Source organism: Streptomyces sp. NPDC005483 (assembly GCF_040606035.1).
Taxonomy (GTDB): domain Bacteria; phylum Actinomycetota; class Actinomycetes; order Streptomycetales; family Streptomycetaceae; genus Streptomyces.
This window is the reverse complement of the sequence record NZ_JBEXEA010000008.1, coordinates 1-57,671: the sequence shown is the minus strand read 5'-3', so window position 1 is coordinate 57,671 and position 57,671 is coordinate 1. Positions and strand designations below refer to the sequence as shown.

Annotated in this window: 47 protein-coding genes and 1 pseudogene; 36 read left to right on the top strand and 12 right to left on the bottom strand. The window is 69.1% G+C overall.

Annotated features, from left to right (window positions below):
* Positions 1 to 458: 458 nt before the first annotated feature.
* Both ABZT06_RS17055 and ABZT06_RS17050 read left to right on the top strand, forming a co-directional pair.
* Entirely contained in the window at positions 459 to 3,809 is a 3,351-nt protein-coding gene (locus tag ABZT06_RS17055) for a trypsin-like peptidase domain-containing protein (RefSeq protein WP_355740957.1), read from the top strand.
* Positions 3,810 to 3,955: 146 nt separating this feature from the next.
* Complete coding sequence (locus ABZT06_RS17050; RefSeq protein WP_355740955.1) at positions 3,956 to 4,906, top strand: bifunctional riboflavin kinase/FAD synthetase; 951 nt, start codon at positions 3,956 to 3,958, stop codon at positions 4,904 to 4,906.
* A gap of 60 nt (positions 4,907 to 4,966) precedes the next feature.
* Here ABZT06_RS17050 and ABZT06_RS17045 read toward each other — a convergent pair whose 3' ends face one another.
* The 4 genes from ABZT06_RS17045 to eccE form a co-directional block, all read right to left on the bottom strand.
* On the bottom strand, positions 4,967 to 7,975 hold the full coding sequence (locus ABZT06_RS17045; protein WP_355740953.1) for an SCO5717 family growth-regulating ATPase: 3,009 nt from the start codon (positions 7,973 to 7,975) through the stop codon (positions 4,967 to 4,969).
* Positions 7,976 to 8,324: 349 nt separating this feature from the next.
* On the bottom strand, positions 8,325 to 8,651 hold the full coding sequence (locus ABZT06_RS17040) for a DUF397 domain-containing protein (RefSeq protein WP_355741468.1): 327 nt from the start codon (positions 8,649 to 8,651) through the stop codon (positions 8,325 to 8,327).
* A 138-nt stretch (positions 8,652 to 8,789) separates the two neighbouring features.
* Entirely contained in the window at positions 8,790 to 9,620 is an 831-nt protein-coding gene (locus ABZT06_RS17035; RefSeq protein ID WP_355740951.1) for a hypothetical protein, read from the bottom strand.
* Complete coding sequence (gene eccE, locus ABZT06_RS17030; protein WP_355741466.1) at positions 9,620 to 10,879, bottom strand: type VII secretion protein EccE; 1,260 nt, start codon at positions 10,877 to 10,879, stop codon at positions 9,620 to 9,622. The genes ABZT06_RS17035 and eccE overlap by 1 nt, the downstream gene beginning before the upstream one ends.
* 267 nt (positions 10,880 to 11,146) lie before the next feature.
* Here eccE and eccB point away from each other — a divergent pair, with 267 nt between their 5' ends.
* From eccB to ABZT06_RS16950, 16 genes are all read left to right on the top strand, one after another.
* Positions 11,147 to 12,718, top strand: a complete 1,572-nt coding sequence (gene eccB / locus ABZT06_RS17025; RefSeq protein WP_355740950.1) for a type VII secretion protein EccB — start codon at positions 11,147 to 11,149, stop codon at positions 12,716 to 12,718.
* A gap of 263 nt (positions 12,719 to 12,981) precedes the next feature.
* Entirely contained in the window at positions 12,982 to 13,302 is a 321-nt protein-coding gene (locus tag ABZT06_RS17020; protein WP_007385064.1) for a WXG100 family type VII secretion target, read from the top strand.
* A 67-nt stretch (positions 13,303 to 13,369) separates the two neighbouring features.
* Positions 13,370 to 13,663 (top strand): WXG100 family type VII secretion target, encoded by a 294-nt coding sequence (locus ABZT06_RS17015; protein WP_355740948.1) that lies wholly within the window; start codon positions 13,370 to 13,372, stop codon positions 13,661 to 13,663.
* A 300-nt stretch (positions 13,664 to 13,963) separates the two neighbouring features.
* On the top strand, positions 13,964 to 15,130 hold the full coding sequence (gene mycP, locus ABZT06_RS17010) for a type VII secretion-associated serine protease mycosin (RefSeq protein ID WP_355740946.1): 1,167 nt from the start codon (positions 13,964 to 13,966) through the stop codon (positions 15,128 to 15,130).
* 2 nt (positions 15,131 to 15,132) lie between these two features.
* Positions 15,133 to 15,456, top strand: a complete 324-nt coding sequence (locus ABZT06_RS17005; RefSeq protein ID WP_355740944.1) for a hypothetical protein — start codon at positions 15,133 to 15,135, stop codon at positions 15,454 to 15,456.
* A 52-nt stretch (positions 15,457 to 15,508) separates the two neighbouring features.
* Positions 15,509 to 16,930 (top strand): PPE domain-containing protein, encoded by a 1,422-nt coding sequence (locus tag ABZT06_RS17000; protein WP_355740942.1) that lies wholly within the window; start codon positions 15,509 to 15,511, stop codon positions 16,928 to 16,930.
* A 93-nt stretch (positions 16,931 to 17,023) separates the two neighbouring features.
* Entirely contained in the window at positions 17,024 to 18,334 is a 1,311-nt protein-coding gene (gene mycP, locus ABZT06_RS16995; RefSeq protein ID WP_355740940.1) for a type VII secretion-associated serine protease mycosin, read from the top strand.
* A 342-nt stretch (positions 18,335 to 18,676) separates the two neighbouring features.
* Positions 18,677 to 19,366 carry a hypothetical protein gene (locus ABZT06_RS16990; protein WP_355740938.1) on the top strand — a complete coding sequence of 230 codons (690 nt, stop codon included), beginning with the start codon at positions 18,677 to 18,679 and terminating at the stop codon, positions 19,364 to 19,366.
* A complete protein-coding gene (locus tag ABZT06_RS16985) occupies positions 19,363 to 20,634 on the top strand; it encodes a S8 family serine peptidase (RefSeq protein ID WP_355740936.1) in 1,272 nt (423 codons plus the stop codon). Before ABZT06_RS16990 ends, ABZT06_RS16985 begins: the two co-directional genes overlap by 4 nt.
* Before the next feature lie 433 nt (positions 20,635 to 21,067).
* A complete protein-coding gene (locus ABZT06_RS16980; protein ID WP_355740934.1) occupies positions 21,068 to 21,442 on the top strand; it encodes a hypothetical protein in 375 nt (124 codons plus the stop codon).
* An 89-nt stretch (positions 21,443 to 21,531) separates the two neighbouring features.
* Entirely contained in the window at positions 21,532 to 23,790 is a 2,259-nt protein-coding gene (locus ABZT06_RS16975) for a hypothetical protein (RefSeq protein WP_355740932.1), read from the top strand.
* A 194-nt stretch (positions 23,791 to 23,984) separates the two neighbouring features.
* Positions 23,985 to 24,476 carry a hypothetical protein gene (locus ABZT06_RS16970; RefSeq protein ID WP_355740930.1) on the top strand — a complete coding sequence of 164 codons (492 nt, stop codon included), beginning with the start codon at positions 23,985 to 23,987 and terminating at the stop codon, positions 24,474 to 24,476.
* Positions 24,477 to 24,570: 94 nt separating this feature from the next.
* Positions 24,571 to 25,575: a hypothetical protein gene (locus ABZT06_RS16965; protein WP_355740928.1), complete on the top strand. Its 1,005-nt coding sequence runs from the start codon at positions 24,571 to 24,573 to the stop codon at positions 25,573 to 25,575.
* 435 nt (positions 25,576 to 26,010) lie between these two features.
* Positions 26,011 to 26,334, top strand: coding sequence for a hypothetical protein (locus ABZT06_RS16960; protein ID WP_355740926.1), 324 nt, complete (start codon positions 26,011 to 26,013; stop codon positions 26,332 to 26,334).
* Positions 26,331 to 27,461 (top strand): WXG100 family type VII secretion target, encoded by a 1,131-nt coding sequence (locus ABZT06_RS16955; protein ID WP_355740924.1) that lies wholly within the window; start codon positions 26,331 to 26,333, stop codon positions 27,459 to 27,461. Before ABZT06_RS16960 ends, ABZT06_RS16955 begins: the two co-directional genes overlap by 4 nt.
* 14 nt (positions 27,462 to 27,475) lie before the next feature.
* Positions 27,476 to 28,906, top strand: coding sequence for a hypothetical protein (locus tag ABZT06_RS16950; protein WP_355740922.1), 1,431 nt, complete (start codon positions 27,476 to 27,478; stop codon positions 28,904 to 28,906).
* 114 nt (positions 28,907 to 29,020) lie between these two features.
* Here the strand turns inward: ABZT06_RS16950 and ABZT06_RS16945 are convergent, their stop codons facing one another.
* On the bottom strand, positions 29,021 to 29,143 hold the full coding sequence (locus tag ABZT06_RS16945; RefSeq protein ID WP_355740920.1) for a hypothetical protein: 123 nt from the start codon (positions 29,141 to 29,143) through the stop codon (positions 29,021 to 29,023).
* A gap of 172 nt (positions 29,144 to 29,315) precedes the next feature.
* Between ABZT06_RS16945 and ABZT06_RS16940 the strand changes: the two genes are divergently transcribed.
* A complete protein-coding gene (locus ABZT06_RS16940; protein WP_355740918.1) occupies positions 29,316 to 29,657 on the top strand; it encodes a hypothetical protein in 342 nt (113 codons plus the stop codon).
* Positions 29,658 to 29,710: 53 nt separating this feature from the next.
* Here ABZT06_RS16940 and ABZT06_RS16935 read toward each other — a convergent pair whose 3' ends face one another.
* The 4 genes from ABZT06_RS16935 to ABZT06_RS16920 all read right to left on the bottom strand — a co-directional run bounded on the left by ABZT06_RS16935 (position 29,711) and on the right by ABZT06_RS16920 (position 34,791).
* Positions 29,711 to 31,582: a hypothetical protein gene (locus ABZT06_RS16935; protein ID WP_355740916.1), complete on the bottom strand. Its 1,872-nt coding sequence runs from the start codon at positions 31,580 to 31,582 to the stop codon at positions 29,711 to 29,713.
* 75 nt (positions 31,583 to 31,657) lie between these two features.
* A complete protein-coding gene (locus ABZT06_RS16930; protein WP_355740914.1) occupies positions 31,658 to 32,434 on the bottom strand; it encodes a nucleic acid/nucleotide deaminase domain-containing protein in 777 nt (258 codons plus the stop codon).
* Positions 32,435 to 32,439: 5 nt separating this feature from the next.
* A complete protein-coding gene (locus ABZT06_RS16925) occupies positions 32,440 to 33,012 on the bottom strand; it encodes an SUKH-4 family immunity protein (RefSeq protein ID WP_355740912.1) in 573 nt (190 codons plus the stop codon).
* A 54-nt stretch (positions 33,013 to 33,066) separates the two neighbouring features.
* Positions 33,067 to 34,791, bottom strand: coding sequence for a nucleic acid/nucleotide deaminase domain-containing protein (locus ABZT06_RS16920; protein WP_355740910.1), 1,725 nt, complete (start codon positions 34,789 to 34,791; stop codon positions 33,067 to 33,069).
* Positions 34,792 to 34,995: 204 nt separating this feature from the next.
* On the opposite strand from ABZT06_RS16920, the gene ABZT06_RS16915 reads away from it, so the two are divergent.
* The 7 genes from ABZT06_RS16915 to ABZT06_RS16885 all read left to right on the top strand — a co-directional run bounded on the left by ABZT06_RS16915 (position 34,996) and on the right by ABZT06_RS16885 (position 40,158).
* Positions 34,996 to 35,712, top strand: a complete 717-nt coding sequence (locus ABZT06_RS16915) for a DinB family protein (RefSeq protein WP_355740908.1) — start codon at positions 34,996 to 34,998, stop codon at positions 35,710 to 35,712.
* Positions 35,713 to 35,868: 156 nt separating this feature from the next.
* Positions 35,869 to 36,636, top strand: a complete 768-nt coding sequence (locus ABZT06_RS16910; protein WP_355740906.1) for a hypothetical protein — start codon at positions 35,869 to 35,871, stop codon at positions 36,634 to 36,636.
* 110 nt (positions 36,637 to 36,746) lie between these two features.
* The gene (locus ABZT06_RS16905; protein ID WP_355740904.1) at positions 36,747 to 37,034 is read left to right on the top strand and encodes a hypothetical protein; all 288 of its coding nucleotides are present in this window, start codon (positions 36,747 to 36,749) and stop codon (positions 37,032 to 37,034) included.
* Positions 37,035 to 37,088: 54 nt separating this feature from the next.
* Positions 37,089 to 38,312, top strand: coding sequence for a putative T7SS-secreted protein (locus tag ABZT06_RS16900; protein ID WP_355740902.1), 1,224 nt, complete (start codon positions 37,089 to 37,091; stop codon positions 38,310 to 38,312).
* Between the two features lie 3 nt (positions 38,313 to 38,315).
* Complete coding sequence (locus ABZT06_RS16895) at positions 38,316 to 39,080, top strand: hypothetical protein (protein WP_355740900.1); 765 nt, start codon at positions 38,316 to 38,318, stop codon at positions 39,078 to 39,080.
* On the top strand, positions 39,077 to 39,577 hold the full coding sequence (locus ABZT06_RS16890; protein ID WP_355740898.1) for a hypothetical protein: 501 nt from the start codon (positions 39,077 to 39,079) through the stop codon (positions 39,575 to 39,577). The genes ABZT06_RS16895 and ABZT06_RS16890 overlap by 4 nt, the downstream gene beginning before the upstream one ends.
* Complete coding sequence (locus ABZT06_RS16885; protein ID WP_355740896.1) at positions 39,574 to 40,158, top strand: hypothetical protein; 585 nt, start codon at positions 39,574 to 39,576, stop codon at positions 40,156 to 40,158. Before ABZT06_RS16890 ends, ABZT06_RS16885 begins: the two co-directional genes overlap by 4 nt.
* A 256-nt stretch (positions 40,159 to 40,414) precedes the next feature.
* Here the strand turns inward: ABZT06_RS16885 and eccCa are convergent, their stop codons facing one another.
* A complete protein-coding gene (gene eccCa / locus ABZT06_RS16880; protein WP_355740894.1) occupies positions 40,415 to 44,353 on the bottom strand; it encodes a type VII secretion protein EccCa in 3,939 nt (1,312 codons plus the stop codon).
* A gap of 260 nt (positions 44,354 to 44,613) precedes the next feature.
* On the opposite strand from eccCa, the gene eccD reads away from it, so the two are divergent.
* From eccD to ABZT06_RS16850, 6 genes are all read left to right on the top strand, one after another.
* Positions 44,614 to 46,077 carry a type VII secretion integral membrane protein EccD gene (gene eccD, locus ABZT06_RS16875; protein WP_355740892.1) on the top strand — a complete coding sequence of 488 codons (1,464 nt, stop codon included), beginning with the start codon at positions 44,614 to 44,616 and terminating at the stop codon, positions 46,075 to 46,077.
* A 257-nt stretch (positions 46,078 to 46,334) separates the two neighbouring features.
* Entirely contained in the window at positions 46,335 to 46,622 is a 288-nt protein-coding gene (gene rpsO, locus ABZT06_RS16870; RefSeq protein ID WP_020138875.1) for a 30S ribosomal protein S15, read from the top strand.
* 311 nt (positions 46,623 to 46,933) lie between these two features.
* Positions 46,934 to 49,156 carry a polyribonucleotide nucleotidyltransferase gene (locus tag ABZT06_RS16865; RefSeq protein WP_355740889.1) on the top strand — a complete coding sequence of 741 codons (2,223 nt, stop codon included), beginning with the start codon at positions 46,934 to 46,936 and terminating at the stop codon, positions 49,154 to 49,156.
* Positions 49,153 to 50,532: a pitrilysin family protein gene (locus ABZT06_RS16860; protein ID WP_355740887.1), complete on the top strand. Its 1,380-nt coding sequence runs from the start codon at positions 49,153 to 49,155 to the stop codon at positions 50,530 to 50,532. The genes ABZT06_RS16865 and ABZT06_RS16860 overlap by 4 nt, the downstream gene beginning before the upstream one ends.
* A gap of 25 nt (positions 50,533 to 50,557) precedes the next feature.
* Complete coding sequence (gene dapB / locus ABZT06_RS16855) at positions 50,558 to 51,310, top strand: 4-hydroxy-tetrahydrodipicolinate reductase (protein ID WP_355740885.1); 753 nt, start codon at positions 50,558 to 50,560, stop codon at positions 51,308 to 51,310.
* Positions 51,310 to 51,765, top strand: coding sequence for a hypothetical protein (locus ABZT06_RS16850; protein ID WP_355740883.1), 456 nt, complete (start codon positions 51,310 to 51,312; stop codon positions 51,763 to 51,765). The genes dapB and ABZT06_RS16850 overlap by 1 nt, the downstream gene beginning before the upstream one ends.
* Positions 51,766 to 51,835: 70 nt before the next feature.
* Here ABZT06_RS16850 and ABZT06_RS16845 read toward each other — a convergent pair whose 3' ends face one another.
* Positions 51,836 to 52,393: a phage holin family protein gene (locus ABZT06_RS16845; RefSeq protein ID WP_355740881.1), complete on the bottom strand. Its 558-nt coding sequence runs from the start codon at positions 52,391 to 52,393 to the stop codon at positions 51,836 to 51,838.
* A 91-nt stretch (positions 52,394 to 52,484) separates the two neighbouring features.
* On the bottom strand, positions 52,485 to 52,724 hold the full coding sequence (locus ABZT06_RS16840) for a hypothetical protein (RefSeq protein ID WP_355741464.1): 240 nt from the start codon (positions 52,722 to 52,724) through the stop codon (positions 52,485 to 52,487).
* 194 nt (positions 52,725 to 52,918) lie between these two features.
* Here ABZT06_RS16840 and ABZT06_RS16835 point away from each other — a divergent pair.
* The 4 genes and pseudogenes from ABZT06_RS16835 to ABZT06_RS16820 form a co-directional block, all read left to right on the top strand.
* Positions 52,919 to 53,209: pseudogene (locus ABZT06_RS16835) on the top strand (FAD-dependent thymidylate synthase); the annotation flags it as partial.
* Positions 53,189 to 54,568, top strand: coding sequence for an FAD-dependent thymidylate synthase (gene thyX, locus ABZT06_RS16830; RefSeq protein WP_355741462.1), 1,380 nt, complete (start codon positions 53,189 to 53,191; stop codon positions 54,566 to 54,568). The pseudogene ABZT06_RS16835 and the gene thyX, both read left to right, overlap by 21 nt.
* A gap of 211 nt (positions 54,569 to 54,779) precedes the next feature.
* On the top strand, positions 54,780 to 55,679 hold the full coding sequence (dapA, locus tag ABZT06_RS16825) for a 4-hydroxy-tetrahydrodipicolinate synthase (RefSeq protein WP_355740879.1): 900 nt from the start codon (positions 54,780 to 54,782) through the stop codon (positions 55,677 to 55,679).
* A gap of 153 nt (positions 55,680 to 55,832) precedes the next feature.
* On the top strand, positions 55,833 to 57,518 hold the full coding sequence (locus tag ABZT06_RS16820; protein WP_355740877.1) for a ribonuclease J: 1,686 nt from the start codon (positions 55,833 to 55,835) through the stop codon (positions 57,516 to 57,518).
* Positions 57,519 to 57,671: the final 153 nt, after the last annotated feature.

The following is a 57,671-nucleotide window of genomic DNA, read 5'->3' as shown; positions in this document are numbered from 1 at the left end:
GCGCCGTCGGCGGGGAGAACCTGGGGCAGGGGGACCGGGAGCCGTGTGACAGTGGGGGGTGGGTCGACAGGCACGGTGATGTCGGCCAGGCCGGTTGGACAGCTGATGTCGGCCAGGCAGCTCCGGGTGGGGGCGCGGGTCAGGGCGGTGGGCGTGGTGACGCCGGTCGGATCGGTCGGAGGCCGGAGGTCGGCCAGGCCGGGTGGGGTGGGGACGCGGGGCCGGTTGATGGGCGCGGTGATGCCGGTCGGGTCGGTCGGAGTGGGGATGTTGGCCAGGCCGGGTGGAGAGAAGGCGCGGGCGCAGTTGTCGGGCGCGGTGATGCCGGTCCGGTTGAAGGGACCAGGGATACCGGTGGGTGTGCGGGGTCCTGGTCGGGGCGGTGGGGCGGGCGTTCCCGGCATGCTTGGGGGAGGCTTGCGGGTCAGGAGCGGGGGGCCGGGCGTGCCGAGGAGCTCGTGTGGGTTCGTGATCTGGCCGGGCGGCCCCGGGGGATCGGGTTCGTGGCCGATCACCGTGGCACCGTCGTCACCAGTCATGAGGCGGTCGACGGGTTGGCCCGGCTCGTGCTGCACGCCGGTGAGCGCAGTTGCGTGGTGGCCGCCGGCGCGGTGACCCCGCTGCCCGAGCTGGACCTGGCGCTCGTCCGTACCGAGGGACTCGGCGTGGACCCGCTGCCCGTCTCCGTGCGGGACACCGTCGGGACGGGTACGCACGTCCGGCTCTTCGCGGGCTGCTGGCGCGAGGCCCGTGTGCTCGGTGCGGCCTCCGTGACCTACACCGCCACCGACCGCTTCCAAAGCCTCGAAGGCGCCCTGGAGTTGGCGATCGGCACCGCGGGACGGGACGCGCTGCGGCTGGGCGGCGGGGCCGCCGGAGGACCCGTGCTCGACGCCGGGACCGGGGCGGTGGTGGCCGTCCTCGGTACCGCCCTGCACAGCGGCCACCGTGACAGCGGATACGCCGTCCCGCTCCGCTCCGTCCGCACCGGCCCCCTCGCCGACCTGCTCGCGGAGAACGCCGCGACGGTCCCGGCGTACGGCGCCGACCTGAACCTCGCCGGTGTGCTGGAGCTGACGGCCACCTCGGTGGGCCAGGACGGCCCGCCGGGCGCACTGGCCGGTCACGTGGGCCGGGAGAACGCGCCGGAGCCGGTCGAACGGGCCGCTGTCACCAGGGAGTTCGCCGCGTTCACCGAGGGCCCGGCCCCGGTGCTCGGCCTCGTCGGACCACCCGGCAGCGGCCGTACGACACAACTCGCGGCCCTCGCCGCCCAGCGCCACCGCGGCCCCGCCCCGGCCCCCACGCTCTGGCTGCGCGGCGCCGACCTGGAGGACACCGACGCCTCCGTGGCCGACGCCGCGCGCCGCGCGCTCACCAGGGCGGCCCGGATCGTGGCGACGGCTACGGACGCCGTCCCCGCCGACCTGGGCGACATCACCCCCGAGCGGCTGGCCCGGCTGTCCCGCACCGCCGGCCGCCCCCTGTTCCTCCTCCTCGACGGCCCCGAGGAGATGCCTCCGGTCCTGGCCCACCGCCTCGCCGAGTGGACGCAGGGCACGGCGAAGTGGCTGGAGGAGACGGGGGCGCGGCTGCTGGTGGCGTGCCGGGCGGAGTACTGGGAGGGGGCGGCCTTCCCGGAGGAGCTGCTGTACGGCGACCCTGAGGGGCACTTCCCGCCCTGTGTCCGTCTCGGCGACCTCACCGAGGACGAGGCCCGCCGCGCCCGCGCCCGCTACGCCCTCCCCGACGGCAGCCTCGCCGCTTCCGACGCCCGCCACCCGCTTACCCTCCGCCTCCTCTCCGAGGTCCGCGCAGCGCTCCCGTCCGCGTCCCACGCGCCCGCGGACCGCGACCAGGTCTTCGAGGCCTATCTCGACCTCATGTGCCTGCGCATCGCGGTGCGGCTGGCCACCCCGAGCGGCCTGCGCGGCGCCGCCGTCCGCCGGCTCGCCGCGAAGGTCTCCGGCCAGGTCCACGAGGCCGCCCGCCGCAGCCTCGGCCCCGGCCAGGGTGAACTGGACCGGGAGTCGTTCGAGGCGGTGTTCCCCTGGGGCCAGGCCCCGAAGCGGCTCGGCGGCACCGGCTGGGCCTCCGCCGTCCTCACCGAGGGCCTCCTGGTCCCCGCCGGCAGCGGCTACCGCTTCGCCCACGAGGAGCTCGCCGACTGGATCCAGGGCATGCACCTGGACCTGGACGAGGCCCTGCGCGCCCTGGTCCACCGCCGCCACACCGGCCGACGAGATCCCCTCCCGGTCCCGCACCACCGCATCGGCCCCGTGGTCCAGGCCCTGCTCCTCGTCGCCCGCCAGCACGGCGCACCGCAACTGGCGTACCGGCTGGAGGAGTTGCTGCACGCCCTCGACGCCGACCCGCACGCGTGGTGGGCGGCCCGGCTGCTCACCGAGACCCTGTTGCGGGTGCCCGACGCCACGCCGTACACCGACATCCTGCGGCAGCTCGCCGACCGCCTCGTGGCCCGGCGACGGCGGAAGGAGACGGTGCCGTCCGAGTTCGGCCCCGCTTTCTGGACCGCCCTGCCGCTCTCGCCCGGTACCCGCTTCGACCTGCTCCGCCGTCTCGTCCTCGCCGACGGGCCGCCGCACGAACCCGGCCCCCGGTTCCTGGACGCCGTCGCGGAGCTGCTCGCCGCCGACCCCACCGCCGTACAGGCGCAGCTCACCCGCTGGTTCGACGACGAGCGGCCGTTGCCCGCGACCCCGCACGCGACCGTGGCGAAGGCCGCGCAGGCGCTGCTGCACACGCACCGGACCCGGGCCCTGGACGACCTCGCGGAGGTGCTCGTCGGCTGTGCGCACCGGCGGGCCGACGAGCTGCTCGCCGTGCTGGCCGAGGAGGAGCCGTCGGCGGTGTGCCGGGCCGTGGACCGGTGGGCGCACGACGAGCGGCCGGCGAGGCGGGTGGCGGCGGTGGCGTACGGACTGCGCGCCGCCCCGTATCTGCGCACCGGGGCCGACCGCGAGCTCCTGCGCTACGCGGCCCTCGCCCTGCTGGCCCGCCCCGAGGACTGCACCCTGCACGGCGGCGCGCTCGCCCTGCTGGTCCGCGATCCACACACGCGTGCCCGTCATCTCCCGCAGGCGCTCGGGCACTTCGCGGCCGGCGACCCGCAGTTCCCGCCGAGCGCACTGGTCCCCGCCCTTGCCACCGACCCCGATCCGGTCCTGGACGCCTTCCGGGAGCGGCTGCGCAGGCCGGGTGCCGGGGAGGTGCTGCGCACGCTCGCCGACGTCACCACGCCCGCGCTCGCCCGCCGGGTGGCCGGGCTGGTGCGGGAGGTGGTGGAGCGGCGCCCGGAGACGGCCGGGGACGTGGCCGCGTACGTCGACCGGCGCCTCGATCAGGGGCCCGCCGCCCGGGCCGTGCTCCTCCCGCTGGTCACGCATCTGCTGGACGGCGGTCCGCAAGAGGTGCGGGCCGCGCTGGCGCCCGTACTCGCCGGGCCTGGAGCCCCCGCCTCGCGCCCGCTGCGCCAGGAACTCCTCGACCTCCTCCTGGACCAGGAGGAGGAGCCCGCGGTCCTGGTCGCCCTGCTGCCCGCGGCCGCCGCCCGCGCGGACACCGACATCCGCGACCTCGTCCACCGCATCGGCCTCCTCCTCGTCCGCACCTCGGACGGCGCGACCCGCTTCGACCGCGGTCTCGTCGACCTGGGCCGGCATGTCCCCGGGTTCGCCGCGCTGGTGACCGGCTGGCTCGCCGAGTGCCCGCAGGAGTGGGCGGCGGTGGTCGGCCCCGGCACCCGGCGGATGATCGAGAACCTGGCGGGCGTACGGGTTCCGGCCTGAGCCGGTGCCGCGGAGGCTCCGGGTCCGCGTGCGTCGGGTCACAGCCCCCATGCCGATGCGAGCGACGGGCGCGCGGCATGGCACCCTTAGACCTGCGTAAGTCGCAAGAGTCAATACGGACACGGGTTCGACGAGGAGCGGTCACAGTGCAGCGCTGGCGTGGCTTGGAGGACATCCCCGAGGACTGGGGGCGCAGCGTCGTCACCATCGGTTCCTACGACGGGGTCCACCGCGGGCACCAGCTGATCATCCGGCATGCCGTGGACCGGGCACGTGAGCTGGGTGTTCCCTCGGTCGTCGTCACCTTCGACCCGCACCCCAGCGAGGTCGTCCGCCCCGGCAGCCACCCGCCGCTGCTCGCCCCGCACCACCGCCGCGCCGAACTCATGGCCGAGCTGGGCGTGGACGCGCTGCTGATCCTCCCCTTCACCACGGAGTTCTCGAAGCTCTCGCCCGCCGAGTTCGTCGTCAAGGTCCTCGTCGACAAGCTGCGCGCCAAGGCGGTCGTGGAGGGCCCCAACTTCCGCTTCGGCCACAAGGCCGCGGGCAACGTCGACTTCCTCGTCGAGCAGGGCAAGACGTACGACTTCGAGGTCGAGGTCGTCGACCTGTACGTGACCGGCGCGGCGGGCGGCGGCGAGCCCTTCTCCTCCACCCTGACCCGGCGCCTGGTCGCCGAGGGTGACGTGGAGGGCGCCGGGGAGATCCTGGGCCGTCCGCACCGGGTGGAGGGCGTGGTGGTCCGAGGCGCCCAGCGCGGCCGTGAACTCGGCTTCCCGACCGCCAACGTCGAGACCCTCCCGCACACCGCCATCCCCGCCGACGGCGTCTACGCCGGCTGGCTGCACACCCAGGGCGAGGCGATGCCGGCCGCGATCTCCGTCGGCACCAACCCGCAGTTCGACGGCACCGAGCGCACGGTGGAGGCGTACGCCATCGACCGCGTCGGGCTCGACCTGTACGGACTGCACGTGGCGGTGGACTTCCTCGCCTATGTGCGCGGGCAGCAGAAGTTCGACTCGCTGGACGCGCTGCTCAAGGCGATGGCCGTCGATGTGCAGCGGTGCCGTGAGCTGATCGAGGCCGCCGGCGGCTGAAGGTCGTAGGGACAAAGGAGAGGGCCGGCACCCGCAAGGTGCCGGCCCTCTCTCCTTCGGCTACTGCTGCGGCGGCTGACCCGCGTTCGGGTCGTACGGCGGCTGCGGGAACCCGGGCTGCGGCTGACCGGGCTGACCGGGCTGGCCGGTCTGCCACGGCTGGCCGGGCTGGGCGCCGGGGAAACCCTGGAACGGCGGCTGCGCGGCCGGGGGCTGAGCCTGCTGCTGGCCCGGCATCGGGGGAGCCATGGTCGGCGGCTGGACACCGCCGTTGCCCGTCCACAGGCCCTGCTCCTGCTGGGCCCGCACGAAGTCCTCGGCGACCATCGCGGCGAGGTCGAAGTACGCCTCCCTGACCTTCGGCCGCATCATGTCGAGGTCGACCTCGGCACCGGCCGCCAGGTGCTCGTCGAACGGTACGACGATGACGCCACGGCACCGCTGCTCGAAGTGCGTGACGATGTCCTCGACCTTGATCATCTTGCCGGTCTCGCGCACTCCCGAGATCACGGTGATGGACCGCGAGACCAGGGACGCGTACCCGTGCGCCGACAGCCAGTCGAGCGTCGTGCTGGCGCTGCTCGCGCCGTCGACCGACGGCGTCGAGATGATGATCAGCTGGTCGGCGAGGTCCAGGACCCCGCGCATGGCGCTGTAGAGCAGACCCGTGCCCGAGTCCGTGAGGATGATCGGGTACTGGCGGCCCAGCACGTCGATCGCGCGCCGGTAGTCCTCGTCGTTGAACGTCGTGGACACGGCCGGGTCGACGTCGTTGGCGATGATCTCCAGACCCGACGCCGCCTGGGAGGTGAACCGGCGGATGTCCATGTACGAGTTGAGGTACGGGATCGCCTGGACCAGGTCGCGGATGGTCGCCCCGGTCTCGCGCCGCACCCTGCGTCCGAGCGTGCCGGCGTCCGGGTTGGCGTCGATGGCGAGGATCTTGTCCTGCCGCTCGGTGGCGAGGGTGGAGCCGAGGGCGGTCGTCGTGGTCGTCTTGCCCACGCCGCCCTTGAGGCTGATCACCGCGATCCGGTAGCAGGACAGCACCGGGGTGCGGATGAGGTCGAGCTTGCGCTGCCTCTCCTGCTCCTCCTTCTTGCCGCCGAGCTTGAACTTCGAGCCGCCGGGCGTGGGACGGCTGCTCTTGGCCTTCTGCTTCTTGCTGTTGACCAGTCGGTCCGAGGTCAGCTCGACCGCGGCGTTGTAGCCGAGCGGCGCACCGGCGCCCGCGACCTGCTGCCGCTGGTCGTGCTGGACGGCGGCAGGCCAGGCGGCACCGGTACGGGGGTCCACGCCGGGCTGGCCCGGAGCGCCCGCGTAGGGGTGGGGGTTGGGCGCCTGCTGCGCCTGCTGTCCCGGCTGGACCGGGGGCATGGGCTGGCCGGGAGCCTGCTGCTGGGGCTGGGCCGGGGCAGGCGGCTGCGGATAGCCGTAACCGCCCGGGGCGGGCTGGGGGGCCTGCGGGAAGCCGTAGCCGCTCTGGGGGTTCTGCGGCGCGGGGGGCTGGGGGAACCCGTGACCGGCCTGGGGGTTCGGGGGCGCGGGTGGCTGGGGGTAGCCGTAGCCGCTCTGCGGGTGCGGGGGCGCGGGGGGCTGGGGGTAGCCGTAGCCGCCCTGCGCCGCCGGGCCGCCGGGCTGCGGCGGGTTGGCCGGCCAGCCGGAGGGCGCGGGCTGCGGTGCCTGGGGCGGCGCCGCGGCGGCCACCGGCTGTGCGGGCGCGGACGGGGTGCCGGGCGGCGCGGCGGGCGGCTGCGGCTGTCCGCCCGTCGACCACTCCGGGGCCGACTGCGGGGCCGCGCCGGAGTCCGCCGACGCGAACTGCGGCGGAAGCGGCGGGACAGCGCCCTGCGGCGCCGGCGGGGGCCGCCAGCCTTCCTGCTGGTGGGCGTCGGGCTGCTCCGGTACGGGGGGCTGCGCGGGCTCGGGCTGCTCCGGAGCGGGGCCCGGGGGCTGCTGCTCCGGCACGGCCGTCTGTGCGGCCGGGGCGTCCGGTGCGGGGGCCTGCGGCTCCGTACCGGTCTCGACGTCACCGGCGGAGCTGCCGGCCTGCGGCTCTGGGGCCTCGGCGCCGGGCGGGGTCTGGGGGGCGTCCACGCCCTGGCCGACGGTGCCGGGCTCGTCGTCGGAGCCGGCCGCGGATGCCGCTTCGTCCGAGGCGGGGGTGGGGGCTGGGGCGGCCGGCGCGGTCGGTGTGGTGGCGTGGGTCGCCTCCGCGTCCGCGGAAGCCTGAGGAGCCTCGCCCGAGGCCGGCGGCTCGGCAGCGCTGGGCGCTTCCGCCGACGGGGCCGCGGGGGGCTGCGGGGCGCTGGTCGTCGTAGCGGCGGCGGACGGGGTGTCGCCACGGCCTTCCGCGTCCCCGCCCGTCGAGGGCGCGGCGGCGTCGGTGCTGCCCTGGGCACTGGGCGGGCCCGGAGGCACGGGGGCCACCGGGGCGGCGGGCGGCGCGGGGGCGACCGGGGGAGCGGGGGCCGTCGACGCCACGGGAGGCGCCGGGGCCACGGGGGGAACGGGAGCCGCCGGGGCCACAGGCGGCGCGGGGGCCACCGGTGCCGGGGGCGCGGGCGGCTGCGGGTAGCCGTAACCGCCCTGCGGGTTCGGGGGAGCCGGCGGCTGGGGGTAGCCGTAACCGCTCTGGGGGTTCGGAGGCGCGGGCGGCTGGGGGTAGCCGTAACCGCTCGGGGGAGCCGGTGGCTGCGGGTAGCCGTAGCCGCTCTGGGGGTTCGGGGGAGCCGGCGGCTGGGGGGCCGCGGGGTTGACCGCCCACGGCGGCGGAGGCGGCGGGGTCGTGCCGGCCGGACCCGTGGACGGGTCGAACTGCGGGCCGGGAACGGGAGCCGACGGTGCGGAACCGGACGTATCGGGGTAACCGGGGTGCGGTGCAGGCGCGGTGGGGGCAGGGGCGGGCGCGGGAGGCTCGGCCTCGGGCGCCGCGCTCTGCGTGTACCAGGCAGGGGCGGCGTAGTCGATGGTGAACTCGCCCGTCATCTCGGTGGCGGACTCCGCGTCGGACTGGTCGTCGCTGGGCGTGGTCCAGCCCGCGCGCAGCCCGTCCCGATCGCTCTGCACAATTCCTCCTGGTTGGTCGAGCACCCTCGTGCCGTGTGGGCACTCATGTGCCGGGCTGGGGGCGACCGTTCCTGTTGTCCGATCCGACTGAAGTCCCCTGGACGCGCACGACCCACCCGTGGGTTCTCACGTCGCGCCCGCATCAAGCGTAAACGCCACAGGCGTCGGCGGGGCAGGCCCGTCCGCTGTGCTCTCGCACCCAACGGAGCGGTGCCTGCCGCGATGTCGCCCTTGTGACGGTTGTCTGTCTTCTGAAGCGCGGGCCGGTCGACTCGGCCGGGCCGGGGGCCGGGCCGTCGCGCCCGCTCCCCCTGCTCCCCGTCTGCTCCGTCTGCTCCGTCTGCTCCGCCTACTCCGCCTGCTCGGCGGTGAGCTCGCCGTCGTGCGGTGCGGGCTCGAGGTCGAACTCGCCGTCACGCGCGCCCAGTACGAACGCCCGCCACTCCGCCTCCGTGTATCGCAGCACGGTGTCCGGGTCCAGGGAGGAACGCATGGCCACCGCGCCCTCGGGGAGGTAGGCGATCTCGACGCGCTCCTCGTGCTCCTCGGTGCCGGGCGCGCTGTGCCACTCGACGCCGGAGATGTCCAGGCCGTACAGCTCGTCCCGTTCCCTCGCCTTTCGCGCCTTGACGTCCTCGTCCGGTGTCTTTGCGGCGATGTCGTCCGCGTCGGTCATGGTCGGCGGGCCCTTTCTCATGAGCGAACCTCGTGCACGAGCACCCTACTTGGCCTGGGCCCCCTCACACGGCGCAACGGTTCGGTCACGAACTCGTGTGAGGGGCCGACGCCTTGGCCCGCGCCACGAGCCCGCCCGTCAGTCCATACGGCGGGGCGCCCCGAGGAGACCGGTCTCCGCATCGGTGGGCTGGGTCATCACGTACTGCCGGCTCTTCTGCGTGCACCACAGGGCCACGTTGTCCGCGAGGGACGACAGGGACGCGGCGTCTCCGTGGGGCAACCGCATGGACTTGCCGACCACTTGGGACTCCTGAGGGGAGATCCGCTGTACGCCGACCACGTCCGCGTTGGCCAGCAGGCGGGGCGCGGTGGGGCCGAGGTAGGGGAGCAGGGTCAGCACCGACTGCCAGGGAGCCGTGGTGAGGCGGCTGCGCGGCGGGCGGATACCGAGGTCGCGGATGATGAGCACGGGGCTGGCGGGGGACGGGCCCTGCGGGGCGATCCGCCCCACCTGGTGCACCGTCACCGCCTGCTGGCCGCCGCCGGCCGCCTGCGCCATCGGCGCCCACAGTTGCGGGCGGGCCGTCTCGACGGCCACCCGCGCACCGATCGCCGCCGCCCGCAGGGCGATGACCTGAGCCATCCAGGTACCGCCCACCAGCACCATGTCGAGGCGTGTGGGGCGGCACAGGCCCAGCACCGCGGGCAGGTTGTCCTGGTCGATTCCGAGGATCAGACCGTCGTCGCCGACCGGCAGGGTCAGCTGCGAGAGCACCTCGGCGTCGACGAGGTGACGCTCACGCCGGGGGCCGAGCAGACCGAAGGCCTCCCGCAGCCGCCGCTCGGGACCGATCCGGGCGGGCTCGGGGGAGCGGGGCAGATGCCCGGGACGCTGCCCGGGGAAGCCCGGAGTGGACGACGATCCGAAACCGGAGCGGCCGGAGGGGCGCATGGTGGGGGCGGACATCAGCGGGTACCTCCCAGCGGCAGGGTGGCCAGAACTCCGGGCAGCTGCTCGCGGTCGAGCCGTACGAGACCTACCTTGAACGCAGACGCCGCCCGCTCCAAGTGCTGTGCGGCCTCGCCCAGTTCGTTCTCACCGCGGCCGGTCAGGCGCACGTGCCCGGACAGGGCCAGCACCTTGCCCCGCTGCCTGCTGAGGGTGAGCGAGAAGGTGCTCGCGAGGGTGGGCGCGGAGGTCAGCGCGCCGACCAGCCGCGGGAACGCCGGTCCGGCGCCGCCGAACTGCGGCCACTTGGAGATCCAGTACGTGGTGTGCAGCCGGTCGTCGCAGCGCCAGGTACGGGTGGTCTCGGCCGTACGGCGGCCCGAGCGGCTGCCGTCCATCGCGGCACCGCCGGTGGTGGCCATCGGGTTGACGCAGCTGGAGGTCGCGATGGCCCCGCAGATGTCCGACTCGCTCAGCACCTTGGCCTGCATGCCGGCCCCCATGAGCCGACTGGCCAGCTGGTCGGCGACCCGTAGCAGCGCCCGCCGGGCTCCCTGCATACCGCCGCCGCGGGCCTCCACGGCCTCCGGGCACAGCTCCGGGTCGAGCTTGAGCGCGACCCAGGTGATGCGCAGCCCCGGCGTCATGCTCTGGGCCTGCAGCGGCCCGTAGGAGCGGACCGCCATGGCCTGCGGGGGCAGGTGCGGAGCGGGGGCGGGCTGGGTGTGCTGGACGATCTGGACCGACGCCAGCCGGATGTCGTCCACCTCCAGCAGGCCCTGGAGCAGGTCGAGGGGGATGTCGCCGGTGCCGTAGGAGGGACGCAGGGGGGTGTCCGCGGCCTGCACCTGCACCAGGGCGGTGAGGAAGGTGCCGTCGCCGAGCATTCCGATCTCGCGCTGCTCGCGGTCCTGGAAGCTGTACGTGCGCAGCGCCGGGTCGCACTCGACGGCCGGGGCGAAGCCGGGGTCGGTGCCGGGCGGCACGGGTTCGGCGTTGCGCTTGCGGCGGTCCCGGAGCGCGCGGGCGGTGCTGAACCACTCCGGCAGCGGGCGGCCGCGCCGGCGCAGCAGGCCGGCGAGGACCAGCGGCACGGCCAGCACGATGCCGACGGTGAGACCGATGGGGCGCAGCAGCCAGCCGATCAGCAGGACCGCGGCGGCCAGTTCGAAACCGACCAGCTGCTGGACCCGGATGGGGCCGATGCTGCCGGGGCGCCGGGCGAGCGACGGCGAGGCCGGACTCGGGGGTGACGACGGCTGTGCCGGTTCCGGCACCTGCCCCGGCCCCTGATTCTCCTGGGTACGACGGCTGCCGTTACGGCGCCGGGACCTGGTCGCAGTGCTCATCCCCCGGTACAACCCCTTTGCATTGTCTGGCCGCGGCTCGAGCTGGCGGCGGATCACCGTACCCCGTACCGTACGGTGCGATCGTCACACGGCATAGTAGAGGCCCCTGCAGGAGCAAACGCCACGGACTACCGGGCGGCCCTGGGGAGTTCCGCATTCGGCAACAAAGCGAAATAACGGGGAGTTGACCCATCGATGGCGACACGTAGGGATGAGCTGAACGCTTACTCCTTCGCGCGCAGGCGCACGGTGGCGGCGTTTCTTCAGCCGTCTCCGCACGGTTCGGAAGAGGCGGCGCCGCGCCCCCTCAAGACGGTCCTGCCGAGTCTCGGTGTGGCGGCGCTGGTCCTCATCGGATTCGGCGCCTGGGGCATGCTCAGCCCGACCGCGCCCAAGGGCTGGAACACGCAGGGCAAGAACATCCTAGTCGGCAGCGAGTCGACGACGCGCTATGTGCTGGTGAAGACCAAGGGCGAGAACAAGCTCAGCCTGCACCCGGTCCTCAACCTGGCCTCCGCCAAGCTGCTGCTGAACGGCGAGAACCCCCAGGTCATGAAGATCAAGGAGTCGGTGCTCGACAACAGCAAGTACCCGATGGGCGCCACCGTCGGCATCCCCTTCGCCCCGGACCGGCTGCCCTCCGCCGAGGACGCGGAGAAGGCCAAGGTCTGGGCGCTGTGCGAGGCGCCGGGCTCGGACGGGCAGCCGGTGCGGGCGACGTACGTGCTGGACCAGGGCGACTACGACAACCTCCTGAAGAAGGGGAAGAAGGAGCTGAACCAGCGGGAGGCCCTGTACGTCGAGGGCCCCGCCGCACCCGGCGACACCACCGGCCCGCGGTACATGGTCACCGGGGACGGGCAGGCCTACCTGCTGGGCGGTGTGGGCTGGAGGCTCGAGGGCGAGGAGTCGATGCAGACGCTGGAACGCGCGGTGTTCGGTTCCGCGACGCCGCAGAAGGTCAGCGCGGACTTCATCAAGACGCTGCACGTCGCGGGGGACCTCGACTTCCCCGATCTGGGCGGGGACGTGGGTTCGGTGGCGCACGTCGAGGGCCTCGATCCCAACTACTCCAAGGTGGGACTGATCCTCGAGGCCGACGGCTCCATCGGCGGCAAGAAGCAGCAGTACATCGTTCTGAAGGACAAGGTCCAGGCGGTGTCGGACTTCACGGCGCAGATGTGGCTGCGCAGCACCTGGGTGGACGGCGCGTACGGCTCCCAGAAGCCGGCGGCGGTGCAGGTCAGGTTCAACGACGTCCAGCCGTCGCCTGGCGAGTGGATGTCGTCGAAGAACTGGCCCGCGGAGCCGGTGATCGTGGCCAACACGCAGGAGAAGGGCGGGAACAAGGTCTCGTGCAGCATCTGGCACGGCGGCAAGGACGACCCGCGGACCGGCCAGGACCAGATGACCGTCTGGACCGGCCAGGACTACCCGAAGGACGTCTCCCAGAGCGGTTCGAGCACCTACGTCTCGCCCGGCAGCGGCCTGCTGTTCAAGCGCCTCACCGGCGCCGACGCCGGTGGCGGCAGCACCTTCCTCGTCACCGACACAGGGTTGCGCTACTCGGTCCCCGCGACGAACGACAGCCAGGTCACCGGCGGTGAGAAGGTCGACAACAACACCCAGCAGCAGACCAACACCGCCCAGGTCAGGCTCGGTTACGGCAAGATCAAGCCGGTCCCGGTACCGGCGGCCTGGGCGGATCTGCTGGCCGCGGGGCCGGAACTCAGCAGTGGGAACGCGGAGCAGGCGCAGGGGTCGTAGGCCCGCTGGATCCCGAACCCGGACCGTGTTCATGGAGCGGTCCGGGTGGTTACGCCTATCCCTTTCGTGCTCAACCAACACACTTGTGAAAAAGGTGAGTTGAGTTGATCGCGATCTTACTACAAGCCCCAACTGATGTTCGCTCTGTCAGTGGATGCGACTAGAGTGGAACCAGACCGGACTGGATACGCCTGCCACCATTCGGTGTTGGCGTTCCGAGTGAGGGTCTACTCAGAACTCCTACGTCTCATGGGGGACACAACATGGCTGGACAGCAGTTCACCATGACCGAGGAGGAGATGGTCGCGTTCAGCGGCAAGATCTCCTCGGTCAACTCCTCGATCCAGGGCGAAATCTCCCGCCTGCAGACCGTGATCGACACGATCACGGGCGGCTGGAAGGGCTCGGCGGCCACCGCGTACAACAACCTGCAGTCGCAGGTGAACCAGGATGCCAACAAGATCAACCAGATCTTGAACGACATCAAGGAAGCGATCGACCAGAGCACCAAGGCCTACGCGGCTTCGGAAGAGGAGCAGCGTGCGTCCATCCAGAACATCGCGGCCTCGTCCCCCTTCGGATGATCGGACCTGTGCGCCGCGGCGCACGTCCGTGACAGACCATCCACACATCTGAGGAGACACAGAAGAGATGTCCGGGCAGATTCTTGTAAATTTCGCCACGATCTCCCAGGCCGCGCAGGACGTCCGCAGCACCGCGGGCAAGATCCGCACGCAGCTTGACGAGCTCGAGAGCGGCGTGAAGCGGATCTCCGCCAGCTGGGAAGGCTCGGCGCAGGAGTCCTACCGCGCCAAGCAGACCGAGTGGGACCAGCGCGCCGCCTCCATGCAGCAGACGCTGGAAGCCATCGCCAAGGCCCTCGACAGCGCCGCCCAGAACTACCAGGCGACCGAGTCGAAGAACGCCCAGATCTGGGGCGGCTGACGTGATCGCTTGATGGGGGCGGGTGCGCGACAGCGCGCTCGCCCCCATCGGCGGTTCACGGGGGCGTGTGGACGTTTGTGCTCATAGCCGGTTCATCGGCGCATAGTCGGCTCACCGGCTGACAGCTGGTTCACGCGTCCCGTACGGAAACAAAACGGGAGGACGTAAGAAGTGGGATCCGGGGCATCGCGCGCCGCGCGTCGGAGCGCCGCAGGCACCGCAGCCTTTGCGGTTCTGGCCTGTGGGCTGCCCTTGGCGGGGGCCACACCGATCAGCGCCGCCGAGCGCGTACGGACCACCTTGGCCGACGACGACGTGCGCTTCCAGGTCGACGACACCAGTTGCTCGTTCCCGTCCGACATCATCAAGGGAACACCCTGGTCGCTGCAGCGCGTCGTCCTCGACCAGCTGTGGCAGGACACCAAGGGCAAGGGCGTCAAGGTCGCCGTCATCGACACCGGTGTCGACACCGTCAACGCGCAGCTCAAGGGCGGCGCCGTCGCCAACGGCACGGACTTCCTGCACAAGGGCGGCAACGGCAAGAACGACTCAGAGGTGGGCCACGGCACCAAGGTGGCCGGGATCATCGCCGCCCGCAAGCTCGAAGGCACGGGCTTCATCGGCCTCGCTCCGGAAGCGACGATCATCCCCATTCGTCAGAACGACGACAAGGGCAGTGGCAATGTCCGCACGATGATCCAGGCGATCATGTGGGCGGCCGACCACGGTGCGCGCATCATCAACATCTCGCAGGACACCGCGTCGAAGATGGACCCGACGGTCGACACCGCCTTCCGGAGCGCCATCAAGTACGCCCAGGAGAAGAACATCCTTATCGTCGCGGCGGCCGGCAACGACGGTGCGGACGGCAAGGTCCAGGAGACGTACCCGGCGTCGTATCCGGGCGTGCTGGCGGTCGCGGCCTCCGACCGCAACAACGCCCGTGCCCCCTTCTCCCAGTCGGGCCCGTTCGTGGGCGTCGCGGCACCGGGCATCGACATGGTCTCGACCGTCCCGACGGGCGGCAACTGCGTCGACCAGGGCACGAGTTTCGCCGCCCCGTACGTCTCGGGCGTCGCCGCCCTGATCCGCGCCAAGCATCCCGAGTGGAGCTACAAGCAGGTCATCACCCAGATCGAGCAGACGGCCGACCGGAGCAAGCCGGGCCGCGACAACTTCGTGGGTTGGGGCGTCATCGACCCGGCAGCCGCGGTCAACGACGACACGACGGTCCCCTCGGCCGACGGCCCGAAGCCGGACGCGCTCGGCCCCATGGGCCACTCCGCCAACGTCCAGGCCGCGACCCTGGTCCTCGGCGAGACCGAACAACAACGGACGGAACGCTACGCGCTGTACGTCCTGGCGACCGGGTTCGCGCTGGTGCTGCTTCTGTTCGGGGGCGGGCGTGTCTTGAGCGACTGGCGTCGCAAGCAGGGTGTGGGTAACAACGTGTCAACGGGGAGCTGAGCATGGCTGAAGAAGTAAGCGTCGATCTCGACGAACTCGAGAAGACTGTCTCCGCACTGAACCGAGTTCTCGGTGATCTCGGCAAGGCGGACACGGACTCGAAGACCAACACCTACCTTCCGGCAGGTGCTCTCGGAACCGGCTTTGACGAGGCAGAAAAGCTCGCCAATGCTCACAACGAGATCAAGACGTACATCCAAGACGCTGTGAAGTATCTCAACACCGTCATGGACGAGTTCGGTCAGAAGACGAAGTACGCGCACGGGGCGTACCAGGACTCTGACTACGACGCCCAGGCGAGTTTCCCTAACGCGGGAAAGCAGTGATCCATGAACATGGTGAGGGCTGAGGTACTAATCAACGAGGGGGCACAGGGGCATGGCTGACAGCGACGGTCAGATCGACTACGACTACACCGAGATGAATATGTGCTTCAACGAGAAGCACACGACAGCCTTCGCCAGCGGCAAGGACATGGACGAGATGAAGGCCATGGTTCAGCATGCCAAGCCTCAACTCGTGTCAGCCGTCGCGGAAGGCTGGAGGGGGCTGTCGGCTCAGCTGACCAGCATCCAGTCGGAGTTCGAGAAAGAAGTGGCCCGCATCCAGGAGCACTGGAAGGGGGCGGCTGCCGAACGGTTCGCCGCCAAGGCCAAGCAGGTCAGCAAGAGCATCGGTGACACTGCGAAGTACGCCAGCCACACCTCGACCGCGATGGCGAACGCCGGCTCCACGTTGAGCCACATCCAGCCCGAAGTCATGGCGATGAAGAAGCCGGGCAAGATTTCCAGTGCTCTCAACAGCCTGGGAGACGGTTTCACGCGCAGCGACGCCGGACTGAACAAGGACCTGGCGGCTGGAAAGGGTGCACAGGACGCCCTCGACGCGAACGACGACGACCTTTCGGCGGGCCGGGAAGCGCAGCTCAAGATGGCTGCGAAGATGGAGACGCTGGGCGCTTCTTATAACTCCCAGGCCAAGGCTATGGGGTCGTGGCAGAAGAAGCCGTATCGCGAAACCGAAACTGACTACCCGGGGGACCCGGGTGGTATGACGCCCACACCGGTAGTTATGCCGACGGCACGCTCGCCCCGAAGCCCACAGAGCGTGTCCTCAGGTACGGCTCGGACGGCGCAGACGAGTGGTATCAGCTCGTCCAAGTCTGTGGCTCCGCCTTCGGGTGTCACCGGTGGAGCGCACAAGCCGACTACACCGACGGGGAATACCGGTGTAGGTACAGCGATTGACGGCATTTCGGGCGGCCGTACCGGAGCGACAACGGTTGGCGGCCCAGGCATGGCCGGCGGTGGAACCGCTGGCGGTGGTGGCATCAGTAGCGGAACCGGCTTCATCGGTGGCGCCGTAGGTGGGGCCGTTGGAGGAGGTGTCGCTCGGGGCGGAATGGTGGGTCGTGCAGGAGCTGGGACCGCTGGCATGGCGGGTCGCGCTGGTGCTGGAGGCGTTGGCGGAGTAGGTGCTGGAGGCGCTGGTGCGGCCAAGGGCGCGGCTGGACGGGTCGGAGGCACGGCTCGTGGCGGTGTAGTGGGTGGCACACCAAAGTCTGGTGCGGGTGCGGGCAGGGGCACCGCAGGTGGCTCGGGCCTGCATAGCAGCCGAGGTGCCACAGGAAAGGGAGCCAGCGCGGTCCGCAAGGGGGGCATCGCAGGTGCTCCTGGTTCGCGTAGCGGCCGGCGCAAGGAAGACGAGCAGCGCGAGGGCGAGCGTCCCGACTACTTGGTTGAGGACGAGGAGACCTGGACCCCGCAGCGTGACGTGGCACCTCGGGTCATCGAGGAGTAACCCACGCGGCATGCTGCAGTTGTAAGGAAGGCGCGGGGATGCGCTGCTCGTGGGAGGCATCATCCCCGCGTCGGCCTAAGGGAGGAAACACGGATGAGCTTTAGGCGGACGCTTCGAGTAGCGGGCTTCGGCGCAGCGGTCAGCGCGGTGCTGTTTGCCTCTGCGCCATTCGCGGCTGCAGACCAGGTGAGAGATGACCAGTGGGCGCTGGAGGCTCTTAACGCGGAATCCGTGTGGAAGATCTCCCAAGGCAGTGGCGTCATCGTTGCGGTTATCGACACCGGAGTAAACGCAAATCATGTCGACTTGAAAGGAAACGTTCTAAGGGGAAAGGATTTTGTTGATGGAGGAAGCGCGGAGCCTGATCCTGGCCAAAATCATGGAACTGCTATGGCTTCGATCATTGCTGCTCATGGGCACGGGGTAAATGATGGGGTCATTGGACTCGCGCCAAAGGCAAAGATCTTGCCGATCCGGGACTCGAGCGATGTGAATCTATCCGAGACGATCAGGTACGCAGTTGATAACGGTGCGTCCGTGATCAATGTCTCGCAATGCTTCAATTCCAGTGATCCTGAAGCTCTAAACGATGTGTCGAATGCCGTGACCTATGCGTTGAGTCACGATGTGTTGGTCGTTGGTGCTGCAGGAAATGAAGAAGATAAAGGCGGAAAATGCTATCCGGCCGCTTCGCCTGGAGCGTTGGGAGTCGGTGCCGTAAAGAATGATGGGCTCATCTGGAATGGATCGAACCCTGGGGATTTTGTCACACTGACGGCTCCTGGCGCTAATATTGTCTCCGCGAACGCTGTTGGTAACGGCTACCACGCTGCAAACGGCACCTCAGACGCGGCCGCGTACACATCAGCAGCAGTTGCGCTGCTCCGTTCCAAATTCCCTGACCTGACGGTAGGGCAGATCGTGAATCGTCTCGTGAAGACAGCTGTACTGCCTGACTCCGAGAAAGGTCTAACCCTGCCGGACAAGAGCTATGGATACGGGATTATTCAGCCTCTCGCGGCCCTAAAAAAGGATATCCCGGTCGGCTCGAAGTATGGCCCGCTCACCGTCCCGAAGTCCCTCAAAGACAAGTCGGCATCTCCTTCGCTCGGCATGTCCGACGCAGAACAAGAAAAGGCTGACCAGAAGGCAATGCTCATCTGGGCCGTCATCGGAGTCCTGGGTCTGGCCGGCCTCCTACTGATCGTGTTCCTGATCGTCAAGGCATCCAGGCGGAAAAAGAACAACAGTGGCGGTCCTGGTGACCCCACGGCTTACCCTCAGTACGGCCAGCAGCCTGCCCCGCCGCAGCAGAACCCGTACCAGCAGCCCGCACCCCCGCAGCAGAACCCGTATCAGCAGCAGTCCACTCCGCCCCACGGCCAGTGGCCGCCGCAGCAGTAGCTGCCGATATTAGCTAGGGCACTAAGCGGGACAACGCAGCCGCGAGCCATGCCTTTTTGACGTGCAAGGCGTAGACCTCCATCGCCTCCTCAATGCTATGCCTATGGATCCGGTGGCTGATCGTTGCCGCATGACATTAGGGCATGTCCGGGCCATGTAATTGAGCCATCAAAAAGGGAAATCGCAGTGCATTCTAGCCCGCCTCCGGGATATACGCCTCCCGGCTCATCTTCCTATAACGCCATCCCTCAAGGTGCGGCGTCGCTTCCTTCCGTCTACCGGCCGACGCCATATGTGAAACCCAGAGGGCGTGCTCGTAGGGTCGCCGGTGTCCTGCTGATCGTGTTCGGTATTATTCCGCTTCTCGGGACGGCCTTGGTTATTTTCAAGACCGTACAGGGTTCCACGGACCAGAACTCGAACGACGCGTTTATTCCAGTGGCATGGCACAATCTCCGAAGCGATGAGATTTTCCCTGATCGTTTTACCAGCAAGACCGTCGGTGATGATGCCAGAGTTTGGGCACGTCAAGGGATCGCCGAGGGTGCTTCGTGCAAGGAAGCATTCTCCGCAGATTTTTCGGCGGATGTGATGGCGGGCAGGTGCAAGTTCGCTTTGCGAGCGACTTACACTGACGTAAGCGGTGAGATGGCCGCGACCATTGGTCTTGTCGTGGCCAACACGCCAGCCGATGCGGAGATGATTGAATCCAAGATCGAGCGGATTCAGAGCGACGCGGTGGCTTCTGGTCGTGCGCCGACGGTCCAGCCGTTTGCCGTTCGTGGTACTCAAGCTGCTGCTTGGGCCGGGAAGATGGGCATCGGCGGTGCTGCGAGGCAGATCTACATGCCCGATTCGCCATATACCGTAACTGTCACGACCGGGCCCACGGACCCCGCCCGTACAGTAGGTCAACTACCCGAACCATGGACCTTCATCGGCTTTGAAGAGAGATTGCCCTACAGAAACACGGCGCAGGCTCTCGCGGCGATCTATGCCGATGATCTGCGGCGGACGGTGTTGGGCAAGTGATCAAGCGAATTGTGGCCAGCGCGCTGCTGGCATCCGTCCTGGCAGCGGCGAGTGCGTCCACCGCCTCCGCCGACTCTGCGCAGGGCTGGGAACTGCCGGCCATGTCCGTCCCGGCCGCCCACGCCGTCACTGAGGGCGAAGGCGTCACGGTTGCGGTCGTCGACACCGGCATCCGTACCGACCACCCGGTGCTGAAGGGCCGTGCCACGGAGGGGCCGGACTTCCTCCAGGCCAATGACAAGTCTGCGTCGCGGTACAGCGAACACGGTACTGCGATGGCGTCCAGCATTCTCGACGTTGCCCCCAAAGCGAAGATCCTGGGCCTGCGGGTGATCCGAGACGAGGCCGACCCCAATTACCAGGGGCGCAGCATGAGCAACCCCGACGCGGTCTCGCAGGCGATCAAGTACGCGACGGACCACGGAGCCGATGTCATCTCGATGTCCATCGGTTCCAGGACGCTCTTGAACAGTTACGACGAGAAGGCCCTGAAGGCCATCGACTACGCCCTGTCCAAGGGCGTCGTACTTCTCGGTGCGGTCGGGAATCTGGGCGACAAGTCGGCAGGGGGCGACAACGCCATCTCCTACCCGTCGGCTTATCCGGGCGTCATCACTGTCGCGGCCTCAACTCCGGACGGGTCGCGCGCATCGTTCTCGTCCGTGCACTCTTACATCGACATCGCCGCTCCAGGCGTTGGCATCTATGAAGCGGACTACCGGTCCAGCGGTCGTACGTCTGGCGAGGGAACATCAGCGGCTTGCGCATTGGCTGCGGGCGTAAGCGCGTTGATTGTCTCGAAATACCCCAATCTTGCGCCGCGTCAGGTGGAGAGAGCCCTCGAAGAGACCGCTTCACATGCCTCCCGCGGCTACAGCGCAGAGACCGGCTATGGGGTGATCAACGCGAAGGCGGCACTACAGGCCGCAGCGAAGCTCACTCCGGAGCAGAACGTAGCCATTGGCGAGACAGGGACCGGTTTGCACTTCGGCCCTGGAGACGACGGTACGCCCAAGACTTACTCCCAGGGCGTGGACTTCTTCAAGGTTGCGGTTGCGGCCGTCGGGGCTTTGATCACGCTGCTCTTCACGTTCGGCGGCTTCTGGCTCTTCAAGAGCGGTCGTCGGTTGCAACGTCAGGGGCCTGAGGGCGCTGGGCTCGGTGCTCCTGTCGCGTATACGCAGTACGGTCAGCAGCCTGTCCTGCCACAGCAGAACCCGTACCAGCAGTCCGCCCCACCTTCTGGTCAGTGGCCGCCTTACCAGTAGTTGCCGGTCGGGCCGGAGGACACCATCGTCTCTGTGACCTTCAGCTCGGCCGAAGCCGTCAGGACATGCAGGACCTCACGGACTCCGACTTCGGCGGGTCGGTGGGTGCGAAGGCGCCGCGAACGGCTCGGCGGGTACCTGTCCGCCGAGCCGTTCGCGTTCACTTTCGCGTCCCACAGTGCGGCCGACAGTGGGCCACCCGATGGAAGATCCGGTATCTTTCGGCCTGCTGATTGGCATGTCCTTGCCTAGGTCGCCGGGCGCCAGTCCCGGCCGGGGTGGGCACTTCACGTCGTACGGATGCAACGGCGTCCGTGGTCGAGTGAGCGAACCGGGCATGTCCACCACTTTCACAACGGGGATGGGACAAGGGATGAGTACTCCCTTCGATGCGCCACAGCACAGCGGATCCACTCGGACGCGGCTGAACTCCGTGCCTGCGGACGGCGGTGGCGGGGGCGGTGCCGGTGGCGGTACCAACGTCGACACCCAGCGCCTCGACGAGGCCGCCAACGCGCTCGTCGAGCTGCGCGGTGCCACCGAGAACGCCGACAACGGTGCCGACGACGACTGCCTGAGCGCTTCCAGGGGGCTCAACAAGCACAGCGCCGGCGGCATGGCCGAAGCAGGCTCCTGGGCCACCGCCGGCTCCCTGGTGACCATGGACGTCCGCTGGGGTTCCCAGGTCCTCAACCTCAAGAGCCTGCTCCAGGACATCAGTGACAAGCTCCACACCACCTCCGGCCACTACACCAGCACCGAGCAGGAGGAACAGGCCCGACAGCACTCGATCACGCCCTTCGGGTGATGTCGGGTCACCCGAGGCCGTCGCCGTGGCGCGCGTCCGGGTGAGCCCATCGAGTCGGACCTGAACCCCCTCACAAGGAGCAGTCGCACATGGTGTCCATCCCCTACCTCGACAAGGCCGACCTCGCACCGCTGGCCGACGCCGCCGCATCCTGGAAGGCGTTGCCGGCCAAGTACGACGCGTTGCAGCGGGAGTTCGAGCAGCGGGTCATCAACCATCTCAAGGGCCACTGGGACGGAGACGCGGCCGACGCCGCGTTCGTCACCATGGGCAAGGCCCGCACGGAGTACGAGAACGCCGCCACCGAAGCGGAGCGCATCGCCAAGCTGTTGCTGGACGCGCACGGCGAATTCACCGCATCCCAGAAGCAGTTGCACGCCCTGCTCGACGAGGCCCGCAACGACCACTACAAGGTCTACGACGACGGCCGCGTCGAGGATGTCGACCCACGACAGGACAGCCCGACCGCCTCCGCCTCGCCGGGTCTCGCCGAGGAGCGCAAGAAGAAGCTCGACTCGCTCGTTTCCCGGCTGACGCGGGTCCTGGAGGTGGCCACCGCCGCCGATGAGGCAGCGAGTTCGGCCCTGGAACGCGACGCCAACGGCGACAGCCAGTCCTTCAACACCAGCGTCTACACCACCCTCGACTCCGTCGAAGCCGACCAGGCTGCCGCGTTGATGAACAAGAAGGGCCGGCTCTCCGACGCCGAGATCACCAAGCTCAACCTGCTTCTCTCCGCCAACAAGAACGACCCGGAGTTTTCACGGGAGTTCGCCGTCAAGACCGGCGGCGAGAACATGCTGAGCAAGTACAACCAGCTCATGAGCCCTCCGGCCGGCACCACGCTCTCCAAGGAGCAGCTGGCCCAACTCAAGCAGCTCAAGGCGAACTTGGGCACCACCATCGGCACGGCGACCACCTCCGACGACCACCGCAAGGGCGGACCCGACCCCGAGATCACCAAGTTCCAGAATGACCTCCTCAAGGCGGGCCAGCGCGACTTCAACGCCAACCCGACCGAGTCGCCGTACGGCCTCAGCGGCTACCAGCTCACCAGCAGCCTGATGAGCGAGGGCAAGTGGGACAAGGACTTCCTCCAGGACTACGGCGACGCGCTGATCACCGCGGAGAAGAACGGCGCCAACGGGGGGCAGAACCCGGACGCGTACTGGGGCTACCCGCGCACGCTGGGCACGACCAACATCGGGGCGCTCGACCCGATGGCGGGGTACATGGACGCCCTGGGACACAACCCGGAGGCCTCCACGGAGTTCTTCGGCTCGGAGACCTCGGTCAACGGTGAAAAGGTCGATCACTACGACTACTTGATGAAGGACCGGCACTGGCCCGAGGGCGCGGGCTACACCGGTGACGACAAAAACCCCAACGGCTACAACAACCTCGGTCACGCCCTGGAATCCGCCACGACCGGCCACGCGTACGACGCCCCGATCCCGAACCCGCTCCCCAAGCACACCACGGAGCAGGCCGATCTCACCTCGAAGATCATCTCAGATGTGTCCGAGCATCCCGATCTCGCCCACAAGGGAATGAACGACAGCCTGGGTCGCATTGCCGCCGAGTACATGCCCGACATCAATCGCGCCCTGGCCAACGACGAGAAGGGTCTCGACAAGCTCTACCCCGAAGGTGACAGCGCACGGGCGACCATCAGCGACAACAGTGAACGTGACGTCACGCGATTCCTGTACACGGTCGGCCAGGATCCGGACGGATACGCGGCCATCAACTACGGTCAGACGCAGTACACCAGCTCGCTGATGGAGTATCACCTCGAGCACCCGGAGGCCTACGACGTCTCCGCGACCGAGAAGATCGAGAAGATCAGTACGAACTCGGCGGAGATCGAGGGCATCATCGGCACGGCCCGCAAGGACGCCGTCATCCACGACAAGGTTGCGGACGACGCGGTGTTCAACAGTCGTATCGAGGCAGCGGGGGATTGGGCGAAGACTGGTGTCGGCATTGGTATCGGTGCGGGAACTGCCACTATCGCGTCTCCGGCAGGCGGGGCCGTGGCCGGTGCCGCAGCCGAATGGGTCAGCGGTCAGGTGATCGACTCGATGGTTTCCGGTGCTTCCAGGGACTCGCTCGGCGAAGTCGTCTACAGCACGGGTGGAGAGGTCGAGGATCGCAAGAGGTCATTCATGGCCGTCACTAGCGACGCCGCGATGCTCGCGAACGAGCGGGCTGAGACCGGGCTGAGCCAGGAACAGGTGGACACCGCGGTGAGCAAGGGGCTCAACAGCGGCCACGGAAACGCCAAGGACAACCTGGACGACTTCGCCAGTGACCTCGATGCCGATACATCCGGCCTGGGAAATTGAGAGGCCAGCCAGTGACCGACCCTACTCACCCCACCCCCGAGGTCCCTGTGAGCACGAGCTCTGCCTTCCGGAAACGTCTGACCGTCGGCTTGCTGGCAGTGCTCTGCCTGGTCGCGGGAACAGTCATCGGCGACCGTTTCATCCCGTTCCGTGGCACCGGTGTCTCCGCTGACTGCGCTGGCATTCTCTCAGCCGTGGACATGGGGTTCATCGAGCAGACCACCTTCACCGGCCGTCGGGTCACCTCTACGGAGTTCACCGAGTCCGGTGCAGGCGACGGGTACCGGTTGGACTGCACGATCGACGGCGACGGGAAGACTCAGCTCGACGCGCGCGTCCGCCTGACCACCGCCGGTGCCGAGGCATGGGAGGACGACCTCAAGGAACGGGGCCGTCTGTCGGGCGAGACGAAGCCCCTGAGCATCACTGCCGCTACGGGGCAGAAGTCCGTGGCGCTGTCCGGTGATTCAAGCGCGGCCGTCTACATCCCCTGCAAGTTGGACGGCGATGCGACTGCCCACCTCAGCGTCTCCGTCGAGTCTCCTGGCGCTTCCGACGGCAACACGGACAGCCAACGCCTCACCATCGCGGCCATAGCGTCCCGCCTCGCCAACCACTCCGTCCTCGATGCCGGGTGCCTGAAGCCTCTTTCCGCGGCCGACCAGTCGCCCTCCTTCGGCTCTTGAGGGTGGACCGACCTGAACCCGAAATGAGCGCCTCATGATGTGGGATCACCGCACATGGCTCCGAAGGAATGGCAGACGTCGGCTGATCGGTTCCGTGGTGACGCTGGCCGTCCTTGGGGCCGGGTACTACGGATTCCAGCTCCAGTACCCGGCAGCCAAGACCGGACGAGCGTGCAGTGGGATGCTCCCGGTCGACCCGGTACTGGACCTTGCGGGGAAGTCGAAGCTTTCCCTGCTCGGTTTGGGCTTCCACGTCTCCAGCAAGCAGTTCGACGTCTCGAGCGATGTGACAGAGCCGTCCGGCCTGGCGACGACGTGCAATGTCGACGGCGTCGTCATTGCGATCGAGACCGCGTCCGGTGCCCACAACGCATACGGGTTCTACAGCTTCCAGCGTGATCAGGAGTCCTTTCCCGTTCCTCTGGACGCGAGTTGGCAAGGGTTCATGGTCACCGACGAGGACGAGGCCACCGCGTCTGTGCTTCTCAGTTGTAAGAACTGGACGCCGAAGGAGGGCAGCGGAATCCTCGTGGCAGCCGAGTCGCCCTACGGCAGCGACGTCACGCAGGCCGTCCGGCTCGAACTCGCCCGTACGGTGACCGGGGCAGCCCAGCGCGCCGCAGAAAAGACCGGCTGTGAGACGGATCCGGGAGATTCGAGCAAGATCACTGCTCCTGATGCCGAGGTAACGACCGTGTCGGCGAGCGATGCCACAGGGACCTGTAAGGGCATGACCTCCGTGACGAAGGTGAGGGAGACCGCCGCTGGGACCTCACCGGCCGAAGAGTGTCTGCTTGTCGGCGGCCTGCAACTGGCCGCCGCATACGGCCCCTTCAGCGATGCTTCCCAGGCTGTGGTCAACGGCAAGTACGGTGGCCACGCCACTCCCTCGGGAATCGACGAATACACGGCATGGACGTCCGCCATCTGCCAGGGTGCGCTGGGCGTCGGCTACTACCACGCATCGCCTTTGGAAGGCAGCGACCGCAGGTTCACCACGGACCCGCTCACCGTAAAAGAGCGAGCGGATCTGATGCACTTCGCCGGGCAGTCCGCCACCCGACACGGCTGCGCCGCACCGGCGAAGTTGTCGTCGTGAGCCAGGCGGCTGGAGCGGCTTGAACTCACGGTCCGTTTGCGGCGTGCGGCCGGAATGGCCCAGGGCCCCCGCAGGGATCCTCAGGATGATGAGGTGGCCGGGGTTGAGCCGCAGCGGACACCTGAGGCTGCGAGTTGGGTTGGTGGCCTTGAAGTGTGATGCCGGCCCTGCCGTCCCTCCGGGGCGAAGAGCATGAGCGTGGTGCCACGGAAGGCGCCGAGAAGATCCGCCTCAGCGACGTAACCGGTGATGGCGTGCTGCAGGGCGGCGTCCAGAGATCTCGAGCCAGAATGCTGCTACCAGGCCAGAACGGCGTTTGCGGCGGGTAGTTGACTTCATCCCTCCATCGGGTGCTGATCCGTGACTCCTCGGTCGGCGTGCGGTTGCTGAAGTGCACGTCCAAGATCGTCGAGGGATGGGTGTACGGAGCGGCGCATGTCTGGTGACTTCTATTTGGACCCGCGGGAAATGGCGAGGCTGGCCGGGGCTTTCGATACCCGGGCGTATGACCTGGCAAGTGCTGTCAGGGCGTTTGAGCGGACGACAGGAGCGGAGCAGATCCATGACGGCTTCGGGTTGCTGACGGAGTCCGAAGAGGTGACGTCGGCCTATGTGGTGTTGGCCGCAGGGATGGGCGAATCGCTGGGGAATCTGGCTCGGCACTTCGATGAGGTGAGCCAGGCTCTCAAGGACAACGCGAAGAATTCCGAAGCGGCGGACGAGGCTCTGACCGGTCTGTTCAAGGGCGCTAAGACATGAGCGAGGAGAGCGTCGCCGAGAAGATCTACGAAGCCGGGATCGAGGTGGTGAATCCGGGTGGCCGCCCCGATGTGCTGCGTGCGGCGGCCAAGGGGTGGCGCACGATGGGGGAGCAGCTGGAGGAGGCGTACGGCGGGCTCGACAAGGGGGTGCGGGGCGTTCTCGGTGAGCACTGGCGGGGGGAATCCGCCGAGGCGTTCCGGAAGTACTGGGAGAAGGTCGGGCGAGCGGTCGAGGAGACCGTGCCGCTTTTCGAGCAGGCGGCGAAGGGGCTTGAGGAGGCGGCCGACAACATCGAGGAGATCAATGACGAGATTCATCAGATCTACCTTGAGATCGGGATCTCGATCGCGGCGTCCGTCGCACTTTCCTTCGTCACGGTCGGGTTCTCGGCGGCGGCCGGGGCGGCGAACGCTGCGCGGCTGGGGGCGCAGGCCGTGGACGCGGCCACGCAGTTGGGGCGGCTGCTCAGCAGTGCCGCTCGTCTGTTCCGGTACGTTCGAGGGTTGGTGAGGGGCAGCGGGCCGTTGCGGCTGGCTGTCGAGCTGGGTGTGCAGTGGGGGGCGGGGACCGGCACGGGAATCGTCACCAACCTGGCCATGGGCAAGGACGCCGAGTTCGCCAACAACGCGGTCAACGGAGTCGTGGGAGCTCTGGGCGGGAAGTACGGGGCTGGAATGTTGGCTCCGAGGCTGGGTGGAGGTGTGTGGGCGAGGGCTGCCGACGGTGCGACGGTGGGGGCCGCCTCGTCGGTGCTCGGTGACACCCTGAACAACCTGTACAGCGGAGATCGGTTCGACGCTTCCCAGATGGCCCTCGGAGCAGTGGCGGGAGGGCTGACCGGGGGATCCGGGAGCGCTGCCGTCCACCGAGCCACGGAGGGACGGACGCTCTCCGCGGCGCACCAGCTTGTAGGGGATGTGGCCACCAACGCTCCGATCAGCTTCGGACTGGGAGCAGGAGGCAACATTTCCAAGGACATCGACGGGCTGGTCAACGGCAACCCCAATGCCCAAGAGGGAAAGGACAGGGCCGGTGCGGTCGCCGACGCATCAAGGGACGCGAGAGAGGACGCAGGCGCCCTGCGGGGGCGGCCCGACCCGCAGAAGTACGGAGCGTTCGGGTGAGCACTGAATGGACCATGGACAAGGACGCGAACGGTGCAGCCGACGTCATCGGTCTGCGTCTTTTCCGCCGCTGCGGGAGGTTCGTCGCCGTCACTGCTCCGCTCGCCCTCGCGGCGTCGACTGCAGCCTGGCTCTTTCTGGGAGCCACGCCGGTGCGCGCGGCTGTCGTCTGGTGCTCGCTGGCGTTGCTGGCCACTTGCGTAATGCTGTTGAGTTTGGCAGCGGTGCGAGGGGGCGGACAGACCAGCCGCGAGACCTACCGGTGGGCTGTGCGGCTCGCTTCGACCACCCCGGGCGGCGGCGTGGGCGCGGCGCCGCTTCGGCTGGGTGGCATGCGCTGGTTGTCGGCCCGCCTCGTCGGTGTGATGGTCGCCGTCCCCGCGATGTTCGCTCTGTGGGTGACGCTCGCCGTCGTCGACACGCGCGGAGCGGACACGAGCGCCATGTTGGCCGAGGCCGGTGCGGTGATCGAGCAGCGTCCCATCCTGAAGATCGAGAATGAGGTTGCCGACAGTCGTCACAGCACTGCCAACGCCACAGCGGACTTCAGCGTTCTGCTTCCTGCGCCTACAGGCGAGGGTGTGCCGGTGACCTTCGAAGCAACCACGAACTTCCGTCGGGAAGTCGGCAGCGAGCTCTACGTCGCCTACGTCCCCGACCGCCCCGAACTGGGTGCCATCGGTGACGACCAGCGGGCGGACGTGGAACGTCAACTCGCTGGGCGAGCCGTACAGTTCGGCGACTCATGGATGATCGGTGGCTTCTGGGCGCTGGCGACTCTCGGCCCGCTCGGCTACTGGTGGAGGAACGAGAGTCTGCGTCGCCCCAGGCGCACCGTCGGCGCCGACTGGAAGGCGTTGCGCGTCTCTGTCACCGGATCGGGCGAGCACATGGACGCGCCCCCGCCCGGCAGTCCGGAGGCGGCCGACGCGAAGAAGCGTCGGGAGAACACCCGCACACTGAAATGCCTGGTGCTGGAAGGCCGCGGACGGCAGGTTCCCTTCCACTCCCAGATGGCCGGCAACGCCGCAGGGGCCGCCCTGACCGGTGCACAGGGCTGGCTGCTCTGGCACCCTCGACAGCGCCGCGGCCGTGACGTCCTCGCCGAGCTCGTGGGCGACGACGGGTGGCAACTGCCGGGTGCCGTCCCGGTCCAGGTGGCCGAGCAGGTCGAGGAGGCGGGTGTCATGGAACCCGCGCAACCGGACCCCGAGCGGCGTATCCAGCCCCTCGACCTCGGCGCCGGTTATCTCGTGACCGCGTCCGCGCCGGTGGTCGTGGGGTTCGCGGTGGCCCTGGGGTGTCTGACCGCCCTGCTGCTCCTTCCAGACAGTGGCGCTTGGCGGGTGTGGACGGCTGTGGCGGGAGTATTGGCTCCGCTCGTCGGCTTCACCATGCAAGGCGTGGCGAGGATGGACCACAGCGATGGCCACGGAGTGAGCTGAGAAGACGCCGACGACCCCGCCCGACTCGCCACCCTGTACCGGGAGTACGAACCGGATCGTCGGCGGTCATGACTCGCCGCTCCCGTCGCGGGACCGCCACCGGCGGCGGGAGCGTCAGCCGGTGGTTGGGAGGGCCACCAGGGTGTACGACGTCTGCCCGTAGCTGACCGAGGAGTTCGGCTCGGACACGCGGAGGGCGACGGTTCTGATCGAACCGTACTTCGCGCCGAACTCCACCACCTCAAGCCGACCAACATGGGCCGGGCCCCGAAACCGGGCCCCACCCAGTCTCCGGCTCGTGCTGACCCCATCGGTCTTTTCCGTATGGATCCAGTCGAACGAATCCTTACCGAGGCTCGTCAGGGTGCGGCCCCTGTGTTGTTGTCACCCGGAGGTTCCCCCGATGCGCATGGCCGGTGTTTCGCTCGCTGCCCCGCCCGGCGTCGTCGGGCCGGGCGCCCTCGGGTGGACCGGCGCCGGCGTGGCCGCTCTGGTGTTCGTGAATCTCCTGATCGCATGGGGGTCGCGTCGTCGGCGCGGGAAGGTCCCGCTCGGGCGACTGCGCGAAGAGCTGCGCGGTGAGCTCCGCAGCGGGGCCCCGAACGTCCGCGGGCACATCCGGGTCGATCCCGCCCGGTATCCCGGGATCTCCGTCGTCGAGGCCGAGGCCATCGCCGGTCAAGAGGGGCTCTCGCGGCAGACCCAGGGCACCAAGGGGATGTGGCTATTTCTGCGCCAGGTTTCCGATTGACGCGTAGAACTTTCACGGTCGCTCTCGACGCGCGCACTGCCAAGCAGGGCGTCTCACAGCTCCCGGAGCGCGTCCAGCCGTAGCCGCAGCGCGTACAGGCCCTCGGGATCCCCGACCAGGAGCAGCCCCTCGGGTGTGAGCGAGAGCGCGTCGCAGGGGCGTGGCAGGGGCAGGACGCGCACCTTGCCGGAGAACACGTGCCACAGGTGCAACTCGCCGTCGCTCCAGGCCACGGCGAGCACCGGACCGGCGTCGGTGTCGGCCGCGGCAAGGGCGGTGACCCGATACCGGCGACGCTGCACCGGGACGGGCATCGGCTCGGCGGAAGCCGTCTCCCACAGCCGCACCGAGCCGTCCGACGCGGCACTGAAGGTGAGGATCAGCCCGTCGGCGGTGCCGACGCAGGTCGCGGCGGTGACCGGCTGTTCGTGCACGCGGCAGGAACGTGGAGTGTCCTGATACTCGCTCAGGGACCACACGTGAACCGTGCCGCTCCGGTCGCCGACGACGGCGTACGGTCCGTGTGGGCCACCGTTGCCGAGCGCGCTCACCTCGGACTCCGCCCCGGCGAGGGTGGCCGAACCGTGGTGTTCGGCGATGTGTCCGAGCACGATCGCCGCGGTCGGGTCGTCCTCGGCCACGAGCGGCAGCAGTGCGTCGGACCGGACGAACAGCAGCGCCGAGCGGGCGTTACGCGGGGCGACGGCGCGGGGTCGTACGAAGGACGCCGGAAAACCGGCACTTCCGCCGGCACCCTTGTCGCCACCCTCACCGACACCCCAACCGAAAGCCCCACCCGTAGCCCAGCCGAAGGCCCCACCGGCCTCCCCACCCACGACCCCGGCCGACGCACCGCCGTCCAGGTCGTACGTCCGCCACCGCCCCGTGGCATCGGTCGTCAGGACCCGTCGTTCCTCACCCGGCACCAGGGCGAGCGCGGTCACCGCGAGGTCGGGCCGGGCCCACAGCGCGGTCCACCAGTGGCGCTCGGCGAGGGGCTGGAGGTACTCGGTCAGGACCGGGTCCGTGCCCACGGCGGCGGTGTGCAGCAGGGCGGCTCGCTCGGCGCTGTCGGTGTGATACGCCGTCAGTTCGCGTGCGGCCCGCCGCCACACCTCGCGCAGCCGCCCGGGTACGGGGATGCGCTCGTCGGCGAGGGCGGCGGTCAGCGCGGCGGCCGGGCCGTGGACCAGGAACCCGGGGTCGGTCAACAGGTCGCGTACGGCGGCCCCTTGGTCCTCGGCGCGCAGTGCCGCGTCGAGGATGTGGCGGCGGGCCGCGTCAGGGGCCTGGGACCAGTCCGGGCGGCCGTCGGAGGTGTGCGGGACCGCCGCGAGGAGTTCCGGGTACGGGGTCTCGCCGGTACGGGGCGCCCCGGTGCGAGGGGGCAGGTCGACGGTCTCGGCGCCGTCCGCCGTCAGCAGCGCGGATGCGCCGACCTCGACGGCCGCACGCACGTGGGGCAGAGACAGCAACGGCTCCAGCACCTCGGCGACCAGGCTCGCCGGCGCGGCCGTCGGCAGATCCGCCGGGCCGGCCCCGGCCCGGTGCAGATCGGGTACGAGAAGCAGCAACGGCCGCTGGTCCAGGGCGACCTGGTCCAGCAACCGCGCCGGGGACAGCGTCCCGTAGCCGAGTTGGCGCCCCAGTTCCCAGGCGAAGCTCTCCGCGGTCAGGCCCTCGGAGGGGACCGTGGCGTGGACCGTGATCCCCGGCCGGTCGACCGTCCCGGCGAGGAACCAGGCGAGCAGACGGCTCTTGCCGCTGCCCTCGGCACCGCGCACCAGGCACAGCCGGGAGCGGGCCCCGCTGTCGTCGGCCGCCCAGTCGAGCAACCGCTGCCCGAAGGCTCGCGTGCCCTCGTCGAGCGGTGGCCAGGAAGTGATGTCCACAGTTACGGCACCGACGGTCATGGCGTGCTGCATCCCCTCGTCCTGAATCCCCTTGTGCAGCATCTCCCCGTGCCGCATCCCCCCGTGCCGCCTCCCGCCCCCGCGCTACTACGGCTGCTGGGCGGCGGCCGCCTCCCGCAGTTGCCGGATGCCCTCCGCGCGGGACTCGGCCGTCTCCCCGTAGGGGAAGTTGTGCGTCAGCTGCGCCTCGGGGAAGACCTGCCCGAGCCACATCGCGCAGTAGTGGCCCGGCATGAAGCAGGCCTCCAACTCGGTGTGGATCCGCAGTACTTGCTCCGGCTCCACGCCCGCGGCCCGCAGCCTGGCCCACAGCCGCTCCTCCGGGTGGACGGCGATGTCGCCGGCCTGCGTGACGATCTGCTTCTCGCCCCGGTCGTTCACGATCTCGAAGGCGGTGAACCACTCCGCGCTCGCGGTGTCCCGGATGTCGTCCAGGACGAGGGGCCACCAGTGCTCCCGCCCCTCGAACGCCCGTGGGTCGAGGGTCCGCAGCCGCTGCTCCAACTCCGCGAACGCGGCGGCGGCCTCCTGCGGCTCGTCGGTACCCAGGATCGCGGCGAGGGCCTGGTCGAGCGCCGCGAGCGACTGGGCGAAGGCCTCCGGAGTCCCGTTCACGAACCGCGACTCCTCGGTCCAGTCGAGAAGCACGGCGCGTACGACGCCCTCCTGATCGGCACAGATCTCGAACCCGCGGTCCGACCCGAACCGCGCCCACTCCCGGCACTCCTCCAGCACGACCGTACGCCCGACGGACTGGGCGTACTCCTGCAGCGGAACGGGGTCGGACGCGGCCGTAGCGAAATACGGGCCGACGGTCAGAGGGAGGGCGATCTCCCCGATACGCCGAATATCGCTGTCGTTCATCGCCATTACCTCGCCTCGGGTTCGGCGACATACTCCAGGATGTCGTGCCAGCGGGAATTACTTACGTCAAGAGCGGCCGGGTCGATTTCCCGCATCTGCTCGGTGAGACGGGCCGCCGCACTCTCCGGGTCGATGTTCTCGAGCTCCGACTCGAAGTCGTAGTTCGGGCGCTCCTTCTCCAGCAGATACAGACAATGGGCGAAGGAGGGGAGATCCTTGTTCAGCGGATACGTCTCGGATTCGTCTCCCGGAAGGCAGTACACGACTCCGGAGACCCCGTCCAGGGCGATGTCGTCATAGGGCACCATGCCCAGCAGAAGCCAGCCCTCGGCGCTCTCGGGCAGGTCCGGCCACCGCTCGCGGAGGTCGTCGTAGGCGTCGCCGAGCGTCCTGACCTGCTCCGGAGAGCCGTCCACGAGGTCGAACCAAGGATTCGGGCGGGCCGGGATGCCGACATTGCGAAGAAAGTCCGCACTCGGCTCGTGCCGGATGCCTGCCACCGCCGCCGCGGAAAAGGTGGTGAGCTCCTCCGGACCGAACTCGGATTCCAGGGTCTCCCGGTCGATGGGGGACGTCATCTCGTGACCTGCCTGCCTTGCGAATGATCGGAGTGCCCGATGCTAGCATGTGCGCTATTTGTGCCGGTTCGCCTTGAGGCGGTCCAAGTAATTCATCATTTCCGCGTTGCCCTGGGCTCTGGATTCCTTGGTGTTTCCGTAATCGATGCTGTGGGTGACATCGACATGCGAAAGTCTCTCCTTCATCCATGCGCTGCAGTTCGGCGCGGACGAACAGGGAGCCCTTTCCGTGTACAGCTCGGTTATTCGGCCACCGGCGCCGTCCCGCAGGACCGGGAACCCGATCATGCGCTCGGAGTGACGGAATCCCGAACTGCGCGCGACCATGATGAAGTTGCCGTCGCCCTGCTTGGCGCTGTCGAGCCGGGCGGCGGCGTAGTTGTTGCTCTCGAACTTGTCCTGCCCGTTGACCTGTTTGTGATTGCCGTAGCTCTTGTCCGAGTGCCGGGCCAGCTGTACCGCCTGGGACAAGGGTGTGCTTCCGAGCTCGACCTGCTGCGAGTTGCTGAGGGGGCGCGGCCGCTCCTTGCCGTGGAGCTTGAGGTTCGGTTCGCCCGGCAGCGGCCGGCCGGCGTTGTCGCCGTCGAGCGTGAGGCCGATGCGGTCCCGGTCCTCCTGGTCCAGCTTGTGGGTCCCGCCGTCCGGCCTCAGCCGCCGGAGCGTGCCGTCGTCGCCCATGAGGTACATGGGCGTCTTGCCGTCATTGCCCTTCTGGAGCTGCTTCAAGGACAGGGCGGTCTCGTCGTCGTTGTCCTTGTGACGCTTGGCCATCTTGCTCAGGCCGCTGGTCATGCTCTCGTCGAGGTGGGCCGCGGAGCGCTTGACGCCCTTTCCGATCCCCTCCATAAGCTCGTCGACCATGGGGTCGAGGAGATTGGTGAGTGGATCCTTGCCCCGGGCGCGGCCGTGTGAGGACTTCGCGCGGGTCAGCTTGCTGCCGGCCCCGTCGCGGATCTTGCCGCCCGCGCTCTTGAGCCCGTTGCCCGCCCGGTCGTACGACTCCAGGTCCATGCTGAACTGGCCGCCACCGCCGCCGCTGCTCGACCCGCCGTCCCCGCCCGCTCCGGCCAGTTGCATCGAGCCGCCCGCGCCCCCGCCCGCGCTGGCCAGCTGCATCCCGCCCGACTTGAGGTTGTCGACGCCCTCGTCCAGCCCCTCCCGGCCCGCCTTCGCGGTCTGGCCGAGGTCGACGCCGTTCTGCGTCCCCAGGGCGTTGCCGCCCAGTTGCAGGACCAGGTCGCCCGCCATCGCGCCGAGAGCCTGGAAGATCGGACCCGTCGCGACCTCGATGATCCGCGAGGCGATCTCCTCGCAGACCTCCTCGAAGATGCGTTTCACGGCGATCCGGGTGACCTGGGTGCCCGCGATACCGCCCAGGGTGGACAGGCCGAAGGTGAGCGGCGCGGCGGCGAGGGCGGCCGCGATCTCCGCGGCGAGGATGCCCAGTTGGGCGATCGCCGCGATCTTCGCGCCCTCGATCAGCACGGCGACCGCGTCCAGCGCGGTCGCCGCCACCCGGCCCCCTTCGGCGAGGTTGGTCAGATGCTTGCCCTTGACCAGGTCCCAGTGCTTCTCGAGCGCCTGGATCGCGAGGCCTTCGTTGCCGCCGACGAGGTCGGTGATCGCCCGATGCGCGTCCGCGGCGCCGTCGTCGATGTCGTCGGCGAACTCCCGCATGGCCTGGGCCATGTCGCGGTAGTCGTCCTCGTCGACGTTGGGCCAGCTGATGCCTATCAGGTCCAGGGCCGCATCCAGCTCGCTCGGCAGGACTACACCCACAGGGACCCCCGTTCGAAAGTTTCTCCGGGCAACGTAACTTCGATCGGATCTTGCGAACAAGTTCACCCGGCGTCACATGACTTGATTCGAGGCCCAGTTGGCGCAGACCTTTCCGAACGGAACGCGGAGGCACGGAAATCCGTCGCCCTCCCCGCGGGCGGCCGGTTAGCCTCCGGCTGGACGTGACCGCGAGGGGAGCCGTGCATGGAGAGCGACCGCGTACGCACCGACCGTCTGGGCGTGCTGCTGGACCAGTTCGACTGCGTCAGGGAACGGGCGCAGGTACGGCTCGAGAGCCTCGGCGACGAGGAGTACCTGTGGGAGCCGGTGCCCGGCTGCTGGTCGATCCGGCGCCGCAGCGAGGCGGTGACTCCCAGGGCGTACGGTCCCGGTGAGTGGCTGCTCGACCAGGGCGCGCCGGACATCCCGGCCGGCGAGTACGCCGAGGTCGCCCGGCAGGCCGCCGACGGCATGAGCGTCGCCAAGATCGCCGAGGACTGGAGCGTGAGCGTCCAGCGGGTCGAGGAGGTCCTCGCCCACACCGGCCCGGTGCGACCCGACGTCACGCCGGTCACGACCATCGCCTGGCGGCTGGGCCATCTGCACTCCTGCTTCGCGGGCGAGTGGGAGTGGACCTTCGGCGAACGCCGCCGCGATCCCAAGCAGTTGGTCGACTTCACGCCCTCCGCCGCCGTCGCCCTCGACCGGTTCTGGTCGCTGATCGACCGTTGGCGCGAGGACGTCGGCAAGGTGACGGAGGAACAGCTCGACACCGTCGGCTTCTCGCAGTACCCGTACGGCTCCGCCCCCGACGAGCCGTACATCGCCGTGCTGTGGGGGTCCAACCTCGAACTCATCCACCACATGGCGGAGATCGCGCTGCTGCGGGACCTGTGGCAGGCCCGGATCACCGAGGGCTGAGCCGGTACGCGCCGGACCCTTCGGGAACATGGTGTGGACGTCCTGTGGACAAGTCGTCCGCAGTCCGGCCGGACGCCGACCACCCCGCGACATCGCCGGCCCGCCTTTGAGAGTCTGTCGACCGTCATCGTCAACCGGATCGACAGTTGGGCGGCCGTGAACCACAGCAGCCAGGAATGGGCCTCACAGGCTCGGCACCCGGGGCAGCCGCAGTTTTCCGCGCAGGCCCCGGGGCCGTACGGCCAGGCGCAGGCTCCGGCGGAGACCGTGATCCACGTCCCCGACAAGAGGCTGCGCAGATACGACAAGGTCGCGCCGGGGGAGCCGACCGTCACCATCCAGCAGGCCGGCCCCGGCACCGACGGCCGGCCGCTCGCGTACGTCCACGTCCCCCAGGACGCCCCGAAGGGCGGGCGCCGCGCGCGGCCGCCGTTCACCGTGAGCGGCCCGAACGGCGAACCGCTCGGCTCGGTGCGGTCCGTCGGCGACGGCGTCTACGAGGTCTACGGCGGTGACGGCGCCCCGATCGGCCGGATCACCCGGCGCGGCGGGCGGATCCTGCCGTGGCCGCGGCGCGTGCAGTGGAGCGTGCAGGCCACTCAGGGGATCGCGCCGCTGGTCGGCGAGGTGGGGACCTCCAAGGCGTGGGTGGTGTTCGTCCTGATCTCTCCCCTCTACTTCGTGTGCTGGGCGGTCATGGCGGCCCAGGGAGCGCTCTGGCTGCTTCTCGGTGAGAAGGGCGAGGCGAAGAAGGAAGCCGCCTGGGAGATGGAGCCGCCGACGTGGACGCGGTGGCGCTCGGACGGCGAGCCGGATGTCGCGATCGAGTACCAGACCGGCCGCAAGTACCGTCTCGCCTCACCCCGGTTGGACCACCGGCTGGCCTACGCCCAGGCGGTCCTGCACGTATGGGACCGTGCGTGAGCGTGCGCATGACACAAATTGGCGACAGCGAACATCGCCAGGTAGGCCGGAAATCGCTGCTCCGATAGTCTGACCGCGATCACCGATCACGCAACGGGGAGGCAACGGGGATGGCGGACTTCCAGATCGATGTCGATCGTATGAAGACCCTGATCAACCGGTTGGACCAGGTGGGCGACCGCATGCGCGGGGCGCAGGAGCGGCTGAACAAGGTCGGTCCCACCGGGCTGGGCACGGACGGTCTCGACAACGCCTGCGACGGCTTCCAGGACGACTGGGGCGACGGCATCAAGCGGATCGCCGACGGCGCCAAGCAGTTGCACGAGGGCCTGCAGAAGACGCTCGAGTCGTACCAGACGACCGACCAGGATTTGCAGAAGGGCTTCAGTCAGAAGTAGCAGCCCGCACCACCGCTCCGACAACGCGCACACGCACACAACGGGGAGAAGACGATGGGAATGTTCGACGATCCCAACTGGCCCGGACTGACGTTCAACCCGGCCAAGGGAGACCTGCACACGATCGAGTCACTCGCGTACGACGTGAAGACCGTCGGCGACGAACTCGACGAGATGCGCGAGATGCTCGTGGGCATCGGCAGGACGGACGGGATCTGGGACGGCGAGGCCGCCAAGAAGTTCCAGGAGAAGGTCGGCGAACTGCCCAAGTACCTGCAGCAGGGCCACGACTCGATGAACGCCTGCTCCAGGGCGCTGCGCGGCTGGCACGACGAACTCGAGACCATGCAGCGCCAGGCCAAGAACCTCGAGGAGCGCGCGGTCGAGGCCCGCAAGCGGCTCGACCAGAAGAACGCCGACGTCGACCGGGTCAACGTCAAGATCGAGGGCGTGCAGTTCCAGCAGATCACCGAGCAGCAGGCGAAGGCCCTGTCGGAGGAGGCCGACTCCGCCTCCAAGGCCGCCCAGGACGCCGCGACCGACCTCAAGATCCTCATCCAGGACGGCGAGGCGCTGCGCAGGTACTGGGAGGAACAGGCCGCGAAGGCCGAGAAGGCCATCCGCGAGGCCGCGAAGAACCGGCCGCCGGACATCAGCGTCTGGGACAAGATCACGGGTGGTCTGAAGGGTGCCTGGGACGGCTTCACCGACTTCCTCGCCGACAACGCGGACCTGTTCTCCAAGATCGGATCCGTACTGTCCATCGCCTCCCTGGCGACCATGGCCATCCCGCCCGTCGGCGCGATCCTCGGTGGGCTCGCCATCGGCGCCAGCGCCCTCGCGCTCGCCGGTTACGGAGCCAGGACGGCCCGCGGCGAAAAGGTCGGGGTGATGGACTGGGTCGGTGCGGGGCTCGGTGTGCTGCCGGGCATCGGAGCGGTCAAGGGAATCACCGCGGGGGCGAAGGCGGCCAGGGCCGCGGCGACGGGCGAAAGGCTCGCCGGTGTCTTCTCCCACGCCGACGAGATGGCGACCTCCGTCAACATGGCCAGGGGCATGGCCGACGGCCTCATGTACAAGGGCCTGGCGCGTGCGGGCAAGGCGATGGGCCTCGCCGACGAGGCCGTGGACGTCGGCAGCGGGCTGATGCGCGGCACCATGGGGGGCATCAAGGGTGTGGGCCTGACCTTCGGCCTCATCTCGGGTGGCGGTTCCGACACCAAGGCGGCCGCCGCGCCGTCCAGCAACGCGTTCATGTCGGCGGCGGGAGCGGCGTAACCGATGAACACCATGCTTCCCGGCGACGGTTCGGCAGGCCCCGCGGCCGACGCCGCCGCCCCACGCCTGACGTTCCGTGTGCCGCCCGCCTTCTTCGAACTCCCCGTCCACGAGACCGAGGAACAGGTCGGCCAAGCGCTGATCGAGCTGGCCCAGGACATCTATCCGCAGGGCAACCCCGAGCTCTGGTTCCAGTACGCGGCGACCCAACTGCCCGTGGTCGCCGAGATGATGCAGGCAGGGGTCGGATACGCCGGTTTCTGTCTGCTCGACCTCGACGGTCGTCGCAGCACGGCGACGGTGACCGCCGCTCTGCTGGAATCCGTACCGGACGGCGAGAAGATGACCGCTTCGAGCGTCGCCGCCGAACTCAGGGGCTTCGGGGACGAGGCCCAGGTGGAGACGGTCTGGCTGACGGCGGGCGAGGCGGCGGCCAGGTTCACCTCGGACCTCGTGACCCTTCCCGCGGAGGTCACCGATTCCGGTCGGCCCGAGCAGGTGGAGATCGGGAAGATCGCCGTGTTCCTGCCGCTTCGCCGGGACGCGGAGATGGCCCTCTTCGAGCTCAGCACTGCGTGCATGCAGGACTGGGACCTGTACTCCGAACTCTTCTTCAGCATCGTGAACACCCTTGAGGTGGACGACGCCCGGAGCACGGCCGAACAAGCGCCGGTCGCGCAGCACACGCAGCCCGCCGGCCCGATGGACCTGGCGAACGGCGTCCACGTGCCCTTGCAGGCGAAGTCCGTGCGAGACGTGTTCGGATGAGCGGCGCCGACCGCACCGCTGCCCCTGCGGAGGCCCTCGGTCTGCTGCAGGTGACGGCTGCGCAGTTGGCGGCGGTACCCGGTCTGACCGAGCAGGCGCGGACCATCGGTGGCGGCACGGGCATCGACTACCTGTCCGACCCGGAGGTCGCGGCGCTGCTCCACCGCCACCGGCGTCTGCTGGGCCGGATGAACGGGTACGGGGCGTACGGCGGCCTGCTGTTCGCGCCCGGAGCGGTCGGGGCCTGGTTCCTGATCGACACCGGCCGGGCCACCTCCGGCACGGTGCTGGATCTGGTTCTCCTCGCCCCGGTGGCGTTCCTCCTCGTACTCAGCGTGTACCTGCTGGCCCGGGCGTTGTGGTTCCGCCACGTCTGGCTGCGCGGCGGGACCCGCGATCAGGTCAACGGGTACCTTCAGGTCTTGTCGGCAGCGGGCCTCCCGCACCACGGCCTGCCCGCATGGCTGAAGCCGGCCACCGGAAAGAGATGGCGATGACGACAGTATTCGGCGTGCACGCGCAGGCCACCCAGGGCAACACGGCCCTCAACCTCCAGAGTGTCATCAAGGTGCGGGGCGGAAACCCCGTCTACGTGGCACGGGGGCTGTCGACCGACGGCGGACCGGAGGGTCTCGCCACCGACTTCACCCTCTACGAGGACCAGGCGGGTCAGAAGCCGCTGTGCGCCGTGTCCCGCCGGGGCCCGGACGGCACGCTGGCCGTGACGGCGCCCGACGGTTCCGTACTCGCCCAGCTCCGCCCGCCGGCCGCCGGGCGCCGGTACGAGCTGGAACTCCCGGACGGCACACGCCTGGTCGGACGCGCCGGCACCGTGGGCGCGTGGGCCGTGTACGTGGTCCTCTCCCCCCTGACGCTGCTCTACAACGCGGCGAGCCTCATCGGTGGCTACGGCATCGACTGGCACCTGCCGTCGCGTACGGCATGGCGGCCGAGCGGCGGTTTCGGCCCCGCGTCGCTGAAGTTCAACGGAATCACCGACAAATACCGGCTCCGCCCCTCCCGGCTGGACCCCCGCGTCGCATACGCCCAGGCCGTGCTGCACTTCTGGTCCACCTGACCGAACACACCACGGCGGCACATACGGCGGTGGCGGCACCCTCCCCGGGTACCGCCACCGCCGTACGCACAACCACTCAGCCCGTCAACCGACCCGCACCCCCGCCGCCCTGGCCCGCTCCCGCGCCTCGGAGCTGACGCCGCGTCTCCGGGCCGACGTCCGGTCGTCCATGGCCGTGCGCTTCTTCAAAAGATGTGCACATGAACTCGAGGGGCGGACCGCAGACACGGCCCGCCCCTCTCGCCCGAGCCGGAACTCAGCTCTCCGGCAGGTATCCCGTCTGGACGAGCTGGCCGCTCGACCGGCGTGAGATGAACTGGCCACGGCCCTGCGGCTGCGGAGTGGCCTTGATGTTGTTGAACACCGGGCCCTCCGACGGGTCGCCGGACAGCACGATGCCCTGCGCGCCGAGCTCCTTGATCCGGGTGAGGACCGGCTCGAAGGACGAGCGCGAGGCACCGGAGGTGGAGCGGGCCAGGATGATCCGCAGACCCAGGTCACGCGCGAACGGCAGGTACTCCAGGAGCACCGACATCGGGTTGCCCATCGACGTGGCGACGAGGTCGTAGTCGTCGATGAAGATGAACGCGTCGGGCTCGTTGTACCAGGAGCGGTTGCGCAGCTGGTCCGGCGTCACGTCCGGGCCCGGCATCCGGCGGCTCATCGAACCGGCCAGCGACTCCATGACCTCCTGGAGCTGCGGACCGGAGGCGCAGTATTTGTACATGTGGCTCTCGGGCACCTGGCCGAGCAGCGCGCGCCGGAAGTCCGAGACCACGAACAGCGCCTTGTTGGGGGCGTACCGCTCGGAGATCTGCTTGGCCATGAACCGCAGCAGCGAGGACTTGCCGGACTCGCTCTCGCCGTAGATGACGAACAGCGGGTCGGTCTCGAAGTCCACGAAGACCGGCGAGAGGGTGAGTTCGTCGACGCCGACCGCGATGCCGCGGCTGCCGAAGTCGCCGCCGCCGGGCAGCTCGGACGCGTGCAGCATCGTCGGCAGCATCCGCACCTTCGGGGCCGGCGGGCCCTGCCAGGCGTTGTTGACGCTCTGCACGAGGTTCGCCATGCCGTCGGCGAGGTCCTCCACCTGCGTCGACCCGTCGATCCGGGGCGTCGCGGCCAGGTAGTCCAGCTTCTCCGGGGACAGACCGCGGCCGGGCTTGCCCATCGGCACGTTCTCGGCCCGCTTGCGGTCGAACTCCGACTCCATCGCGTCACCGAGCCGCAGTTCGAGACGGCTGAGGATCTGGTCGCGCAGCGCCGGCCGCATCTCGGTGTAGCGGGTCGCGGTGATGACCAGGTGGATGCCGAAACCGAGACCGCGCTGAGCGATGTCCGCGATGACCGGGTCGAGCATCTCGTAGTCGTTCTTGAACGTCGCCCAGCCGTCGATGATCAGGAAGACGTCGCCCCACTGCTGGTCGGGGTAGTGCCCCTGGGCCCGGCGGGAACGGAAGGTGTTCATGGAGTCGATGCTCTTGGAGCGGAAGAACTCCTCACGCGCGTTGAGGATGCCGTGCACCTCCGCGACCGTACGGCGCACCTTCTCCTGGTCCAGACGGGAGGCCGCGCCACCCATGTGGGCCAGGTTCTCCAGCGCGAGCATGCCGCCGCCGCCGAAGTCGAGGGCGTAGAACTGCACTTCGGCCGGCGTGTGCGTGAGCGCGAACGACGTGATCATCGTGCGTACGAGCGTCGACTTGCCGGACTGCGGGCCACCCACGACCAGCGCGTGACCGGCGGAACCCGACAGGTCGGCGTACATCACGTCACGGCGCTGCTCGAAGGGCTTGTCGACCAGGCCGACCGGCACGATCAGCTTGCTCTGCGCGTGGTAGCCCTCGGCGTGCAGACCGCGCTCCGGGCTGATGCCCAGCGCCGGCAGCACCTGGTCCAGGCTGAACGGCTCGTCCAGCGGCGGCAGCCACACCTGGTGGGCGGGTGGACCCTGACCGTCCAGGCGGCTGACGATGACGTCGAGGACGGTGTCGGCGAGCGCGTCGTCGATCTGGTTGCCGCGGGTCTCCGGTTCCGGCTCGGCGAGGATCCGCACCGGCACCGGCGCCGCGGTGAACAGCACGGGGGAGCGGTCGATCCGGCCGCCGCCCTGCGCCATCGGCCCGTTCGGACGGTAGGTGCCCGACACGTACGCGGCCTTGAACTGCACCATCGTCTCGGTGTCGTACTTGAGGATGCCCGCGCCGGGGACGTTCGGCAGGTGGTAGGCGTCGGGCACACCGATCGCCGTACGGGACTCGGCCGCCGAGAAGGTGCGCAGACCGATGCGGTACGACAGGAAGGTGTCGAGGCCCCGCAGCTTGCCCTCCTCCAGTCGCTGCGAGGCGAGCAGCATGTGCACACCCAGCGAACGGCCGATCCGGCCGATCTGGATGAACATCTCGATGAAGTCCGGCTTGGCGGCGAGCAGTTCGCTGAACTCGTCGATGATCAGGACGAGCGAGGGCAGCGGTTCGAGCGCGGCACCGGCGGCGCGGGCCTTCTCGTAGTCGGTGATGTTCTGGTAGTTGCCCGTCTGCCGCAGTAGTTCCTGACGGCGGTTCAGCTCACCGGTGATGGAGTCGCGCATGCGGTCGACGAGGGTGAGTTCGTCGGCCAGGTTGGTGATGACCGCGGAGACGTGCGGCATGTTGCCCATGCCGGTGAAGGTGGCACCACCCTTGAAGTCCGCGAGGACGAAGTTGAGCGTCTCGGAGGAGTGGGTCACCGCGAGGCCGAGAACGAGCGTGCGCAGCAGCTCCGACTTACCGGAACCGGTGGCGCCGACGCACAGGCCGTGCGGGCCCATGCCCTCCTGCGAGGCCTCCTTGAGGTCCAGCATGACCGGCTCGCCGCTCTCGCCGAGACCGATCGGCACCCGTAGCCGCTCGTGCAGGGTGCGCGGCCGCCAGGTGCGCGAGACGTCCACGCTCGCCGCGTCACCGATCTGCATGAGGTCGGTGAAGTCCAGGTTGGCGAGCAGCGGTTCGTCCGCGTCGGCGGCACCGAGCCTGAGCGGCGCGAGCTGGCGCCCCAGCGACTCGGCCTGCGCCTGCGACAGCACGTCGGGGACACCGGTGAAGACACCCGTGCCCGCCTCCAGCTCCATCGCCTCGGGCCACACCCGGATCGACAGCGAGCCACGCGCCTCGTCGAGTTCACCGGGCACCACCTCGAGGATGGTCACGCCCTGCAGGCCCTCCGCGGAAGCGAGGACCGAGTCCGCGGGCACCCCGCCGCCGTCGAGGACGACGACCACGTGCGGCTGGTCGAGCACCGGCGAACCGTCCCGGCTCCAGCGGGGGCGGCCCTCCAGCTGGTGGGCGATCATCTCCTCCAGCTCGCCGAGGTCGAAGCAGAGCAGCCGGCGCGAACCGGCACCGTCGGACTCCTTGTGCTGCATGTGCGGCAACCACTTGGTCCACTCCCAGTCCACCGCCGCGCCCGGTGAGGCGACGACCGCGATCACCACGTCCTCGGGCGAGTGCAGGGAGGCCAGTTGACCGACGATCGACCGGGTCTGGCCGTAGACCGTCTCGGCGTCACCGGAGATCGTCACGTGGTAGAAGGAGCGCAGCCCGATCGCCAGGGGGAGTTCGCCGAGCGTGCCGTAACTCGCGATGAACTGCTGCATCGCGTGGGCGGTCAGCGGCTCCAGCTCGTCCACCGGCGCGGTGTCGGGCGCGACCAGCGGCGTCGCCAGCTGCTGCGGGCCGAGGCCGATGCGCACCTGCGTGAAGTCCGGGTCCGTGGAACGGCGTTCCCACAGCCGCGAGCCCTCGGCGACCAGCGCCCACAACTGCTCCGGCGCCGGGTGCAGGTAGTACTGCGCGTCACGCTGCTTGTGCACCGTGCGACGCACCTCACGACGCTTCTGCGCCAGGTACTTGAGGTAGTCGCGCCGGGCCTCGGCCATCTGGCCGGACGGCCCCTTCCTGGCCCGCACGATCTGGGCGACGAGCATCGCGACCGTGGAGACCATCATCATGCCGCCCATGATCTTCATGAAGCCCTGGGCGCCGGGCATGAAGAAGAACGCCGCCGACGAACCCATGCCCAGCATGGGCAGCAGGTTCATCATCAGGCTGTCGTCCTCGGTGCGAGGAAGTTCGGGAGGGGACTCGAGCTTGACCTCCTCACTCGGCACCTCCGGCGGGTAAACCCGCGGCGGGCGCTTGACGATGACAACGCTCACCGATCCACCAGTCCTTCACGCAATCGCAATGTCGAACCGCCCCCGTCGTGACGGCCCCCGTACGTCTCTCGACCCATGGGGCTCAGCCCACACATGAGTCGGGCGTTGATCCTACTGTTCTGCGGGCCTGTTGAGCCGGGAGGGGATGAGGAGAAGCCGCAAGGGGACGGTAGGGTGACGCTCCAAACGAAGCGCGGAGCGGGAATCGCCCTGGCAAACCGCGACGAATCACCGAGTACTGGACTAGGGGGAACCGTCAGGTGAGTACGGTTTCAGCAACCGGATTCTGCCGGGTCACGGTGGCGGCACCGAACAGCCGGATCGATGTGGCACTTCCCGAGGATGTGCCGCTCTCTGACGTCTACCCGGAGATCCTGCGACTGTCGGGCCAGACACCCGAAGAGGCCGCGCCCACCGGGTACAACCTCGTGCGCAGGGACGGCTCCGTCCTCGACGACGGCCGCTCGCTCTCCGAACAGCAGATACGCGATGGCGAATTGCTGCTCCTGCGGCCGTTCGCGGACTCGCTGCCGCCCGCCGTCTTCGACGACGTCGTCGACGCCGTGGCCGCCGCCGTCGAGGCCGACCGGCGCAGTTGGAACGACGGCATGATGCGGGTCGTCGGCCTCACCGCCGGCACACTGCTGCTGACCATGATGGCGCTGGCGCTGTGGTTCTCCGAGCCGCTGCGCCACGACATGCACGGTCTGCCCGGCGTCATCGCCGGAGTCACCGGTGCCGTCCTCGTCGCGCTCGCCTCCGTACGCGCGCGGGTCTACGACGACCACCACGCGGCCGTGGCCCTCGGACTCGCCTCGCTGCCGCACCTGATGGTCGGCGGCTCCGGCGTCATGGGCCTGGACGCGGGCGAGGGCCCGGGACGGCTCAACCTCCTCGTCGGCTTCGCCGTCGTCCTCGTCGCCGCTGTGCTGCTCGTGCTGATGCTCCCGCAGAAGGACGCTCCCTTCATCGCCGCCGCGTTCGGCGCCGGCGTCGGCGTCCTCGCCACCTTCGCGGCGATCGTCTCCGAGGCCGAGCCGCGTGAGACGGCCGCCGTCACCGCCGTCGTCATGATCGCCGTCATCGGCTTCCTGCCCGGCTGGTCCGCCCGCTTCTCCCGGCTGCCCATCGGCTTCCGCTCGCCCGACCAGATCGCCAAGCGCGGCCGCGCCGAGGACCAGCAGGAGCAGGAGCCGGTCGACTACCGGCTCATCACCGACCAGGCCCGCCGCGGCCACGAACTGCTGCTGGGTCTCGTCGGCGGCTGCGCGGTCACCGGTGTCGCCTCCGCGGGCGTGGTCCTCGGCTTCTCCAGCAGCGGCTGGGCGCAGCTGCTGTCCCTGGCGGCCGGCCTCGCCATGCTGATGCGGGCCCGGCTCTTCCTGTACACGTCCCAGGTCGTGACCCTGATGATCTCGGGCATCATCACCGTCAGCCTGCTGGTCCTCGGCCTCGCCCTGAACCCGCCGGCCGACATCATCAAGGACCTCGTCTACGACCACAACAGCGCCCCGCTGGACATCCGCACCGTCTGGCTGTCGGCCGCGGTGGCCCTGGGCGCCACGCTCCTCGTGGCGATCGCCCTGATCGTGCCGCGCAAGGGCGTCACCCCGTTCTGGGGCCGGATGCTCGACCTGAGCGAGGGCGCGGTGCTCCTCTCCCTCGTCCCGCTCTGCCTCGCGGTCCTCGACCTGTACGCGGCGGCCCGCGGCATGACCAGCTGACGTCCGACCCGAGCAGTTGACAGCGGCTGTCACCCACATGGGTGGCAGCCGCTGCGTCATGCGTACGGCGTCGGCGTGGGCCGGGGCACTGCCGGCGTGCTGATACCCTGGCTGACGGCCGTTTGTGTACGCACCCCCGGAGCTGTCCGCTCTGGAGGCCGCGCCCAGCGGATCCCCGCCTCCCGAGTAACGGAAGCTCCCCTGAGAAGTGGACCAGGGGCACTCGGTGGCTACCCAAGAGACTACGAGGAGTACGCGTGTCGCTCGACGCCGCTACGAAGAAGCAGATCATCACCGAGTTCGGTACCAAGGAGGGCGACACCGGCTCCCCCGAGGTCCAGGTCGCGATGCTCTCGCGCCGTATCTCGGACCTGACCGAGCACCTCAAGACCCACAAGCACGACCACCACTCCCGTCGTGGTCTGCTGATCCTGGTCGGTCAGCGCCGTCGCCTTCTCCAGTACCTGGCGAAGAAGGACATCCAGCGCTTCCGTACGCTGGTCGACCGCCTCGGCATCCGCCGCGGTGCGGCGGGCGCCAAGTAGGACGCCGTGAGGGGAGCGGTTCCCGACCGATCGGGGGCCGCTCCCTTTGCCGTACATGCGCACCGCGCATGCGGAAACGTGCGCGGTGTCACACCCACTTTGTAGTGTGGTAGCACAACGCAGTGAAACAAGGAGAAGTGCGCCTCGCCGCCGCCGGTCCTCGGTAGTGGCCCCCGGGCCTTGCGAACCCGGGTGCTTCGATCGAAGACCGGCCCGCACCAGATGGAGCGCTTCTCCGCGCACGTCCCCCCGCCACACGGGCGGATCGGGACAAAAGACGAACGCAGACGAAAAGTAACGGAGAGCACCTAGTGGAGAACGAGACCCACTACGCCGAGGCCGTCATCGACAACGGCTCCTTCGGCACCCGCACCATCCGCTTCGAGACGGGCCGCCTCGCCAAGCAGGCCGCCGGCTCCGCCGTGGCGTACCTGGACGACGACACCATGGTGCTGTCGGCCACCACCGCCTCCAAGAACCCCAAGGACCAGCTCGACTTCTTCCCCCTGACGGTGGACGTCGAGGAGCGGATGTACGCCGCCGGCAAGATCCCCGGCAGCTTCTTCCGCCGCGAGGGCCGCCCCTCCGAGGACGCCATCCTCACCTGCCGGCTGATCGACCGCCCGCTGCGCCCCTCCTTCAAGAAGGGCCTGCGCAACGAGATCCAGGTCGTCGCCACCATCATGGCGCTCAACCCCGACCACCTGTACGACGTCGTGGCGATCAACGCCGCCTCCGCGTCCACCCAGCTGGCCGGCCTGCCCTTCTCCGGCCCGATCGGCGGCGTCCGCGTCGCGCTGATCAACGGCCAGTGGGTCGCGTTCCCGACGCACACCGAGCTCGAGGACGCCGTCTTCGACATGGTCGTCGCGGGCCGCACCCTCGAGGACGGCGACGTCGCGATCATGATGGTCGAGGCCGAGGCCACCGAGAAGACCATCACGCTGGTCGCGGGCGGCGCCGAGGCGCCGACCGAGGAGGTCGTCGCCGCCGGTCTGGACGCCGCGAAGCCCTTCATCAAGGTGCTCTGCAAGGCCCAGGCCGACCTCGCCTCGAAGGCCGCCAAGCCCACCGGCGAGTTCCCGATCTTCCTCGACTACCAGGACGACGTCCTGGAGGCGCTGTCCGCCGCCGTCAAGCCGGAGCTCGCCTCCGCGCTGACCATCGCGGGCAAGCAGGAGCGCGAGGCCGAGCTCGACCGCGTCAAGGGTCTGGCCGCCGAGAAGCTGCTCCCGGAGTTCGAGGGCCGCGAGAAGGAGATCTCCGCCGCGTACCGCTCGCTCACCAAGCAGCTGGTCCGCGAGCGCGTGATCAAGGAGAAGAAGCGCATCGACGGCCGTGGCGTCACGGACATCCGTACGCTCGCCGCCGAGGTCGAGGCCATCCCGCGCGTGCACGGCTCCGCGGTGTTCGAGCGTGGCGAGACCCAGATCCTGGGCGTCACCACCCTCAACATGCTCCGCATGGAGCAGCAGCTGGACACCCTCTCCCCGGTGACCCGCAAGCGCTACATGCACAACTACAACTTCCCGCCGTACTCCACCGGCGAGACCGGCCGCGTCGGCTCCCCCAAGCGCCGCGAGATCGGCCACGGCGCCCTCGCCGAGCGCGCCCTGGTCCCGGTCCTGCCGACCCGCGAGGAGTTCCCCTACGCGATCCGCCAGGTCTCCGAGGCGCTGAGCTCCAACGGCTCGACGTCCATGGGCTCGGTCTGCGCCTCCACCATGTCGCTGCTGAACGCCGGTGTGCCGCTGAAGGCCCCCGTCGCCGGTATCGCCATGGGCCTGATCTCGCAGGACATCGAGGGCGAGACGCACTACGTCACCCTCACCGACATCCTCGGTGCGGAGGACGCCTTCGGCGACATGGACTTCAAGGTCGCCGGCACCAAGGAGTTCGTCACCGCCCTCCAGCTCGACACCAAGCTGGACGGCATCCCCGCCTCCGTCCTGGCCGCCGCCCTCAAGCAGGCCCGTGACGCCCGCCTCCACATCCTCGACGTGATGATGGAAGCGATCGACACGCCGGACGAGATGTCCCCGAACGCCCCGCGGATCATCACCGTCAAGATCCCCGTGGACAAGATCGGTGAGGTCATCGGCCCCAAGGGCAAGATGATCAACCAGATCCAGGAGGACACCGGCGCCGAGATCACGATCGAGGACGACGGCACCATCTACATCGGTGCCCAGGTCGGCTCGCAGGCCGAGGCCGCCCGCGCCACGATCAACTCGATCGCCAACCCGACCATGCCGGAGGTCGGCGAGCGCTACCTGGGTACGGTCGTCAAGACCACGACCTTCGGTGCGTTCGTGTCGCTGCTCCCGGGCAAGGACGGTCTGCTGCACATCTCGCAGATCCGCAAGCTGGCCGGCGGCAAGCGCGTGGAGAACGTCGAGGACGTGCTCGGTGTGGGCGCCAAGGTCCAGGTCGAGATCGCCGAGATCGACTCCCGCGGCAAGCTCTCCCTGATCCCCGTGATCGAGGGCGAGGAAGACTCCTCCGACGAGAAGAAGGACGACGCCGACCAGTGACGTCCCGTAGCTCCAAGGCGACGGCCCGCACCTCTTCGGAGGCGCGGGCCGTCGCCCGTACCCAAACCCTGATCAAGGGCCAGAACGGCATCGGCACCGTCCGCAAGACCACGCTCCCCGGTGGCCTGCGCATCGTCACCGAGACCCTCCCCTCGGTCCGCTCCGCGACCTTCGGCATCTGGGCGCACGTCGGCTCCCGCGACGAGACACCGTCTCTGAACGGCGCCACGCACTACCTGGAGCACCTCCTTTTCAAGGGGACGCAGCGCCGCTCCGCCCTGGACATCTCCTCCGCCATCGACGCGGTCGGCGGCGAGATGAACGCGTTCACGGCGAAGGAGTACACGTGCTACTACGCGCGCGTGCTCGACGCCGACCTGCCGCTCGCCATCGACGTCGTCTGTGACATGCTCACCGGCTCCCTCATCCTCGAAGAGGACGTCAACGTCGAGCGCGGCGCGATCCTCGAGGAGATCGCCATGACCGAGGACGACCCGGGCGACTGCGTGCACGACCTGTTCGCGCACACCATGTTCGGCGACAACCCCCTCGGCCGCCCGGTCCTCGGCACGGTCGACACCGTCAACGCCCTGACCGCCGACCGCATCCGCCGCTTCTACAAGAAGCACTACGACCCGACCCACCTCGTGGTCGCGGCCGCGGGCAATGTCGACCACGACAAGGTCGTACGACAGGTCCGCGCCGCCTTCGAGAAGGCCGGCGCCCTCAAGAGCCCCGACGCCACGCCCATCGCCCCGCGCGACGGCAGGCGCGCCCTGCGCACCGCGGGCCGCGTCGAGCTGATCGACCGCAAGACCGAACAGGCCCACGTCGTCCTCGGCATGCCGGGCCTCGCCCGCACCGACGACCGCCGCTGGGCCCTCGGCGTGCTGAACACCGCGCTCGGCGGCGGCATGTCGTCCCGCCTCTTCCAGGAGGTCAGGGAGAAGCGCGGACTCGCGTACAGCGTCTACTCGTACACCTCCGGCTTCGCCGACTGCGGCCTGTTCGGCGTGTACGCCGGCTGCCGGCCCTCGCAGGTCCACGACGTACTGAAGATCTGCCGGGACGAACTCGACCAGGTCGCCGAACACGGCCTGACGGACGACGAGATCGGCCGCGCCATCGGCCAGCTGAGGGGCTCCACGGTCCTGGGCCTGGAGGACACCGGCGCGCTGATGAACCGCATCGGCAAGAGCGAGCTGTGCTGGGGCGAGCAGATGTCCGTCGACGACATGCTGGCCAGCATCGCGTCGGTCACCCCGGACGACGTCCGCGCGGTCGCCCGCGAGATCCTGGGACGGCGCCCGTCGCTGTCGGTCATCGGCCCGCTGAAGGACAAGCAGGCGGCCCGACTGCACGAAGCGGTCGCGTAAGCCCTCCCCTTAAGGAAGCAAGAAGATGAGCAAGCTGCGCGTGGCGGTCCTCGGTGCCAGGGGCCGTATCGGTGCCGAGGCGGTCAAGGCCGTCGAGGCCGCCGAGGACATGGAACTGGTCGCCGCTCTCGGCCGGGGCGACAAGCTGGAGACCCTCGCCGAGACGGGCGCCCAGGTCGCCGTCGAACTGACCACGCCCGCCTCGGTGATGGACAACCTCGAGTACTGCGTCGGCCACGGCATCCACGCCGTCGTCGGCACGACGGGCTGGACCGACGAGCGCCTCGCGCAGCTGAACGGCTGGCTCGAGAGGTCCCCGGAGACCGGCGTGCTCATCGCTCCCAACTTCTCCATCGGGGCCGTCCTGACCATGAAGTTCGCGCAGATCGCCGCGCCCTACTTCGAATCGGTCGAGGTCGTCGAGCTGCACCACCCGAAGAAGGTCGACGCCCCGTCCGGCACCGCCACGCGCACGGCCCAGCTCATCGCCGAGGCCCGGCGCGCGGCGGGCACGGCCCCGGCACCGGACGCCACGGAGACGGCCCTGGACGGAGCGCGCGGCGCGAACGTCGACGGGATCCCCGTCCACGCCGTCCGCCTGCGCGGGCTCCTCGCCCACCAGGAGGTCCTGCTCGGCGGCGAGGGCGAGACCCTGACGGTCCGCCACGACTCGCTGCACCACAGCAGCTTCATGCCGGGCATCCTGCTCGGCGCCCGCCGAGTGGTCACGACCCCGGGCCTGACCTTCGGCCTGGAGAACTTCCTGGACCTGGGCTGATGCGCGCCAAGCTGTCCTACGCCGTGACGGCCGCCGTCCTGGTCTTCTACTTCGTCCTGGTCGGCAGCCGCGGCGTCATGCTGATCCAGTCCGGCACACTCATCACCGTCACGTTCGGCGTCGCGGTGCTGATCCTGCCGGTGATCGGCCTGTGGTTCCTGTGGAAGAACACCCAGTTCGTCCGCCGGGCCAACGCCCTCGCCGCCGAGCTCGATGCCGAGGGCGGCCTGCCCGTCGACGAGCTCAGGCGCACGCCCGCCGGCCGGATCGACCGCGACTCGGCCGACGAGGTCTTCGCCCAGCGAAAGGCCGAGACGGAGTCGGCCCCCGACGACTGGCGCAGCTGGTTCCGGCTCGCGGTGGCCTACCACGACGCCCGCGACACCCCGCGTGCCCGCAAGGCCATGCAGCGCGCGATAGCGCTGCACGACGGCAGGCCCGTCCAGCAGCCCTGAAGGCCCCGGCACGTCGAAGGGGGCCGGTCCTGATGCGGACCGGCCCCCTTCCTCGTCCGTCCCTGTCGGGTCAGCCCCGCGCGTACTCCGCGGCCCAGGCCTCCACCGAGTCCGCGGCCCGGTCGAACGCCTGGCCGCGCGCGAGGAAGTCCGCGTTGTGCGTGGTCAGCAGCGGCGGCAGGTCCTCCGGTCCCCGACCCTGCCGTACGACGGTCAGGGCCTGGCCCTGGACCGTGCGCGGCAGTCCGAGCCAGCGCACCGGCTGCTGTGCCGTCCGCACGGCGACGACCTGCTCCCAGGTCACCGTGCGGGTGAACAGGAAACCCACCCGTCGCACCCCGCGGGCGGACACCCACACCCCCATGCGCAGCAGCCGCAGCGCGCCGACGATGACGAGCACCGCGATACCGAGCACCACCGCGGCCTCGGTCGGCGAGTCGGTCAGCGCGATGATCACCGCGGCGAACAGCACGTACGAGGCGAGCAGCAGAAGTACAGCCGCCACACCCACCCGCCACGGGCCGGGCCGGTAGGGGCGCCGCCAGCGGTCACGGTTCTCGAAAGGCAGCGCGACGTCGTCGTCGGTCGCCTCGAACGCGCGGTCGGCCGTCAGGAAGGGCAGGGGCACGGCGGGTCCTCACTCGATCCATACGGTGGGCTGTGCCCGGTGAGGTTATCCGCCGGTGTCCCTGCTGACCACTTCAGGGGGACCGGATGAGTCAGCGTCCCTGGGATGCCTGCGACTGCTGGTCCTGCGAGGGCGCCTGATCCTGTGACAGGGCCGGCATGCCGAGGACCAGGGAGCCCACGAGTCCGGCGACGATGGTGAGCCCCGTCAGCCAGCGCCCGGCCATCTCACCGACGGACGCCCGCCCACGAGGTGGCGGAGTGACATTGCTGCGGAACCTGTCGGCTTCGGCGAGAAAGGCGAACGGTACGGGCTCGCGCCGACGCAACAGCATGGAGGTACTTCTCCCTTCCGGGATCGTGTGAATCACTGCTGTCTGTACAGACGGTCGGGTGCCACAAAAGGTGCCCTGTTGACACGAATTCACAGAAGTTGTCGCGACCCGGCACCGAACGCCCCGATGTCAGTGGTGAGCCGTAGAGTGGGCGCCGCCCGCGAGAAGTATTCGGAAGGACCCACCGAGCCGTGACCGACACCCCCGCCGACGACCTCAAGCCCAGCTTCCGCAGCGACGTCACCGTCGAGCTGGTCAAGCACACCGCGTCCGACGCCGACGTGCTCTTCGCCGCCCGCGTCTCCACCGTCGGCGAGCAGTCCCTGGACGAGCTGGGCAAGGACCCGGAGCGCTCCAAGGGCCTGATCAACTACCTGATGCGGGACCGGCACGGCAGTCCCTTCGAGCACAACTCGATGACCTTCTTCGTCAGCGCCCCGATCTTCGTCTTCCGCGAGTTCATGCGCCACCGGGTGGGCTGGTGCGTGGCCGGGGACACCGAGATCACGCTGGTGAGTGAGGCGGGCAATCTCCGGCGCCGTTCCATCGCGGACCTGTACGAGCTGTGGCACATCGGCGTCGAGGACCGCCTGCCGCACTCGGCGGGCGGCGTGACCTGGCACGTCGGGGCACAGAAGTGGATGGCGCAGGTCCGCCGTGGGGAGACCGATCACTATCTGGGGCTGTACGACAGCCGGGAAGCGGCCGACTCCACCGTCGCGGAATTCCGGAAGCAGCACCCCTCCACCCGGCTGCCCAAGCTCGAGTCGGTTCGGCGCCAGCACGTCCGTTGCTATGACGAAGAGACACTGACGGCCCAGAGGGGCCAGATCCTCGACGTCATCAAGTCGGGCGTGAAACCACTCATCAAGATCACCACCGTCGGCGGCAAGGTGTTGCGCTCCACCGTCGATCACGCGGTTCTCACGCCGGACGGCTGGCGGAAGGCCGGTGAACTCGCGGCGGGCGACGCGGTGCTGACCGCCGAGACCGCGTCGCGCCCCTCGGAAGGCATGGTGCCCCCCAGCCTTCATCGAGGCGTGGGGGTCTGGGCCTCGATGCAGCGCGACCGTCTGATCGGCGAGACCGATATCTGCCACCTCTGTGGACAGTCCTTCGAGCGCGAGGACCTCGCGCTCGACCACGTCGTTCCCGTGGCCGAGGACCTCACCCGCGCACTCGACGAGCGGAACCTCGCGCCCGCCTGTGAGCCCTGCCATGCGGCCAAGAGCGCGGAGGAGCAGAGGATCGCCCGTCGCGGCGGAAAGATCGCGACGGCCGTCCCCGATCCCATCGTCTCCATCGAGGACGACGGCGAGGAGATGACGTACGACCTCACCGTTGAAGGCCCCTGGCACAATTTCCTGGCGAACGGGATCGTCGTCCACAACTCCTACAACGAGGAGTCGGGCCGCTACAGGGAACTGCAACCGGTGTTCTACGTCCCGGGAGAGGACCGCAAACTCGTTCAGCAGGGGCGACCGGGCAAGTACGAGTTCGTCCAGGGCACGCAGGCGCAACAGGAGATCATGGAACGCTCGATGCAGGAGTCGTACATCCAGGCATACGAGCGATACCAGGAGATGCTGGCCGCCGGCGTCGCCCGCGAGGTCGCCCGTTCGGTCCTGCCCGTCGGACTGTTCTCCTCGATGTACGCCACCTGCAACGCACGCTCGCTCATGCACTTCCTCGGTCTGCGCACCCAGCACGAGCAGGCGAAGGTGCCGTCCTTCCCGCAGCGGGAGATCGAGATGGTCGGCGAGAAGATGGAGGCGGAGTGGGCGAAGCTCATGCCCCTCACGTACGCCGCCTTCAATGCGAACGGCCGTGTGGCGCCGTAACCGACGCCTGTTCAGCCGCAGGGCACAGATGTGCGGGTCCACCGCGCGAAGTGTCCGTATTGCGGCATTTGGAGAAGTTCATCTAGCCTGATCAAACGGACCCGGCACTGCTTGAACCCCCGAGCAGGCAGTGCCGGGCTCCGCATTTGTCAGGACTTTTCCCGCCCCCCTAGGGAAGACCCCGCCTTGAGCAACGAGTAGCGTGTTACCCATGGCTCCGACCTCCACTCCGCAGACCCCCTTCGGGCGGGTCCTCACCGCCATGGTCACGCCCTTCACGGCGGACGGCGCACTCGACCTCGACGGCGCACAGCGGCTCGCCACCCACCTGGTGGACGCAGGCAACGACGGCCTGATCATCAACGGCACCACCGGCGAGTCCCCCACCACCAGTGACGCGGAGAAATCGGACCTCGTACGAGCCGTACTGGAGGCGGTCGGCGACCGCGCCCACGTCGTCGCCGGCGTCGGCACCAACGACACCCACCACAGCATCGAGCTGGCCCGTACCGCCGAGAAGACCGGCGCACACGGCCTCCTCATCGTGACGCCGTACTACAACAAGCCCCCGCAGGAGGGCCTGTACCGGCACTTCAAGGCCGTCGCGGACGCCGCCGACCTGCCCGTCATGCTCTACGACATCCCGGGCCGCAGCGGTGTCCCGATCAGCACCGAGACGCTGGTCCGGCTCGCCGAGCACCCGCGGATCGTCGCCAACAAGGACGCCAAGGGCGACCTCGGCCGCGCCAGCTGGGCCATCGCCCGCTCCGGCCTCGCCTGGTACTCCGGCGACGACATGCTGAACCTGCCGCTGCTCTCCGTGGGCGCGGTCGGCTTCGTCTCGGTCGTCGGCCATGTGGTCACCCCGGACCTGCGCGCCCTGGTCGAGGCGTTCATCTCGGGCGACGTACAGAAGGCCACCGAGATCCACCAGAAGCTGCTCCCCGTCTACACGGGCATGTTCCGCACCCAGGGCGTGATGACCACCAAGGCGGCGCTCACCCTCCAGGGCCTCCCCGCCGGGCCCCTGCGCGCCCCCATGGTGGAGCTCTCTCCCGAAGAGAACGAGCAGCTCAAGATCGATCTTGCCGCCGGCGGGGTACAGCTCTAACACCAGACTTCGCGCGCCCGGCGCGCAACCGGACTCAACAACTGAATACGCGGGCCACCGGTGCCCGCACCACAACGACAACTGCTACACGCACGAACGTCACGCACGCCATGTGCCCCACCGGTACGTGGCGTGCGTGGTGAGGAGAGTCTTTTGAGTCATCCGCATCCCGAACTGGCCCCGCCCCCGCCGCTTCCCGAAGGCGCCCTGCGGGTCACCCCACTCGGCGGTCTCGGCGAGATCGGCCGAAACATGACGGTCTTCGAGTACGGCGGCCGTCTGCTGATCGTCGACTGCGGCGTGCTCTTCCCGGAGGAGGAGCAGCCCGGAATCGACCTGATCCTGCCGGACTTCTCGTCCGTCAGGGACCGTCTCGACGACATCGAGGGCATCGTCCTCACCCATGGCCACGAGGACCACATCGGCGGCGTCCCCTTCCTCCTCCGGGAGAAGCCGGACATCCCGCTGATCGGCTCCAAGCTGACCCTCGCGCTCATCGAGGCCAAGCTCCAGGAGCACCGGATCCGCCCCTACACCCTTGAGGTGTCGGAGGGGCACCGCGAGCGCATCGGCCCCTTCGACTGCGAGTTCGTCGCGGTCAACCACTCCATCCCCGACGCCCTGGCGGTCGCCATCCGCACCCCGGCCGGCATGGCCGTGCACACGGGTGACTTCAAGATGGACCAGCTCCCGCTGGACGGCCGCCTCACGGACCTGCACGCGTTCGCGCGGCTGAGCGAGGAGGGCATCGACCTTCTCCTCTCCGACTCGACGAACGCCGAGGTCCCGGGCTTCGTCCCGCCCGAGAAGGACATCTCGAACGTCCTGCGGCAGGTCTTCGGCAACGCCCGCAAGCGGATCATCGTCGCGAGCTTCGCCAGCCACATCCACCGCATCCAGCAGATCCTGGACGCGGCCCACGAGTACGGCCGCCGGGTCGCCTTCGTCGGCCGCTCGATGGTCCGCAACATGGGCATCGCGCGCGACCTCGGCTATCTGAAGGTCCCGCCGGGCCTGGTGGTCGACGTGAAGACGCTCGACGACCTCCCGGACCACGAGGTGGTCCTGGTCTGCACGGGCTCGCAGGGCGAACCGATGGCCGCCCTGTCCCGCATGGCCAACCGCGACCACCAGATCCGGATCGTCCAGGGCGACACCGTCATCCTCGCGTCCTCACTGATCCCCGGGAACGAGAACGCGGTCTACCGCGTGATCAACGGCCTGACCCGCTGGGGCGCCAACGTCGTCCACAAGGGCAACGCCAAGGTGCATGTCTCGGGCCACGCGTCCGCGGGCGAGCTCCTGTACTTCTACAACATCTGCCGGCCGAAGAACCTGATGCCGGTCCACGGCGAATGGCGCCACCTGCGCGCCAACGCCGAGCTCGGCGCCCTGACCGGCGTGCCGCACGACCAGATCGTCATCGCCGAGGACGGCGTGGTCGTGGACCTCGTCGAGGGCAAGGCGAAGATCACCGGCAAGGTCCAGGCGGGTTACGTCTACGTCGACGGCCTCTCGGTGGGTGATGTCGGCGAGCCGGCTCTCAAGGACCGCAAGATCCTCGGCGACGAGGGCATCATCTCGGTCTTCCTGGTCGTCGACTCGTCCACCGGCAAGATCACGGGCGGCCCGCACATCCAGGCGCGCGGCTCCGGCATCGAGGACTCGGCGTTCAGCGACGTGATCCCGAGGATCACCGAGGTCCTGGAGCGCTCGGCACAGGACGGCGTGGTCGAACCCCACCAGCTGCAGCAGCTGGTGCGGCGGACCCTGGGCAAGTGGGTCTCCGACACGTATCGCCGCAGGCCGATGATCCTCCCTGTGGTGGTGGAGGTCTGACGGACCGTCGGACACGCGTCCGAGTGAACGTGGAGCGGGGGGGCCGCGGGGGGGGAGGGGGGGGCCCCCCCCCCGGCGTTTAATGTCCCCCGGCGGGGGGCACCCCCCCCGCCTGTGGCGCGGGGGGGCATGAACAGGGGGGGGGATAAGAGA

Bases quoted from the DNA above. Each gene is read 5' to 3' on its own strand.
- ABZT06_RS16950 (WP_355740922.1), top strand. From the start codon at position 27,476: ATGGACAAGGACGCGAACGGTGCAGCCGACGTCATCGGTCTGCGTCTT.
- ABZT06_RS16915 (WP_355740908.1), top strand. From the start codon at position 34,996: ATGGAGAGCGACCGCGTACGCACCGACCGTCTGGGCGTGCTGCTGGAC.
- ABZT06_RS16955 (WP_355740924.1), top strand. From the start codon at position 26,331: ATGAGCGAGGAGAGCGTCGCCGAGAAGATCTACGAAGCCGGGATCGAG.
- ABZT06_RS16975 (WP_355740932.1), top strand. From the start codon at position 21,532: ATGGTGTCCATCCCCTACCTCGACAAGGCCGACCTCGCACCGCTGGCC.
- ABZT06_RS16885 (WP_355740896.1), top strand. From the start codon at position 39,574: ATGACGACAGTATTCGGCGTGCACGCGCAGGCCACCCAGGGCAACACG.
- ABZT06_RS17005 (WP_355740944.1), top strand. From the start codon at position 15,133: ATGGCTGAAGAAGTAAGCGTCGATCTCGACGAACTCGAGAAGACTGTC.
- ABZT06_RS16935 (WP_355740916.1), bottom strand. From the start codon at position 31,582: ATGCAGCACGCCATGACCGTCGGTGCCGTAACTGTGGACATCACTTCC.
- ABZT06_RS17000 (WP_355740942.1), top strand. From the start codon at position 15,509: ATGGCTGACAGCGACGGTCAGATCGACTACGACTACACCGAGATGAAT.
- ABZT06_RS16925 (WP_355740912.1), bottom strand. From the start codon at position 33,012: ATGACGTCCCCCATCGACCGGGAGACCCTGGAATCCGAGTTCGGTCCG.
- ABZT06_RS16850 (WP_355740883.1), top strand. From the start codon at position 51,310: ATGCGCGCCAAGCTGTCCTACGCCGTGACGGCCGCCGTCCTGGTCTTC.
- mycP (WP_355740940.1), top strand. From the start codon at position 17,024: ATGAGCTTTAGGCGGACGCTTCGAGTAGCGGGCTTCGGCGCAGCGGTC.
- dapB (WP_355740885.1), top strand. From the start codon at position 50,558: ATGAGCAAGCTGCGCGTGGCGGTCCTCGGTGCCAGGGGCCGTATCGGT.
- ABZT06_RS16890 (WP_355740898.1), top strand. From the start codon at position 39,077: ATGAGCGGCGCCGACCGCACCGCTGCCCCTGCGGAGGCCCTCGGTCTG.
- ABZT06_RS17040 (WP_355741468.1), bottom strand. From the start codon at position 8,651: ATGACCGACGCGGACGACATCGCCGCAAAGACACCGGACGAGGACGTC.
- ABZT06_RS16930 (WP_355740914.1), bottom strand. From the start codon at position 32,434: ATGAACGACAGCGATATTCGGCGTATCGGGGAGATCGCCCTCCCTCTG.
- eccB (WP_355740950.1), top strand. From the start codon at position 11,147: ATGGCGACACGTAGGGATGAGCTGAACGCTTACTCCTTCGCGCGCAGG.
- ABZT06_RS16940 (WP_355740918.1), top strand. From the start codon at position 29,316: ATGGCCGGTGTTTCGCTCGCTGCCCCGCCCGGCGTCGTCGGGCCGGGC.
- ABZT06_RS17015 (WP_355740948.1), top strand. From the start codon at position 13,370: ATGTCCGGGCAGATTCTTGTAAATTTCGCCACGATCTCCCAGGCCGCG.
- ABZT06_RS16905 (WP_355740904.1), top strand. From the start codon at position 36,747: ATGGCGGACTTCCAGATCGATGTCGATCGTATGAAGACCCTGATCAAC.
- thyX (WP_355741462.1), top strand. From the start codon at position 53,189: ATGCGCCACCGGGTGGGCTGGTGCGTGGCCGGGGACACCGAGATCACG.
- ABZT06_RS17020 (WP_007385064.1), top strand. From the start codon at position 12,982: ATGGCTGGACAGCAGTTCACCATGACCGAGGAGGAGATGGTCGCGTTC.
- dapA (WP_355740879.1), top strand. From the start codon at position 54,780: ATGGCTCCGACCTCCACTCCGCAGACCCCCTTCGGGCGGGTCCTCACC.
- ABZT06_RS16900 (WP_355740902.1), top strand. From the start codon at position 37,089: ATGGGAATGTTCGACGATCCCAACTGGCCCGGACTGACGTTCAACCCG.
- ABZT06_RS16895 (WP_355740900.1), top strand. From the start codon at position 38,316: ATGAACACCATGCTTCCCGGCGACGGTTCGGCAGGCCCCGCGGCCGAC.
- ABZT06_RS17035 (WP_355740951.1), bottom strand. From the start codon at position 9,620: ATGTCCGCCCCCACCATGCGCCCCTCCGGCCGCTCCGGTTTCGGATCG.
- ABZT06_RS16960 (WP_355740926.1), top strand. From the start codon at position 26,011: ATGTCTGGTGACTTCTATTTGGACCCGCGGGAAATGGCGAGGCTGGCC.